This window comes from Microvirga sp. M2, from assembly GCF_047497095.1.
Lineage (GTDB): Bacteria > Pseudomonadota > Alphaproteobacteria > Rhizobiales > Beijerinckiaceae > Microvirga.
Genome location: NZ_CP134065.1, coordinates 282,821 through 340,491 on the forward strand (window position 1 = coordinate 282,821; position 57,671 = coordinate 340,491).

At 62.0% G+C, this 57,671-nt stretch carries 44 protein-coding genes and 5 pseudogenes (2 of these 49 running past the window's edge); 20 read left to right on the forward strand and 29 right to left on the reverse strand.

What is annotated here, in order from left to right; genetic code table 11:
* Positions 1-693, reverse strand: partial view of an IS256 family transposase gene (locus RE429_RS30025; protein WP_414476460.1) — the 5' portion only. Its footprint begins 504 nt before the window's first position; 693 of the gene's 1,197 nt are visible here — the first part of the coding sequence; it begins with the start codon at positions 691-693; its stop codon lies off the left edge, out of view.
* Positions 694-1,030: 337 nt separating this feature from the next.
* On the opposite strand from RE429_RS30025, the gene RE429_RS30030 reads away from it, so the two are divergent.
* The 4 genes from RE429_RS30030 to istB (RE429_RS30045) are packed head-to-tail and all read left to right on the forward strand — an operon-like array spanning position 1,031 to position 3,039.
* Positions 1,031-1,285, forward strand: coding sequence for a helix-turn-helix domain-containing protein (locus tag RE429_RS30030; RefSeq protein ID WP_414476491.1), 255 nt, complete (start codon positions 1,031-1,033; stop codon positions 1,283-1,285).
* On the forward strand, positions 1,257-1,622 hold the full coding sequence (locus RE429_RS30035) for a hypothetical protein (protein ID WP_414476504.1): 366 nt from the start codon (positions 1,257-1,259) through the stop codon (positions 1,620-1,622). The genes RE429_RS30030 and RE429_RS30035 overlap by 29 nt, the downstream gene beginning before the upstream one ends.
* A complete protein-coding gene (locus tag RE429_RS30040; protein ID WP_414476461.1) occupies positions 1,565-2,263 on the forward strand; it encodes a Mu transposase domain-containing protein in 699 nt (232 codons plus the stop codon). The genes RE429_RS30035 and RE429_RS30040 overlap by 58 nt, the downstream gene beginning before the upstream one ends.
* Complete coding sequence (gene istB, locus RE429_RS30045) at positions 2,260-3,039, forward strand: IS21-like element helper ATPase IstB (protein ID WP_414476462.1); 780 nt, start codon at positions 2,260-2,262, stop codon at positions 3,037-3,039. The genes RE429_RS30040 and istB (RE429_RS30045) overlap by 4 nt, the downstream gene beginning before the upstream one ends.
* 24 nt (positions 3,040-3,063) lie before the next feature.
* Here the strand turns inward: istB (RE429_RS30045) and istB (RE429_RS30050) are convergent, their stop codons facing one another.
* From istB (RE429_RS30050) to RE429_RS30145, 20 genes and pseudogenes are all read right to left on the reverse strand, one after another.
* On the reverse strand, positions 3,064-3,747 hold the full coding sequence (istB, locus tag RE429_RS30050) for an IS21-like element helper ATPase IstB (RefSeq protein ID WP_414476463.1): 684 nt from the start codon (positions 3,745-3,747) through the stop codon (positions 3,064-3,066).
* Between the two features lie 22 nt (positions 3,748-3,769).
* The gene (istA, locus tag RE429_RS30055; protein WP_414476464.1) at positions 3,770-5,308 is read right to left on the reverse strand and encodes an IS21 family transposase; all 1,539 of its coding nucleotides are present in this window, start codon (positions 5,306-5,308) and stop codon (positions 3,770-3,772) included.
* 218 nt (positions 5,309-5,526) lie between these two features.
* Positions 5,527-5,628: pseudogene (locus RE429_RS30060) on the reverse strand (IS6 family transposase); the annotation flags it as partial.
* Between the two features lie 407 nt (positions 5,629-6,035).
* Positions 6,036-7,316, reverse strand: a complete 1,281-nt coding sequence (locus RE429_RS30065; RefSeq protein WP_414476465.1) for an amidohydrolase family protein — start codon at positions 7,314-7,316, stop codon at positions 6,036-6,038.
* Positions 7,317-7,891: 575 nt separating this feature from the next.
* Positions 7,892-8,704, reverse strand: coding sequence for an ABC transporter permease (locus RE429_RS30070; RefSeq protein WP_414476466.1), 813 nt, complete (start codon positions 8,702-8,704; stop codon positions 7,892-7,894).
* Between the two features lie 31 nt (positions 8,705-8,735).
* Positions 8,736-9,530, reverse strand: coding sequence for an ABC transporter permease (locus tag RE429_RS30075; protein ID WP_414476467.1), 795 nt, complete (start codon positions 9,528-9,530; stop codon positions 8,736-8,738).
* 80 nt (positions 9,531-9,610) lie between these two features.
* The gene (locus RE429_RS30080) at positions 9,611-10,735 is read right to left on the reverse strand and encodes an ABC transporter ATP-binding protein (RefSeq protein WP_414476468.1); all 1,125 of its coding nucleotides are present in this window, start codon (positions 10,733-10,735) and stop codon (positions 9,611-9,613) included.
* Complete coding sequence (locus RE429_RS30085; protein ID WP_414476469.1) at positions 10,732-11,793, reverse strand: ABC transporter substrate-binding protein; 1,062 nt, start codon at positions 11,791-11,793, stop codon at positions 10,732-10,734. Before RE429_RS30085 ends, RE429_RS30080 begins: the two co-directional genes overlap by 4 nt.
* A 285-nt stretch (positions 11,794-12,078) precedes the next feature.
* A complete protein-coding gene (locus tag RE429_RS30090) occupies positions 12,079-12,249 on the reverse strand; it encodes a hypothetical protein (RefSeq protein WP_414476470.1) in 171 nt (56 codons plus the stop codon).
* Positions 12,250-12,610: 361 nt separating this feature from the next.
* Positions 12,611-13,891: an amidohydrolase family protein gene (locus tag RE429_RS30095; protein WP_414476471.1), complete on the reverse strand. Its 1,281-nt coding sequence runs from the start codon at positions 13,889-13,891 to the stop codon at positions 12,611-12,613.
* A gap of 163 nt (positions 13,892-14,054) precedes the next feature.
* Positions 14,055-15,365, reverse strand: a complete 1,311-nt coding sequence (locus tag RE429_RS30100) for a TRAP transporter large permease (protein ID WP_414476472.1) — start codon at positions 15,363-15,365, stop codon at positions 14,055-14,057.
* A gap of 7 nt (positions 15,366-15,372) precedes the next feature.
* Complete coding sequence (locus RE429_RS30105; protein ID WP_414476473.1) at positions 15,373-15,900, reverse strand: TRAP transporter small permease; 528 nt, start codon at positions 15,898-15,900, stop codon at positions 15,373-15,375.
* Positions 15,901-15,945: 45 nt separating this feature from the next.
* Positions 15,946-16,929: a TRAP transporter substrate-binding protein DctP gene (gene dctP, locus RE429_RS30110; RefSeq protein ID WP_414476474.1), complete on the reverse strand. Its 984-nt coding sequence runs from the start codon at positions 16,927-16,929 to the stop codon at positions 15,946-15,948.
* A gap of 142 nt (positions 16,930-17,071) precedes the next feature.
* Positions 17,072-18,055 (reverse strand): hypothetical protein, encoded by a 984-nt coding sequence (locus RE429_RS30115; RefSeq protein ID WP_414476475.1) that lies wholly within the window; start codon positions 18,053-18,055, stop codon positions 17,072-17,074.
* Between the two features lie 5 nt (positions 18,056-18,060).
* Positions 18,061-19,218, reverse strand: a complete 1,158-nt coding sequence (locus tag RE429_RS30120) for a M24 family metallopeptidase (RefSeq protein ID WP_414476476.1) — start codon at positions 19,216-19,218, stop codon at positions 18,061-18,063.
* 16 nt (positions 19,219-19,234) lie between these two features.
* Positions 19,235-20,146, reverse strand: coding sequence for a branched-chain amino acid transaminase (locus RE429_RS30125; RefSeq protein WP_414476477.1), 912 nt, complete (start codon positions 20,144-20,146; stop codon positions 19,235-19,237).
* Positions 20,147-20,195: 49 nt separating this feature from the next.
* Entirely contained in the window at positions 20,196-21,404 is a 1,209-nt protein-coding gene (locus RE429_RS30130) for an amidohydrolase family protein (RefSeq protein WP_414476478.1), read from the reverse strand.
* Between the two features lie 316 nt (positions 21,405-21,720).
* Positions 21,721-23,271, reverse strand: a complete 1,551-nt coding sequence (locus tag RE429_RS30135; protein WP_414475977.1) for an indolepyruvate oxidoreductase subunit beta family protein — start codon at positions 23,269-23,271, stop codon at positions 21,721-21,723.
* 10 nt (positions 23,272-23,281) lie between these two features.
* Positions 23,282-25,435 (reverse strand): thiamine pyrophosphate-dependent enzyme, encoded by a 2,154-nt coding sequence (locus RE429_RS30140; protein ID WP_414475978.1) that lies wholly within the window; start codon positions 25,433-25,435, stop codon positions 23,282-23,284.
* Positions 25,436-26,142: 707 nt separating this feature from the next.
* Positions 26,143-26,649, reverse strand: coding sequence for a MarR family winged helix-turn-helix transcriptional regulator (locus RE429_RS30145; protein WP_414475979.1), 507 nt, complete (start codon positions 26,647-26,649; stop codon positions 26,143-26,145).
* Positions 26,650-27,114: 465 nt separating this feature from the next.
* Here RE429_RS30145 and RE429_RS30150 point away from each other — a divergent pair.
* Positions 27,115-27,318 (forward strand): annotated as a pseudogene (locus RE429_RS30150) (IS6 family transposase); the annotation flags it as partial.
* 529 nt (positions 27,319-27,847) lie between these two features.
* On the opposite strand, the gene RE429_RS30155 reads toward RE429_RS30150, so the two are convergent.
* A complete protein-coding gene (locus RE429_RS30155; protein ID WP_414475980.1) occupies positions 27,848-28,849 on the reverse strand; it encodes a LysR substrate-binding domain-containing protein in 1,002 nt (333 codons plus the stop codon).
* A gap of 355 nt (positions 28,850-29,204) precedes the next feature.
* On the opposite strand from RE429_RS30155, the gene RE429_RS30160 reads away from it, so the two are divergent.
* The 7 genes from RE429_RS30160 to RE429_RS30190 all read left to right on the forward strand — a co-directional run bounded on the left by RE429_RS30160 (position 29,205) and on the right by RE429_RS30190 (position 38,043).
* Complete coding sequence (locus RE429_RS30160; protein ID WP_414475981.1) at positions 29,205-30,944, forward strand: peptide ABC transporter substrate-binding protein; 1,740 nt, start codon at positions 29,205-29,207, stop codon at positions 30,942-30,944.
* A gap of 10 nt (positions 30,945-30,954) precedes the next feature.
* A complete protein-coding gene (locus tag RE429_RS30165) occupies positions 30,955-31,914 on the forward strand; it encodes an ABC transporter permease (RefSeq protein WP_414475982.1) in 960 nt (319 codons plus the stop codon).
* 4 nt (positions 31,915-31,918) lie between these two features.
* Positions 31,919-32,815 carry an ABC transporter permease gene (locus RE429_RS30170; protein ID WP_414475983.1) on the forward strand — a complete coding sequence of 299 codons (897 nt, stop codon included), beginning with the start codon at positions 31,919-31,921 and terminating at the stop codon, positions 32,813-32,815.
* Positions 32,816-32,832: 17 nt separating this feature from the next.
* Positions 32,833-34,254 (forward strand): amidohydrolase, encoded by a 1,422-nt coding sequence (locus RE429_RS30175; RefSeq protein ID WP_414475984.1) that lies wholly within the window; start codon positions 32,833-32,835, stop codon positions 34,252-34,254.
* A gap of 14 nt (positions 34,255-34,268) precedes the next feature.
* On the forward strand, positions 34,269-35,999 hold the full coding sequence (locus RE429_RS30180) for a dipeptide ABC transporter ATP-binding protein (protein ID WP_414475985.1): 1,731 nt from the start codon (positions 34,269-34,271) through the stop codon (positions 35,997-35,999).
* Positions 36,000-36,065: 66 nt separating this feature from the next.
* Positions 36,066-36,836, forward strand: coding sequence for a tyrosine-type recombinase/integrase (locus RE429_RS30185; RefSeq protein WP_414476492.1), 771 nt, complete (start codon positions 36,066-36,068; stop codon positions 36,834-36,836).
* Positions 36,837-36,846: 10 nt separating this feature from the next.
* Complete coding sequence (locus RE429_RS30190) at positions 36,847-38,043, forward strand: IS91 family transposase (protein ID WP_414475986.1); 1,197 nt, start codon at positions 36,847-36,849, stop codon at positions 38,041-38,043.
* A 484-nt stretch (positions 38,044-38,527) separates the two neighbouring features.
* Here RE429_RS30190 and RE429_RS30195 read toward each other — a convergent pair whose 3' ends face one another.
* Positions 38,528-44,128, reverse strand: coding sequence for an autotransporter-associated beta strand repeat-containing protein (locus tag RE429_RS30195; protein WP_414475987.1), 5,601 nt, complete (start codon positions 44,126-44,128; stop codon positions 38,528-38,530).
* A gap of 204 nt (positions 44,129-44,332) precedes the next feature.
* Here RE429_RS30195 and RE429_RS30200 point away from each other — a divergent pair, with 204 nt between their 5' ends.
* Both RE429_RS30200 and RE429_RS30205 read left to right on the forward strand, forming a co-directional pair.
* On the forward strand, positions 44,333-44,971 hold the full coding sequence (locus tag RE429_RS30200; RefSeq protein ID WP_414475988.1) for a GntR family transcriptional regulator: 639 nt from the start codon (positions 44,333-44,335) through the stop codon (positions 44,969-44,971).
* A gap of 276 nt (positions 44,972-45,247) precedes the next feature.
* Entirely contained in the window at positions 45,248-45,880 is a 633-nt protein-coding gene (locus RE429_RS30205; protein WP_414475989.1) for a tyrosine-type recombinase/integrase, read from the forward strand.
* A 205-nt stretch (positions 45,881-46,085) separates the two neighbouring features.
* Here the strand turns inward: RE429_RS30205 and RE429_RS30210 are convergent, their stop codons facing one another.
* Positions 46,086-48,671 (reverse strand): autotransporter domain-containing protein, encoded by a 2,586-nt coding sequence (locus RE429_RS30210; RefSeq protein ID WP_414475990.1) that lies wholly within the window; start codon positions 48,669-48,671, stop codon positions 46,086-46,088.
* A 541-nt stretch (positions 48,672-49,212) separates the two neighbouring features.
* On the opposite strand from RE429_RS30210, the gene RE429_RS30215 reads away from it, so the two are divergent.
* The 3 genes from RE429_RS30215 (at position 49,213) to RE429_RS30225 (ending at position 51,774) form a co-directional block, all read left to right on the forward strand.
* Positions 49,213-49,695, forward strand: a complete 483-nt coding sequence (locus RE429_RS30215; RefSeq protein ID WP_414475991.1) for a hypothetical protein — start codon at positions 49,213-49,215, stop codon at positions 49,693-49,695.
* 235 nt (positions 49,696-49,930) lie between these two features.
* A complete protein-coding gene (locus RE429_RS30220) occupies positions 49,931-51,157 on the forward strand; it encodes a glycosyltransferase (RefSeq protein WP_414475992.1) in 1,227 nt (408 codons plus the stop codon).
* 80 nt (positions 51,158-51,237) lie between these two features.
* A complete protein-coding gene (locus RE429_RS30225) occupies positions 51,238-51,774 on the forward strand; it encodes an ATP-binding protein (RefSeq protein WP_414476493.1) in 537 nt (178 codons plus the stop codon).
* Positions 51,775-51,886: 112 nt separating this feature from the next.
* Here the strand turns inward: RE429_RS30225 and RE429_RS30230 are convergent.
* A pseudogene (locus tag RE429_RS30230) lies at positions 51,887-52,291 on the reverse strand (DDE-type integrase/transposase/recombinase); the annotation flags it as partial.
* Positions 52,292-52,389: 98 nt separating this feature from the next.
* Between RE429_RS30230 and RE429_RS30235 the strand changes: the two are divergent.
* Positions 52,390-53,658: an IS256 family transposase gene (locus RE429_RS30235; RefSeq protein WP_414475993.1), complete on the forward strand. Its 1,269-nt coding sequence runs from the start codon at positions 52,390-52,392 to the stop codon at positions 53,656-53,658.
* Positions 53,659-53,693: 35 nt separating this feature from the next.
* On the opposite strand, the pseudogene RE429_RS30240 reads toward RE429_RS30235, so the two are convergent.
* Positions 53,694-54,004: pseudogene (locus RE429_RS30240) on the reverse strand (IS6 family transposase); the annotation flags it as partial.
* Positions 54,005-54,056: 52 nt separating this feature from the next.
* On the opposite strand from RE429_RS30240, the pseudogene RE429_RS30245 reads away from it, so the two are divergent.
* Positions 54,057-54,383: pseudogene (locus RE429_RS30245) on the forward strand (tyrosine-type recombinase/integrase); the annotation flags it as partial.
* A 183-nt stretch (positions 54,384-54,566) separates the two neighbouring features.
* Here the strand turns inward: RE429_RS30245 and RE429_RS30250 are convergent.
* The gene (locus RE429_RS30250) at positions 54,567-55,877 is read right to left on the reverse strand and encodes an NRAMP family divalent metal transporter (protein WP_414475994.1); all 1,311 of its coding nucleotides are present in this window, start codon (positions 55,875-55,877) and stop codon (positions 54,567-54,569) included.
* A 186-nt stretch (positions 55,878-56,063) separates the two neighbouring features.
* On the opposite strand from RE429_RS30250, the gene RE429_RS30255 reads away from it, so the two are divergent.
* Positions 56,064-56,741, forward strand: a complete 678-nt coding sequence (locus RE429_RS30255) for an IS6 family transposase (protein WP_414475995.1) — start codon at positions 56,064-56,066, stop codon at positions 56,739-56,741.
* Positions 56,742-56,851: 110 nt separating this feature from the next.
* Here the strand turns inward: RE429_RS30255 and RE429_RS30260 are convergent, their stop codons facing one another.
* Together RE429_RS30260 and RE429_RS30265 are read right to left on the reverse strand one after the other, a co-directional pair.
* Positions 56,852-57,424, reverse strand: a complete 573-nt coding sequence (locus RE429_RS30260; RefSeq protein ID WP_414475996.1) for a hypothetical protein — start codon at positions 57,422-57,424, stop codon at positions 56,852-56,854.
* Positions 57,425-57,440: 16 nt separating this feature from the next.
* Positions 57,441-57,671, reverse strand: the end of a protein-coding gene (locus RE429_RS30265; protein WP_414475997.1) for a hypothetical protein. 1,284 nt of this gene lie beyond the right edge of the window; 231 of the gene's 1,515 nt are visible here — the last part of the coding sequence; the start codon falls outside the window, past its right edge; its stop codon occupies positions 57,441-57,443.

Genomic DNA, 57,671 nt, shown 5'->3' on the forward strand with positions numbered 1-57,671 from the left:
CCCCTTGTGATCGTCGGCAATCACCAGCTTCACGCCGCGCAGGCCGCGGTCGGCGAGAGAGCGCAGGAAGGCGGTCCAGAACGGTTCGGCCTCCGAGGCGCCGGTGGCAATGCCCAGCACCTCGCGCCGGCCATCGGCATTGACGCCCACGGCCAGTATCACGGCCGTGGAGACGATCCGGCCGGCCTCTCGCGTCTTCAGGTAGGTGGCGTCGATCCAGAGATACGGCCACTCGCCCTCGATCGGCCGGGCCAGGAAGGCGTTCACCCGCTCGTCGATCTCCTCGCACAGGCGGCTGACCTGGCTCTTCGAGATGCCGGACGCGCCCATGGCCTTGACGAGATCGTCGACAGAGCGGGTCGAGATGCCATGAACGTAGGCCTCCTGGATCACCGCTGTGAGCGCCTTCTCGGCGGTGCGGCGCGGCTCGAGGAAGGCCGGAAAGTAGGAACCCTTGCGTAGCCTGGGGATGGCAAGATCGATCCGGCCGGCCCGGGTGTCCCAGGCCCGCTCACGATAGCCGTTGCGGTGGTTGAGGCGCTCGGGGCTGCGTACGCCTGTTGGAGCGCCGGTGAGGGCCTCGACCTCCAGGTTCATCAGGCGCTCGGCCGCAAAGGCGAGCATGTCGCGGATGAGATCGGCATCGGCCCCCTTTTCGATCAGCTCGATCAGGGCCATTCTCTCGTCGGTCATCGTCGTCTCCGGGGTCAGGGTCAGGTGTCGCAACCCGCACTCTAACCGAAGACTGGCGATGACCACCTCACAGGTGGCTCGCTCTTACACCACGTCCCGGGACGCTACCGATTCCCCGACAAAGCCTCATCCGGTCGTGAATAATCGACAGGGTCGGCCCGCTCGCGGCGTTCCTGGGATTGCAAAAAGAAAGCGCCCGCTGTTGTAGCGCGACAGCGCCAATCTACGAGTACGGCGACGGCCAGATTTACGAGATGTCGCCTCCGGTTGAAGTCGACCTACCGTGTCACGGGACGACGCGGAGGAGCGAATGAGCCGGCTCGATCAGGAGGCTCGGATGGCTATCAAGGCATTGGCGTCGCGGGGAGCGACAAACAGTGAGATCGCCCGCTTGCTGGGTGTGACCGAAGGCGCGGTCCGTTATCAGGTGAAGCGCTTCGAGAGGGGGCAGGCGGACGGTCGCGCACGCCAGGGCTTCAGCCGATGCCCTCTCCGCCGTCATCGACCAGTGGCGGATCAGCTAGGGGGACGGCCCGATCAACCTGGCAGCCCTGCATGCCTGGTTGTGTGGCGAGTACGGCTATACCGGTAGCCTGAGATCGGTCCAGCGCTATTGGCGCCATGCCTATCCGGCCCCGGTCATCCGGGCCCGCCGGCGTGTCGAGACGCCTCCCGGGGCCCAGGCCCAGGTCGACTGGGCGCACTTTCCAGGCATCATCATCGCCGGCATTCCGACCGATCTTCTCGCCCTGCACATGGTGCTGTCGTTCAGCCGCAAGCAGGCGATCGTCTGGTCACCGGCCAAGGACATGCTGGCCTGGCTGGCTGCCATTCGGCCTGCTTTACCCGCCTGGGCGGCGTGCCGGCGACCGTGCGCATCGATAACGAGAAGACCGCGATCTCGCGCGGGGCTGGCGCCTGGGGCGTGATCAATCCCATCTATCGCCGCTATGCGCCGACGATGAAGTTCCACATCGATGCCTGTCCCCCGCGCCAGCCCCAGTGCAAGGGAAAGGTGGAACGGCGGGTGCGCGATCAGCGCCTGGCGATCAATCCCTATGGCCGCTCCTATGCGAGCCTGGCCGAGTTGCAGCAGTGGACCGATGCGCGCATCGAGATCCTGTCGCACGAGCGGCGCTGCCCGGCCACCGGCTCGAGCGTCGCCCAGGCCTGGGCCGAGGAGCGGGTGCGGCTGACCCGCATGCCCGAGACATTGCCGGAGCCGTTCGATCTGGTGGCCACCCGCCAGGTCGGTCTCGACGGGCTGGTGTCGTTTGAGGGGCGTCAATACAGCGTTCCGTTCCCGCTCATCGGGCAACGCGTCGAGGTGCGCGGCACCGCCGGACAGGTGCAGATCCTGAAGGCCTGCGATGTGGTGGCGACGCATCCGCGCGCCACCCCGGCCCGGCTCGTGATCGATCAGGCGCATTATGATGGGCCCAGTAGCGAACACGTCCTGGCGCCGCCCCCTCTCGGGCGCTTGGGCGCCCGCATCCAAGAATTGTCCCAGGCGCCCGTGGCGCACCGGTCGATCGACCTGTATGCGGCTCTGGCGGAGGTGGCGCGATGACCCCGGGCAGACTGCGACTGGATATCGACACGACGCGCGAGCGGCTGCTGGCGTTGGGCTGCTCCTACGCGGCCGAGCACCTCGATCATCTTCTGACTGAGGCCGTGGGCCGGGCGATGGCGCCGCACGCCTTTCTGGACCGGCTGCTGGAAGTGGAGCACTCGGGGCGCGAAGGGCGACGGGTGAAAACCTCGTTGAAAATGTCGGGTCTGCCGATCGGCCAGACGCTCGAGAACTTCGACTTCGCCTTCCAGCCGGCGATCGAGCGCTCCCGGATCGACACGCTGGCGACGGGGGCGTGGATCCGCAATGCCGAAACCGTCCTGATGCAGGGGCCTCCAGGGGTGGGCAAGACGCACCTATCGGTGGCGCTCGGGACCCGAGCGGTCGAGATGGGGTTCTCGGTCCTGTACTACCGGTTTGATGAACTGATGATGGCGCTGAAGGTCGATGCCGGCCTGCCGCCTGCGCAATTGAAACGGCGCCGCTACATGAACATGGCGCTGTTGCTTGTGGACGAACTCGGCTTCGAGCCGATGACCCGCGAGGAGGCGAGCTTGTTCTTCCGGCTGGTGACCTACCGTTATGGCCGCGGGGCGATCCTGATTACGACGAACAAGAGCATCCGGGAGTGGACCGAACTGCTGGCCGGCGATGAGGTGCTGGCCACCGCCATTCTCGATCGTCTGCTGCATCGCGCCCATGTTCTCAACATCAAGGGGCGCAGCTATCGCCTGCGGGATCTCGAGGAGGCTCTCCAGCGGGCTCACGCCTAAGACCTCGTAAAACTGGATGTCGCCTTATCTCGTAAATCTGGGTGTCGCTTGACAGGCGTCTCCAAGAGTGGGATCCCCAATCAGGTCATGCCATGCGTCCACGGGGACCTGGCTCGTGACGATGGTCGATGAACGGCCGTGGCGGTCGTCGAGGATTTCCAGGAGATCGCGCCGCTCGGGACCGCTGAGCACCGACAAGCCCCAATCGTCCAGGATCAGCACCTGCACGCGGCCGAGGGCCTTGAGCAGGCGGCCATAGCGGCCATCGCCGCGGGCGAGCGCCAGCGCCTCAAACAGGCGCGGCACACGGTGGTAGAGCACCGAGCGGTTATCGCGACAGGCCTTGTGGCCGAGCGCGCAGGCGATCCAGCTCTTGCCCAGGCCGGCCGCCCCTGTGATCAGCAAATTCTCATGCCGGTCGATCCAGTCGCCGGCGATCAAGCGGGCAAAGACCGCACGATCGATGCCGCGTTGGGTTCGCCAATCGATGTCCTCGACGCAGGCATTCTGGCGCAGCGCCGCGAACTTGAGCCGGGCGGTCAGACGCTTGGTGTCGCGCTCGGCGGCCTCGCGGTCGACCAGCAGCCCGATGCCCTCCTCAAAGGACAGAGCGTCGAGATCGGGCGATCGTCGCTGCTCCTCGAAAGCTTTGGCCATGCCGGTCAGGCCAAGCGCGATCAGGCGCTCATGGGTGGGATGGGTCAGCATCGGTTGGTCCTCCTGGTGGGGGTCAGTGGAAGTAGCCCTGGCCGCGAATGTTGCCGTGGCGCAGGGGTTCGTGGTCGGGCGTCTCGTCAAGGACGGCGCGGTCGAGACCGTTCTTGAGGATCGAGCGGATCGAGGCGACGGAGCGCGCCTTGATGAGGATGCCGCGCCGGCAGGCGGCCTCGACGCGGGTGTCGCCGTAGCTCCTGGCCAGCGACAGGATGCCGAGGCAGGTCCGGAAGCCCTGCTCGGGATGCGGCCGCTCAGTGATGACGGCCTCGAAGAAGGCCGCGACGGAGGGACCGATCCGTTCCCCGGCGGCGATCAGGCCTCTCGGGGTCCACTGGCCGTGGCGGCGATGGGCACTCGGCATATGGTCGGCGATCGTGGTGTGGCCGCGCCGGTTAGGCGCCCGGGCATGGCTGGCGACCCGCTGCCCCTTGTGGAAGATCTCGACCGTTGCACCAGCGAGGCGCACGTCGACGAGGTCTTTGATCAGGCGGTAGGGCACGGAGTACCAATGGCCGTCGACCTCGACATGATAGTCCGGCGCGACGCGGCAGCGCTTCCAGCGAGCGAAGACATAGGGCGCGTCCGGCAGCGCTCCCAGCCGGGGCCGGTCGATCTCGGCGAAGAGCTCGGCCCGGCTGGAGCCGAAGCCGCGCATCTGGCGGGCGTTGAGCTCGACGACGAGGCTGCGAATGGCGCGATTGAGCTCGGCGAGTGCGAAGAAGCGATGGTTGCGCAGCCGGGCCAGGATCCAGCGCTGGGCGATTTGCACCGCAACCTCAACTTTTGCTTTGTCCTTCGGGCGTCTCGGCCGCGCTGCGAGAATGGCGGTGCCGTAATGCGCGGCCATCTCGGCATAGGTGCGGTTGAGGCCGGGATCGTAGCGGTCGGGATTGGTCACCGCCGCCTTGAGGTTGTCGCAGGTCACGAACTTCGGAACCCCGCCCAGAAAGGCGAACAGGTTGGCGTGCACACTGATCCAGTCCGGCAAGGTCTCGCTCGGGCAGGCCTCGGCATAGGTGTAGTTGGAGGCGCCCATCGCGGCGACGAAGAGCTTCATGGCATGGGCTTCGCCGGTCAGCGGATCGAAGATGTCGATGGTGTCGCCGGCAAAATCGACAAACACCTTCTCGCCGCCCCTGTGGGTCTGGCGCATGGTCGGGCGGACGCGCCCCTTCCAGGCCTCGTAGGTGGTGCAGAACCAGGTGTAGCCGAAGCCATCGGGATGGGCGGCGCGATATTCCTCCCAGAGCAGCACACGGGTGACGCCACGCCGGCGCAGCTCCTTCTCGACATGGGCCCAGTCGGGGACCGGGCGCTGATCGGTCTGGGTTGAGGACGGTGTCGGAAACAGCAGGAGCTCGAGCGCCTCGTCATCGAGCCCCTCCGGCAGCGGCCAGCTCAGGCCTGCCAGACGGGCGCGGCGCAGGTAGCCATGAACGACGCCGTTGCTGACCCCCAGCGTGCGCGCGATGACGCGTTCGGTCAGGCCCTGTTGGTGTCTTAAACGAAGAACGTCTCGAATCCGGCGCATCGACAATCTCTGGGTGGGCATCGGGCCTCCTCGTGGTTGAACGAGACATCCCGTAGCCGGTTGAGTTGTCGGCCGAAGCTCCCGGCACCTCCGAAAAGGTGCTCACGATCCTCTGAAATCGTTGCTCATGATGCCGCGAAATCGCTGCTCACGATCCCCTGAAATCCGTGCTCACGATCACGCGAAACACGCAGACCAACCCTGAATTAACATCACACCCGGATCACCCACATGGGGCAGGCCATCATTTCCTCGAGATTTCTTAGGCTCAGATTACAGGCGAGGTATCATCGGCCGCACAAAAGGATCACTGAGCGATCAAAATGGCGGCCTTTGAACATCGTACACCTCCGGAGTTGGTCGGAGGCGTAGGCTGAACTGAGTTACTGAATAGTTTGCGACGGAGCCGGTTGCGGCAATCAAAAGGTAATCGCGATTTACGACCCTGCATACGCGCCGGAGCAATCAACGGCAGTGAAACCATCGCGCACAAAGCACGTAAGGCAATTCCCGCCCGAACTCGTGCGGATCAACAAGCGAACAGCGATCCTCGAGGTGCTGCGCGAGGTTGGCCGCCGCTGTCAACGATGGACTGTACCTGCGGTTGCCGAACGGCATGACGTGGTAGCCAGCAGCCCGGCCTTGCCGCAATTCGTGACGCACGTCTCGGCGCTCTCCATGTATGGATAGGTGTCGGGGAATAGAACCCCCTGGCACCCCGTCCGCCTCGATCGGCTGACTTTAACCGTCACTTGCTGCTGGCGATGATTCGCTCCAGCTTCTCGTGCATATCCTTTCCAGCCTTGGCAGCGGCGCCTGCAACTTCCGCCGTATCCAGCGCCTTGTGCCTGCCCTGCCTCAACACCAACTCACCATTGACAATGACAGTATCCACATTGCGTGAGCTTCCAGAGTAAACGATGGAATAGTACGGGTCGATGACGGGAGCGATATTGATGTCGTTCTTTCGGATCATGATGATGTCTGCCCGCTTTCCCGGGGTGAGCGACCCGATCTCGGCGTCAAGCTGTAGGGCTCTTGCACCTCCGATTGTGGCAATTTCAACGATCCTCTTCGGTTCCAAGGCCCGATCCACATCGGATCGCTGCTTATGGGACCATTGCAGCGCCCTCATCACCGTAAAGAAGTCTGCGGTCGCCATGGCGCTCGAGGCGTCTACGGAAAGGCTGAGGCTTGCTCCCAGCTTTTCCAGTTCCGCAAACTGAATATACCCGTTGCGCACGGTCGAATAAGGAATCTCGATAGCAGGAGACATCGAGAACTGAACATTTTTCGCAACCATGGTTTCGCGCTCCTCAGCGGTGAAACCCTGGGTGTGGATCATCAAGATATCCGGACCGAGCAGTCCGTGCCTATTCAGCAATCCGACGAGGCCATGGGCGGTGTTCCCGTAATGTAACGAAATTGGCAAACCGAGACTTCGCGCGAACTGCACATCGTTGATGAAGGCCTCATCGTCACCGCCGCTCTTTAAGACATCCGGAGCCGGCGTATCGAGATTGACGCCGAGCTTCAGGAGAGGGTTCGCCGATCTCCACAGCTTGTTCACCTCTTCGAGCCCAGCCCGATCTAGCCTTTGGTCTCGTCCGGGTGGCCCATACGAGAACCGCGTACGGACGCCGACATCGAGCGATGCACGGATCTCTGCTTCGGCATGGGCAACGGACCGGGTGTTATGTGAGAAGTTGTTGACGCAGGTCGTTCCCGAAAGAAGGGCCTCCACCAAGCCAAACCTGACGGAGTTGAACGCGTCGTCCGGTGTGCAGAGCGGCGCGGCTCTATTTGTTGTCGGGAAATAGCCCCGCACCCGATCGTCACCGCGGACCGAACCGCGCAAGAACGCGTTCCAGAGATGCGAATGCGTATCGACGAAACCTGGCATCACGATCATGTCGCGGGCCTCGATGACCTCCGCTCCGGGTGCCTCTATGTGTTCTCCGATCTGCACGATCCGGCCGTTCCTGATATGAACGTCGCCCGCGGCGAGGTCTCCGATACTCTTGTCCATCGAGAGGACATGCCCCCCGCGAATGATTAGTTCTCCCCCCGTCGCAGTTGAGGAAGGTCCAGCGCTCTGTGCGTCTGCAGTCCCGGGGCTGAGGGTCATGGCTCCTGCACTAGCCGCGGCAAAGGCTGCGGTGCCGCGAAGAAAGCCACGGCGGTGCATCCCCTTGGAGGCGGGACCGGAGTCTTCCGTCGGGCGGCCTGTATCGCTCATAAGTTGAATCCCCTCGGCTTGTTGGTGCTTCGCCTGTCGGAAGCGCAAATACTTTAGGCTTAAAGCGTTCGGCGTCAATCGACGCGGGCGCACTCCTAAGGGTGACTGGCTCAACCACCGGATCGTTCGGACAATCGATTGACCCATGCCGCTCCACATGGCCCTAGGGCGGGAACAGGGGGATGTCACGTTAACTGAGTATAGCCGTTGGACTACCCGGCAAGATAAGTTTTTGCACAGCCCAAGTCCTTGGTTTCCCTCGGGGCCAGATTTTTTGGTGACGACTACAGGGTAGTATTCGCCGTTAATGTGACATCCCCGGATCAGCGTCTCCTGATCGGCGGTTCCGCCAACTTCTAAGATCATTAACGCACCGCGGGGATGGCTCCGTCTATACTCTTTCGCGAAAACAGAAACCAGGCAGTTCCGATCATCATAAGAAAAACAATTTGCAAAACAGAGACTACCGCAATTGTCGGATCAAGCGCATAGCCGATGTTTTCAAATGTCTTTTTGGGAAGCGTGGCGTTGGATCCGCTCACGAATAGCGCAATGACCAGGTCGTCAAATGACGCCATGAAAGCGAAGAATGCGGCTGTAAAAATGCTCGGGCGGATCAGAGGAAACGTCACGAGCATAATAGCTCGCAACCGATTGGCGCCAAGGCTTTCCGCCGCATCCTCTAGGGTCGTGTCAAATTGTTTGAGTGCGGCTGTTGTGACAATCACGACAAAAGGAAGTGCGAGAACCAAGTGCCCCAAGACGAGTGAGTGAAATGACCCAATCAAGCGAAGTGCAGATAGCAGACTATAAACTGCAATCGCGGTTACCATGCCCGGAATGATGATGGGTGTTACCATAACCTTGTCAACGATTTCGGCGAGCCAACGAGTGCGTGCGCGGGCTAGGTAGAATGAGACCGGAACACCGAGAAGAACCGCTGAAACCGTCGTTATGGCGCCAACCTTAATGGATAGCCAAGTTGCATCGATCCACGCCGGTGATGAGAAAAATGCTTGGTACCAGCGCCAGGAATAGCCAGGCGGCGGAAACTGAAAAAAGCTGGCTGAGCTCACCGATAATGGAAAAATTATCAAGAGAGGAAATACAAGAAAAGCGAGAACCGTAGCACAGTAAGCGGTCAGAACTCTGCGAGACCAACTTTTTTGGCGTGTCATTCGTTTTGCACCCTTTCGAGCTTCGCCATACTTAGGTCCAAGATCGTCGTGTCATAAGGCTGAGCGCAGCGTAGACAGTGATCGTCGTAAGCAGAATGACACCGGATAGGGCTGACGCGAACGACCAATTCAAGAGTTCACTCACTTGTGTATAAATCAGGTTTGAGATCATGATCACGCGGCCACCACCAAGTAGCGCAGGCGTTACGAACGCGCTCAATCCGAGGATGAACACGAGAGCAACACCGGCGATCACCCCTTTCAGAGTAAGCGGGAAGTAAATGCGGCAGAAAATTTGCCACGCGGGGGCACCCAACCCTTCGGCGGCTAAAAGCAAATTGCGATCGATACGCGCCATTGCAGCATAAATCGGCAACACCATGAACGGAACCAGATAGTAGACTGTTCCGAGAAGAACCCCTCCCACGTTGTAGATGAGCGGCAACGGTTCAACGGTAAGCTCGTGCTCCAACAGAAATCGATTGATAACCCCATTGCGGCCGAGCAATACCATCCAAGCGTATGTGCGAACAAGCACACTTGTCCAAAATGGCAGAACCACCAGCATCAGGCAGAACGCACGCACGCGGGGTGACGTTGTCGTTATAAAATAGGCAAGAGGATACGCGAGAATAAGGCAAATGACGGTCGTTGCAGCCGCGATTCTAAACGTCGACCAAATAACACCATAATAGAGAGGGTCACCGAGTGCCTTGCCATAGGGCTCGAAAGCTCCGGAGCCTGCGCTTAATCTCATTAAACTGAGAAGGGGGGCAAACAGCACGATCGATATAACGACGAGCGCCGGCACGACGAGTAAGACCAACTGCAACTCTTTACTGAGCCATGTTGGCCATCGCCGGGGCACTGTCTCCGTATGTAGCCGCACGGTATGATTTTGGGCCGTCATGTCAACACATGCCCATCGGCCGATGACCACCCGAAATCAATGCGCGTTCCGCGGGCTAAGATATCTTCATTGGCCGCCCTTTGCCTCCGGACAATAAGCGACACGCCGTTATCGGCATCAAATCTGTACTTAATTGAGTTGCCTAGATAGATGACTTCCGAAATTTGTCCTGAAACGACATTATCGGGTTCTAGGTTTTCAGCCACTGGGTGCAGAGCCTCCGGTCTGACCAGAACAGAGACCTCTTCACCTGCTCTGCGTCCAAGAGCTCTTACGCGGATTCTCAAGCCATCGGCGACGTTGATCGTGGATAGATTATTGGGACCCACCTCTAGCCGACCGCGAAGCAAATTCGACTCTCCGACGAAATCTGCAACGAACTCATTCGTTGGCATCCGGTAGATCTCGTCGGGCGTTCCTACCTGCTGGAACGTCCCATCTCGCATGACGGCGATGCGGTCAGACATCACCAAGGCCTCTTCCTGGTCGTGCGTAATGAATATCGTGGTGAGGCGCAATTTGCGCTGGAGTTCGCGAACCTGCAGCTGTATCGACTCACGAAGTTTTCTATCTAGCGCGCCAAACGGTTCATCGAGCAATAGGAGACGAGGCCCGAATACAGTCGCACGGGCCAAAGCCACACGCTGCTGCTGTCCGCCTGATAGTTGACTCGGATAGCGTTCACCAAAGCCCCCAAGATCCACCATCTTTAGAAAGGAATTCACCCGCTCGACTAGTTGGCTTCTCGAGTAGGACCGCATCTTCAGGGGGAATGCGACGTTCTCGGCAACGGTTAGATGAGGGAAGAGAGCATAACTTTGAAAGACCATGCCAATGTCTCGACGCGAGGTTGGAATCCGCGCGAGGTCATCCCCTTCGAGAATGATCCGACCGCTATCGAGATCCTCAAACCCAGCAATTGTTTTCAGCAAGGTCGTTTTTCCTGACCCGCTTGGTCCAAGCAGTGTCAATATCTCTCCGCGTTTGACAGTTAGATTCACTCCAGCAAGTGCTCGGACCGATCCGTACATTTTGCCGACGTTTGAAATCTCAAGCGCCGATTGCTGCTCCGGATGCGCTGCTGTTTGTTCACGAAAGTGTGGTGCGGCAGCGCTGCTCATCCTAGCATCCACCGCTGCCAGCGTTCCTTGACCTCAGCTGTATGCTGGCTCCACCACAAATCGTCCATCCAGTACGCAACCTTGAGGTTCTCCGGAGACGTTGGCAAGTAATCTAAGACCTTCGGATCGATATGCTCTACAGATTTCGGATTCAAGCCGGGAGATACGAACTTGTTGGCAAACGTCGCCTGCGCGATTGGGTCCGTCATCGCGGCCAAGAACTGCTGCGACCAATAGGTATGGTTAGCGCCCTTTGGAATGCCGAAATAAGCTTGGTGGATCGACGATCCGTCCCAGGCGATGCCAATCGGAGAACCTTTGCCGACCGCGTTGAATATGCGGCCGTTCCAAGCCGAACTTAGCGCGACTTCCTTGTCAACGAGGAACTGCACATGTTGAGCCCCCGAACTCCACCACGCCGTAATATGTTTGCGAATTTTATCGAGCTTCTTAAACGCCCGATCGATATCAAGCGGGTAGAGATTCTTGGGATCAACACCGTCCGCTATGAGTGCAAACTCTAGATTGTCGATGGGAGAGTTTGCCAATGAACGCCCACCGGGAAATTTCTCAACATCCCAGAAATCAGCCCAGGATTTTGGCGTGTTGCCTTTGAACACGTCCGTCCGATAAGCGAGTATGGTCGAATAAACGGAAGTCGTAAGCAGATGAGGATCTCGGGCCTCGAGTGGATAAGCACTTCTGTCAACTACTTCATCGTCGATTGGCTCGAGAAGGCCCATTGATGCTGCAAGGCGGGCTTCACCCCCCCCTATCTCGGTGACATCCCATTCCACATTCTTTGTCTGCACCATAGCCCGGAGCTTGCCAAGGTCATGCGGGCTACTCATTTGGACGGGAATCCCGGTGTTACCCGTGAATACTTTACCGTAAGCTTCCTCGACGGCTTGTCCCATCTCGCCGCCAGAAGCATTTACGATGAGCCGATCTGGCTTTTTCGGCACATGGCTGTCGGCTCTGACAGTTGTGGCACCTATGGCTGCCGAGGCAAGAGAGAGGAGAACTGCACGACGATCGATTCTATAGGACGACGACATAGGGCATTCCCTCTCTGCAACAAAATCGCCAGTCGAAAGGAGACTCTGTTTTTTGAAAACTTTAAGCGTAAAATAAGTGCAGTCAATAGGATCGTCACTTTGCTTGAAGCCACTTTATGAGACCTGTGCGAGGGTGGCCTCGACCCATGGCGGTTCGGGTGATTCAATCGACCCGTTGGACGGGACGGGAGCGGTCTCATGGCACACCGTCAGATTAGGCAGGAAGACTTCGCGTTTGTCGCAGATCCCACACCCTAGCATTGCTCCTTGGACCGGTTATTGGGGCTAATTGACCGGTCGTCCTTGGATCGGCACGTGGCCGATATTTATGCCGCTGCCAAAGGCGAACTCGCCTGGCCACCGCTGGCCCTGTTCTGGGCTCTGCTGCTGGCCGTCTGGTACGATCCATCGGATGAGAAGCTGGCCGAAGCGCTGGAGGATCGCGCCTTTTCTCATCAAGACGTCCTCTGCGCAGGAGGCTGTTGCTACCGGATTGCGAGGCGAGGTTCGACACGGCGGCACCCGTCATCGACGGTTCATCGATTGGGCACTGGCTTGTCACCGGAAATCTCAAGTGCAATCCCGACCCCCATGGCGGAGCCTGTGAAATCCAGGCTGATGACGCGTCGGCGGATAGGAACCAGGCACATCCGGCTGCCGCACTGGATGCTCATGGAGTCCAGGCCGGCGACTTCGCGTTCAACGGAATCCCCCGGGAAGACAAGGCGCCGAATCCAATCGGCCAGCCTGTTCCCCCGCGTAGCGGCAAAGCCCGTCGACAAGCGGTTCATGACGGCACCCCGAAAAGCCTGGCTGCTCAAGCGACCGTCTGGATCTCCCTTGCATCCTCACCGAATGCCGTGCTGACGAGAAAGCGGCTGGCATCCCGGTCCACGACCATGCGCCCGTTCAGGATGACCTTCCGTATCCTCTCGGGTTCCCTCAACAGGGCGATATCGGCCAGCGGGTCGCCGTCGACGACAACCAGGTCCGCGAGCTTGTCCCGCTCGATCGTTCCGATCTTGTCGTCGAGCTTCAGAAGGCGGGCGCTGTCCCGTGTCGCCACCTGTATGGCTTCCATGGGGGAGAGGCCCATCTGGACCAGGTAATCCAGTTCGTCGAGGTTGCTGCCATGCTTCGTGAAGGGAACGCCCGAGTCCGTTCCCATCGCGAGCTTTACCCCTGCCCTATGCGCGGCCTTGAATCCCGATATATGTGCCTCGATGGCAGATTGCGCCTTGTCAAAGATATGGGACGGGATCCCCGCATGGGTGCCATGGTGCACCACGTTGCGTACGGCGGCGGATGTCGCGACCAGCACGGTGCCGTGCTCGAGCATTAGGTCGATCCCTTCGGCGTCGATGAAGTAGGCATGCTCGATCGAATCCACTCCTGCCCGGGCAGCGTTCTTGATTCCCTGGGCTCCATGCGCATGGGCGGCAGAGATCTTGCCTGCGCTGTGCGCCTCGTGAACGGCGGCCTGCATCTCCGCCACGGTGAGCTGGGCGCTTCCGATTTCGGTCCCTTGGGTCAGGATGCCTCCGGTTGCGATCAGTTTCACGTTGTCGGCACCGGCCTTGATCTGCTCGCGAGCCGCCCGACGGGCCTCGTCAGGACCATCGACCTCCCGCCCGAGCAACTGCCATCCGTGCCCGCCGGTCATGCACAGGGCACAGCCACTGAGCAAGAGACGTGGCGTGATGCAGAGGCCGTCGTTCGCGGCACGGCGCAACGCGAAGTCGATGTGTCCGGGTGTTCCGCAGTCCCTGACGGTGGTGACACCGCCATGCAGCGTCCGAAGGGCATTGCCCGAGGCGCGTATCACGCCGACAAGATGGTCCTCGGGGGACCGAAGCGGAACGGGCGCCGCGAGCGCGTCCATCGACAGATGGACGTGGCAGTCGATGAGACCCGGCAATACGGTACGTCCGGCGAGATCGACCAGACGCGTGCCGGGCGTCGCAAGGTCGCTACGGATCTCGCCCTGCCCCGTCGCCACGATCTGAGATCCCTCAATGGCGACATAGCCGTCATAGGCCTTCCCGCACCCGTCGATGACCTGGCCGTTGTGAAGGATCGTTCGGAGTCGGTCGCGCATGATGAATCTCCGTTGGGGTCCACTTTCCGGACAGGCTGCCGCCATGGTGTCCGGCAATGGCCGCCCTTGAGGCGAAGCGATGAACCGCGACGGGTATCCGCCGCTCGGGAATGGATCGTCCTGCGCTAGTGGAAGTCCCCTCGGGCGCGGGACGGGACAGTTCTCACTTGAGCATCATGGACGGCAGCCACAGCGAGAGAGCCGGGATCACGATAATGAGAGCCATCACGATCAAGTTGCAGACGATGATCGGAACCGCTGCCCGGGTGATCTGCCCCATGCTCGTATTCGGAAGGACACCCTTGACGACGTAGAGAAGAACCCCGAACGGCGGCGTGATCTGCGCCAGCTCCACGTTGATCAGCATCGCGGCGCAGAACCAGATGGGATCGTAGCCGAGTGTCTTGACGACCGGCAGGAAGATCGGGATGGTCATCATGATGAGCGGGATGCCGCCGATCGGACCACCGAGAATCAGCGTCACTAGATGCATCAGGACAATGACGAGGATGGGCGGGAACGGCAGGTACGTTGCCCATTCGACGAGCTTGCTGGTCGATCCCGTGTAGGCCAGGAGCTGAGTGAATGCCTGGGAGGCGGCCAGGATCGCGAGCACCATCACGGAGATCCTGAGCGTCGACTTCAAGGCATCGAGGGTGATGCTCCAGGTCAGCCTGCCGTAGCAGGCAGCGAGCACGAACGCCCCGGCCGTGCCCAGGGCCGCCGCCTCGGTGGGGGTCGCAACGCCAAGGAACACGATTCCCATCACCAGGAATATGATGACCGACAAAGGCAACACATACTTTGCCGTGAGGATCATGCGTTCCTTGATCGGAACCCGTTCTTCATCATAGCGAGGCGCAGCGCTCGGATCCAGGATGCACGCGCCCACGACATAAACGACATAGGAAACGGCCAGCAGGATACCGGGGATGATGATCGCGACGAGCAGCTTGCCGACCGAAACCGACGCAATGACAGCGAGAATGACCCCGAGAGCGCTTGGGGGGATCATGATGGCAAGGCCACCGCTTCCCAGCAGCGGGCCGATGCTGAGAGACTTGCTGTAACCCCGCGCCTCCATGGTGGGTGCGAGGGTCCGGGTCAGCATGGCCGTCGTGCCGATGCTCGCACCCGACAACGTTGCCATGAGCGTGCCGGATCCGACGGAGAGCAGCGCCAAGCGGCCTGGGACGGCCCCGAGCCAGGTATCCAAGGTTGTGATCGTCTTCGTGGCGATGCCTGTTCGAAACAGGACCTCACCCATGAGGATGAACAGCGTGATGGGGAGGAGCACGAAGACCGACAGGCTTCCGTACACGCTGTCGATGAGGAGATCGAATCCCGCGTCACCCATGAAGTAGCCGAGGAAGATGATGTTGACGCCGAAGAAGGCGAAAACGACGGGTATCCCGAGGAGGATGAGGACGAAGAAGCTCCCCATCAGCAACAGGAAAGCGGTGTACCATTCCATGTGAGCCTCAAATGTCTACGCTGCTGGGGACTTCGGATTCGTTGTTCTTGTGCGGGTCGCTGCGCCAGGTCCTCAGCAACTGGATCATCCAGAGGAGGCTTCCGATTGGAATGATGGCGTAAACGTAGGCGACCGGAACCTCGCGGATCTTGAAGAAGTCGAAACTCTCGTTCCTGAAATTCTCCAAGGTCACCTTCGTGCCGTACCACACAAGCAAGCCGCACGTTACGACGGCCAGAATCCATCCCACCCGATCCGTGACCCTCTTCACCCAGGGCGGCAGCAGCGAAATGATGGAGTCATCGCTCGTGTGCCCTCCTTCCCGCTGAAGCCACGCCGCACCAAGAAAGGTGATGTAGACGAGGCTCCACTCGTTGAGTGCGGTCACCCAACCGAAGGTGAAACCGAAGTAGTATCGCACCACTACTTCCAGCGAAACGCTGATGAACTGGAATGCGATCAGCGCGCAGCTTATCCAAGCCAGGCTGTCGAGCAGGCGATCGAAGGCACGGGCAAGACGTGCGCCGAGTTTCATGGCGTTATCTCCAGGCGGGTAACTCAAGGACCTTCGGCGTGGGTGCTATTTCGTGATCATTCCCTTGATCTTCTCCAGCCGCGCCGGGTCGAGCTTGGTCGCGAGCACCTCCCAGCGGCTGTCGTTGGCCATCTGCCTGAATTCCTTGACTTCTTCGGGCGAGAGATGTGTGAATACCATGCCCTCCGCCTCGAGCTTGCCCCGTTCCGTCTTGATCATGTCGGCAATGATGCCTGGCATCTCCTTCTCCACCTCCAACTGGGCATTGGCCAGGATGTCCTGGAGCTTGGGGGAGAGGGAGTTGAACTTCTTCAGGTTCATCAGGGTCACGGTGGTATGTGACGGCCAGAATGCATCGGCTAAGACGTACTTCGTCACGTCATGCATGCCGAGATCGTAAATGAAGATGTTGTAGGGAGCCGCTGTCACGATGCCCCGCTCGAGGCCTCCGTAGATTTCGGAGATGCTCATCCCGATCGGGTTTGCGCCGAGCTTCTTGAAGAACGGATCGTACCCGGAATGGGACCGGATCTTGAGGTTCTTGAAATCGGCGAGCTTTTGGATCGGCTCCTTCGAGAAGATGAAGAAACCTGAAGTGGTCGCGGTGCGCCCGATCAACTTGACGTTGATCTTGTTGTGGGCCTTGTCGAGCAGTTCGAAGTAGCCGACCTTCCGCTCCTCGTCCGGCGTGATCTCCGAAATGCCGGTCGTGTCCATTTCCGGCACGAGAGCCGTGTGGGCGGTGAAGGTCATGACGATGTCCGCAAGCCCCTTGCTCAGGGCGTTGACCTGGTCATTGACCGGGAACACGTCGGGGCCGCCGAGAATGTCGATGCGCAGCTCGCCCTTGGCGGCCTCGTTGACCTTTCCTACCCACATCTTGAAGACAGTCATGCTGTCCTCGACCTTCGACGGGGGAATGTACGTTATCGCCTTCAGCACGATCTCGGCCGCGCTCACTGCGGAGGCGCCCCCGAGAATAAACGATGCGATCAACAGCGGTTTGAGCGTCGCTTTGAATGATGCCATCTTGGTTTCCTCTGAATCGTTTTATTGATCTTGTCGCTAACGCGGTCATCTACCCGATTGCCAGGTTGTTCCTCGTGTCACCTCGCTCTTTTTTGCCCCAGCAATTCGGGCTTGCTCGATTGGGTCTTCGACAGAATCCGGATCAGGCCATCTTGAAGAGAGTTCCGATGTTGCCGGCAGCCGCACGCCGATAGATTTCCCATCCGAGGACGACATCGGTACTGGCGATTCCGCATACCGCAACGAACGAGCGATCCTCCCGGTGCGCCTTCGCGGCCCGGCCGGCGACAAGGTCCTGGAACGTGACGATCTGCTTGAGGTACGAGCTCGCCTCGGGCCGTTGCCGTGCGATCTGGGCGGTGAAATGTGACGCGTTGTCGGCGACGACGCGCGTCGTGGCGCCCATGACGTCGTCGTGCCAGGAATTCGCAAGGTCGAGGGGAATGAAGATCGCCCCCGGTGCCAGCCACTCCGCCCGAACCGGTCTCTCGCCATTTGGCGGAACGGACGACACGACAATGTCGCATCCTTCCACCGCCTGTCGGACATCGTCGACCGGTGTGATCGTCCACCGCCCGTCCTGGCGCATCTCCTCGCAGAATGCCTCGCGGGATCGCGCCGTCCTCGATGACACGAAAACGCGCTCGATGCTCGGGAAAGCCGCCGTCATCATATGGAGGCTTCCCCGCCCGAGTCCGCCGCAGCCGACAAGGCCCAGCGTCCTTGGCGGCATCGGGATCAGGTGCTTTGCCGCGACCGCCGCGCATGCGGCGGTTCGCAGGAACGTGACATACATTCCCTCCATCACGGCGACCGGGTGTCCGTGGCCGGGATGATTGAGAATGATGATCCCGGTCGAGTCGGACATTCCGCGATCGAAATTGCCGGGAAAGTAGGACACCCACTTCATTCCGAGCGCACGGACCTCGTCGACCCAGGCCGGCATGGCGTGCAGGAAGCTGTTCGGGTAATCCGGATGCACCCCGATCTTGGTTGGCACCTCGACGAAGCCGCCTGCGTCCAGAAGGTAGGTGTGCTCGACGAGGTTCAGCACCTCATGGAGCGACAGGTTCACTGAGCGTATGTCGCTCTCACTGAGCATGCGAAGCGACAATCCGTCTGTCATTTCCACTACTCCACCACGTAGAGCTTCGGGTCAGAAGCGTTCGAGATCACATCCGGACCCGACGCACGGATGACGACCTGCTCCTCGGGGTTGACGAGACCGTCGACGCTCTCGATTTTCGGTTCCGGCGTCAGGACCATTCCTTCCTCGAGGACGGTGGCATCCGTCCCGGAGATGGCGGGTGGCTCGTTCTCGAGTCCGATCCCGTGACCGATCCGCTTGGATGGATGGTCCGAATAGTTCTTCCACTCCGGGTGGGCTGCGAGACGCGATTGGGAGAACTCGAACAACTCCCTGACGGACGTCCCCGGGGTCATCCTCTCGATGATCTCGTTGAGGATACCCCACATCCCGTCGTGCTCGGACTGCTGCCTTGGCGATGGCTTCCCGAACACGGCGCGGCGCGTGATGTCCATCTTGTAGCCGTTATAGGAACAGCCCCCGTCCATGTAGAGGACGTCGCCGTTCTGGAAGGTGCGTCCTGGGCCGGTCGCGCCAAGGACCGTAGGAGGTTCCGACTGGAGATCGGCCCCTCCCTCGGCGTAGTGGTGAAGGACCAGTTTCTGGACCTCGGCGATGGAAATCCCGGGCCTCAGGTCGGTGAAGGTCCGCTCCCAGGCCTTCCCCCCGATGGCACAGGCGGAGCGCATGCAGTCGATCTCCCATTCCGACTTGATGAGGCGGCACCCCCACACGACCGGTCCGGAGTCCACGAAGCGGACCTTCGGCAGTTGCTCCCGGAGCAGGTCGTAGTCGGCGACCGGGATACCGAGCCAGGTCTCCCGTCCCAGCTCGATGCCGATGCGTCCTTCCGCCAGTCCCCGTTCCCTCAGGACATCTGCGATGCCCCAGTCGACGCGCGGCTCGGGCGTGAACGGGACTTCCGGATAGATGCGGCGGTCCGTCACCCAGGACGGGAACGGCTGGTTGTAGAGGCGGGCGAACATGCCGGGCCCGGACCAGGTGATCAGGGCCGGCTCACCCTCGTAGGGCAGGATGAAGATCGCCGGTCGTGACTTCATCCAGGCGGGAACCTTGTGTCCCGTGAAGTAGCCGTAGTGAACCGGATCGGTGACGACGAGGCCATCCATTCCCCTTTCGCGCATAAAGCGCCTGGCGCGCATGACGCGGGTGGAAAACTCGTCGGGGGGCATCTTGGACATTCTCACCTCGCGGGGGTTAGACGTAGGTGAGCCATTCGGCATGGCGGGTGTCCCGACCATAGACCGTGTCGAAGTACGCCTTCTGGATCTCCACCGTGATCGGACCTCTCTTGCCGTCGCCGATCTTGCGGTTGTCGAGTTCGACCAGGGGCGTCACCTCGGCGCCTGTGCCGACCAGAAAGGCCTCGTCGGAAGTCAGGACGTAGTCACGTGAGAACAACTCCTCACGCACCTCGAATCCGTTTTCCCGGGCAAGGATGATGACCGTGTCGCGGGTAATGCCATCAAGCAGGTGCGTCAGGGGCGGCGTCACGAGCGTGCGCCCGCGGACCAGGAAAACGTGCTCCACGGAGCCTTCGGCAACGTGACCGTTGGTGTCGAGCAGGATTGCCTCGTCATACCCGTCCCGCTGGGCCTCGGTGCGCGCCATCTGGAACAGCATGTAGTTGCCGCAGGCCTTGGCCTTGGACATGTTGGAGTTGATGTGCTGGCGCACGTAGCTGGAGATGCGGCACCGGCTGCCGTTCTCGAGCGTGCCCTTGCCGACGTACTCGCCCCAGAACCACGTGGCGATCGAGACGTTGATCTTGCAGTCCTGGTAGGCAAGGCCCATTCCGCCATACCCGATGTAGGCCAGCGGCCTGATGTAGCACTGCTCGAACCCGTTCGCCTTGATCGTCGCGCGGGTTGCCTCGATCAGCTCCTCGACACTGTAAGGGACCTCGAACCCAAGGACCTTCGCCGAGTTCCTCAGGCGAACCATGTGCTCCTTCAGGCGGAACACGGCGGGGCCGGTTTCCGTCCTGTAGCACCGGATGCCCTCAAAGACGCCGAAGCCGTATTGAAGCGTATTGCTGATCAGGTGAACCTTGGCATCATCCCAGTCCAGGATTTCCCCGTCGGTCCAAATCTTGTCCGCCTTCTCCATGAGGCTTCCTCCCAATTGCGACATTTCTGTGCGTTGGCGACGCGGCCGTTCACTGCGGCCGGGCATCCCGTTGGACCAGGACCTGGCCGCCGACGGCGACGCGCAGGATGCGGCTCTTGTCCTGGAGGATCTTGATGTCTTGCAGGGGATCGCCGTCGACGACGATGAAGTCCGCCTGCTTGCCTGCCTCGAGGCTGCCGATCCTGTCGGCCATCCGCAGGAGCTCCGCGCTCTTTGAGGTCGAGATCGAGATCGCTTCCATCGGGGGAACGCCCATCTCGACCAGGTACACGAGCTCGTCGAGGTTTTTGCCGTGGTCGGTGAAGGGGACGCCCGTGTCGGTGCCCATCGCCATTTTCACCCCGGCCTTGTAGGCTCGCTTGAATCCCTCGACGTGACGCTCGATCGCCGATTCGGCCTTTCGGACGACCTCGGGGCGGATACCGGCCTTCACGCCGTGCCTCACGACGTTGCGGACGGCCGACGACGTCGCGACGAGATAGGTCCCCCGCTCGAGCATCATCTCGATGCCCTCGTCGTCGATCAGGTAGCCATGCTCGATCGAGTCGACACCGGCCCTGACGGCGTTCTTGATGGCGGTCGTGCCATGAGCGTGCGCGCAGGACGTCTTGCCCGCGGTGCGGGCCTCCTCGACGGCAGCGGTCATCTCCTCGACGGTGAACTGCGGAGCCCCGATATCGGTGCCCGGGGTCAGGATGCCTCCGCTCGCAATGAGCTTCACGTTGTCGGCACCGGCCTTGATCTGGGAGCGGGCCGCGCGCCGGAGTCCGTCGGGTCCATCCGCCTCCAGGCCTAGGGGCCATCCATGCCCGCCGGTCATGCAGATCATCATGCCGCTCAGGACGAGCCTCGGCGTCTTGCAGAGACCTTGCTGGGCGGCCGACCGCAAGGAGAAGTCGATCCCGTTGCGCGATCCACAATCCCGGATCGTCGTGATCCCCGCATCAAGACTCCGGAGCGCATTGCGAGCCGACCTCAGGACCGCGATCGCGTCCGTATCCGATGCCGATTGCGCCCGCGGATCGGCGACCCCGTCGGAGCGTAGATGCACGTGGCAATCGATGATGCCGGGCATGAGCGTCTTCGAGCCGATGTCGTGCACTGCGACGGAAGCGTTCGTCAGGGGCAGGTCGCCGGAGCCGACCTCCGTGATCTTGTCGCCGTCGACGATCATGTAACCACGAAAAGCCTTCCCGGTGCCATCGATGATCTGGCCGTTCACATAAGCCGTTTGCATGTGCGTTCCCCGAATATTTTGTGCTTATCTGTGGATTTTGTCTCACCTATGCGTCAGGCACGTCAAGCTATTATTCAATGCTTCAAACAATTATATTTGGCTGTATTATCGTATGCTGAAATAAAATGTCTCTATTTAAGTATATCGCGACCAAGCACATCGGGAGCGACCCTGGAAAACTTCCAGGCATGGCTGTGATAACAGGTTGACCCCGTGTTCAATCTGGTTGGCGCCATCACCGGGAAGGCGCTGGCCGCGCCGCGCGGGATCGCGTGTAACCCCGTTTGATCGCTTTCACCTCACATCGTGCTTTCCCTCAATGTTCAAGGGTTGCAACGGTTTTCAGCGCTCCATCGAGCGCGATGCCGTCTTCATCGAGCAGTGCGGCCTGACGCAGCCGCCTGGCCCAGGCCGCGCCGTCGTTCCGATGCACGAGCATCGGAAGTGCCGACATGACGCGGTCGAACTTCGACAGCCCGCGGGAATGGGTGTCGGAGTATCCTTTCACCAGCCTTCGGTTGTTGAGAACCTCGACGGCCAGTTCGTAGTTGCGCGATATCAGGTCGGATGCCGTCGAGAGCCAGCGCTCGCAATGCTCCGCCTCTCGATCGTGACGCAAAGTAGTGCGGCGGACCCTGCGCAATGCCGCGACCATGTAAAGTCCCACATACCAGAACACCGTCCCGGTCTTAACGCGTCGACCCTTGTTGACCAAGCGATCGAGGCGGGCGAACAAGGCCGGGCGGTTCTCGATCCAGAGTCCAAGACCTTTCGGCAGCGTGCCGCAGACCTCTTCCATGCGTGGATGCATGAATTCAGTCACGTACACGATCTGGCCGTCGGTCGCGCCGACCTCCTTGCGGATCCGCGCAAAGCGCGAGGCGCGGATCTTGAGGTCCGCCACACGGACCACGTCATCATAAGCCATGGCGACGGCGACGTATTTCGCTGCCTGCACCGTAAACCGGAACTCCTGTTTCTCACCGCCGCACCGCACGTCGAGTTCGAACAGCTTGCCGACCCTGTCGAGATATTCGCAGGCATAGGCGGGGTCCTGGAAATCGGTGAGCCTCTTCACACCGGCAAAGAGCGTCGCCCAAGCGCTTTCCGGAAAGTCCGCGCGAATGCGGCGAACAAGTCGATCGAGATCCGGATGGCCCGCCGTCTCCGGGACGGGATCGGTCCGTTTTTGAGGCAAGGCATGAACGTCGTCTCGCGGCTTCCGCTTTGCTCGGTCATAGGCCGCGTTGAAGGATCTGAGACTGGCTTCGACACCTTTGCCTCCTGCACGAATGGTCGCCTCGAAGGCTTCCTTGGGGAACGGTAGGACATCCGCTGCGGCCAAGGCGCCGAACAACGACGACGAAATCACGCTGCCATTTTCGGTCGCGAGCGCATCCATGTCGAACGTGATCGTCCGCTTCGCCGCGAAGTCGGTTGCTTCGGTCACGACGGTGGGATCGCCCGTACCGTCGCCCGGCTTCTCCTTCTCGCTCACCGCGAAGGAGCGGTGGGTGGAGGCGATCAGGGACGTGCGGTCCGGCGTCACCAACCCGCGGAGTACGGAACGGCCGGCCTCCATCAGCTCGGCGGCAACGACCACATCGACATCGCCCGGCGTTGGCATCAGCGAGAATATCGGTTGCATGCCCGCCCGGGCCGGCAGCATCTCGAGATAGTAGATGGTCGCTCCCGTCCGTTGGGCGACACCTGGAACCGAGGTCGATTGCGCCATCCAACCCTGGCTCTCGGCCAAGGCGACGATCCAGTCGGCGAGCACGCCTCCACCCTGCCCACCCATCGCAAGGACGGCGACGGTGAGAGGCTTGTCGGAGGACAGTGTGCCTTTAAGCCTTATCTCGTTCACGGGCCGGTCCTCAGCCCGCAAAGACGACGCGTGCGCCCGCGTGGCGCGCCTGGAGCCAACCGATGACGGTTGACCGCACGCGCGCGGTGAACCTGTCCCAGGAGGTGGGGTTATGGATGATGTCGGCGCGGTAGAAGGATGGGCAGAGGACGGCAGCCTCCGACACCTCGCCGCAGTTGCCGCAACCGACGCAGCTATTGTCGATGGCGGCGACCGGGTCATCCCTCAGCGGATCATCCGTATGCTTGACCGAGAGCGAAGGGCAGCCGGACAGCCGGATGCAGGCATGGTCACCGGTACAGACATCCTCGTCCACGCCGAAGCGCTCCTTCACCATGCGCTTGCCTTCCTTCACGGCCTTCGCGAACTGTGGCTTCACCCGGCGCTGCCGGTTGAGCATGCATTCGGAGGAGGCAACGATGATCTTGGGCCCCTTCTCCGGTGTGGTCAGCGCCTCCTTCAAGGTGTCGCGCATCCTGGCGACATCGTAGGTGCGGTCGATCTGGCGCACCCAGGTCGCGCCGATGCCCTTCACCGCATTGACGATGGAATTGTTCGTCTTGCGCCGGGGATTGTGCGCGCGGGATGACATGATGTCCTGCCCGCCGGTGGCTGCCGAGTAGTAGTTGTCGACCACGAGGATGACGCCGTCCTGCATGTTGAAGACCGCGTTGCCGACGGAGGTGGCAAGGCCGTTGTGCCAGAAGCCGCCGTCGCCCATCACGGAGATCGAGCGCCTGTCGGCCTCGACGTTGAAGGCGGAAGCGGACGCTGGTCCGAGTCCGTATCCCATCGTCGTGCCGCCGATGTTGAAGGGCGGGAGGATGGAGAAGAGATGGCAGCCGATATCGGCCGAGACATGGTGAGGGCCGAGTTCCTTCTCGACCAGCTTCATCGCGGCGAAGATCGGCCGCTCCGGACAGCCGGTGCAGAACCCGGCCGGGCGCGGCGGCACGACCTCGGCAAGGGCCTTCACCTTCGGATCGGCGAGGATCGGCGTCGGATCCGGTACCGGCGGCCGATTGCCGAGCAGGCGTGGGTCGTGCATCTCGATGAAGGACGTGATCCCCTTCAGCATCACGGGGGCGGTATATTCGCCCCCCAGCGGCAGCACGTCCTTCCCTGAGACCTTCGTCTCGATGTCCCGGCGGCGCAGGAGGGTGTTGAGAGCTTGCTCGACATATTCGGGAGCGCCCTCTTCGACCATGAGCACCGCCCTCTTGCCTGCGCAGAACCCGATGATCTCGTCATCGACCATCGGGTAGGCCACGTTCATCACGTAGAGTGGAATGGCCGAGTTGCCGTAGACATCGGCGAGGCCCAGTTGCTGTAGGGCGCGCATGACGCCGTTGTACATGCCGCCGAGCATGATGATGCCGACGTCGCCCTCCTCCCCACCGAAGAACTCGTTGAGCTTGCGCTCCTTGATGAAGTCGACGGCGGCGGGCCATCGCCGCTCGAGCTTGTCCCTCTCATGGAGAAAGTTCGCTGGCGGCAACACGATCCGGTTGACGTCGCGCACCGGGTTCTCCAGCGCCTCCTTCAAGGTATGTTTCGGGCGGCGGTTATCCTTTGCGACGAACTGGCCATGCACGTGGCACGCTCGGATGCGCACTTGGAGCATCACAGGGGTATTGGAGGCCTCCGAGAGTTCGAAACCGTCCTCGACGGTCTTCACGATCGTAGGCAGGTTCGGGCGCGGATCGAGCAGCCATATCTGCGACTTCATGGCGAAGGCGTGGGAGCGCTCCTGCATGATCGAGGAGCCTTCGCCGAAATCCTCCCCGAGGATGATGAGCGCGCCACCATTGACGCCGCCGGAGGACAGATTGGACAGCGCATCGGACGCGACATTGGTGCCTGCCGTCGACTTCCACGTTACTGCGCCGCGCACCGGATACATGACGGAGGCTGACAGCATCGCTGCCGCGGCCGCCTCGGAAGCCGATGTCTCGAAGTGGACGCCGAGCTCGGCCAGGACGTCCTTGGCGTCCGACAGAACGTCCATCAAGTGCGAGATCGGCGATCCCTGATAGCCGCCGACATAGGCGACACCGGCCTGCAACAGGGCCTTGGTAATCGCAAGAATACCTTCGCCCCGGAAGATCTCGCCCTCCCCGAGCCTCAGATCCTCGACTTCGCGCGCGAAGGAGCGTTCAGCCATGGCAACTTCCTTGCCCTTTAGAAACTTGCATCAGCATATTTCTCCGAATTCATCTTTGTCAACATCCTCAGTTCGTAGAGACAGAAGAAGAAAGAACAATATGCTTTAGCATATATCGTCCTCTAGTTGTGGCCTTGCGACCTCCGATTTTCTCGGCATGGGGAGGTAGACGGAGCAAACTCTGGCGATGTCTTCCTTTGGGACGTCGGGGGTGCGCCATGCCGGTCCTGGCACAGTGGGGACGCAAACCCTTCCCAGGGCATGCGGGCGCCGTCGAGCCCCCCCACCGAGGGCTCACGATCCCGCCGACGTTCGATTTGATTCTCAGACCTCTCGCGGAAGCAGACCCTGCGCTACGGCATGCCAGGCCTTGTTCCGGGTCGCGGTACCTTCGGATTACGGTTCCCGGTATCGGACTCCCACCTTCGTGAGGCGATCCGCTCCTGCGACAACGCCTGTAGGTGTTCGGAGGATGGAAGCGTCACGCGGGAATGCGGCTTAACCAAGCCCCGATGCCGCCTGCCACGGGAGCTGTTCCGCACACCCAAGCACCACCTTCGAATGGGGATGCACCGTGGTGGCCATTGGAGCCAGTTCAGCTCAATTTGTATTCCCACGACTCCACAGGCAATTGCTTCCCAACCGCGACAAGTTTGGTCCTCGCCCAGCCAAGGAGGGCGCATATCGCGTCTATATATAGAAGCGGCCTAAATGTCGTGCTTGCGTATGTTGACGAGGATTTTGTGCAGGACGGCAGTGAAGGCGCGGTATTCCTCGTCAGTGACACCGTCGAACATCTTGAGGAGGGAGTCGTACATACTCGGCCAGAACTTATCAAAGGCTGCGCGCCCCTCCTCGGTAATCGACACGTCGCGGATCCGCAGGTCCCCGGCGCGCGGTCGTCTGAGGATGTAGCCTTGCTCTTCAAGTGCTTCCAGGGTGCGGCTCATGGTCGATTGTTCCGTCACCGCAAAGACGGATAGTTCATTGATCGTCAGGGAAGCAGAGACGCTCAAGACGGCCAATGCCCTCATCTTGGCAGTGGTCAACCCATGGGCCTTCAACTCCTCCGCTATATCCGCGTTCCACCGAGCCATCACTCGATTCATGAGATACGGAGCGAAGTGATTCAGCCCAATCTCACCTAACGTAGGGCGACTTGTCTGATCCTCTTGATCGTGCCGCAGAACCGTGCCCAATAACCGCTCTGCCATATTCTCTCGATCTCCTATGCCGGACGGTACCGGCGCAACGGTGGCATGAGCGGAAACATGAAGTCGCCGGCGAGGATCGGCCAGAGCGGGCCGGTCCGATCATAGATTGGAAGCAAGCCTCTGTTAACAAGAGTTCAGAGTGCTGAAGGTCGTGTTAACAGGGATCCTGGCAGCGGCCGGAAGAAAACTGTTTCAGCCGAATAAGAGTATCTATGCAACGGTACCGAGATCAGCAATGTCATCGCGCATCATGTTCCACAGGGCCGTCGCGGGAAGGTCGTTTGGCAGGAGAGGCAGGATTCCGTGCGCAGGCTCAGGCCGACGACCTCCTCGGGATTGAGGAGGCCGTCGGCGAGAATCTGTTGCAGCTTTGCAGCCTGCCCTGCCTGAGCTACGACAGGAGGGGCGAGAGGGGCTGACGGTGAAGCAAAATAACAAGACCCCTTCAAGGGTCGGCAATTTACAGTGGAGATCATCCTATGAGCGGTTCGCTGGTACCTACGGTTCCCGATCAGCTATCGAGATCTCGAGTGTATGTTGGCGGATCGAGGGGTCCAGGTCGATCACACGACCTTGTTTTGCTGGCTTCAGGCGTACGCACCGGAGCTCGGCAAGCGCATTCGTCCGCATCTGCGCATCACGAACGGCTCCTGGCGGGTCGACGAGACGTTGTATTTGATGAGTGTTGCGGGTCATTCCCGCAGCATGAGGCCAGGATAGCCCGAACGAGACGTAAGACAGAAGTCTGCGATGTAGATAGTGCACCTGGCCTCTCCCACGCGCCCCAGCTGAGATCGGACGGTATCAAAGGTCATCCCACGATGGGTAAGCCTGCATTCACAAGGTTGATCAGCGCAAGGGGCCCCTCAGCGAGAGAAGGCTCTATGACAGTGTTCTTCGGTATTGATGTCGCAAAAGAAAGACTCGATGGCGATGATCTGCAAGGGACAGATCATCGGTGTACCACCCAATGACATGGGCGCTCAGCGCGACTTCATTGCTATCCTATTCAGCCCAGTCGCGTAACCTGCGTCCTTGGCCAGCCTTCGTTTGACCTGCGTCAGGAGTTGCAACGGAACCTTGCATAGTTGCCCTGAGCTTGGACGAGGTCGACCGATGAACCCGCACAGCCGCTTGGCGGTACCCCAAGCACAGGACTTGAGGGCCCACTAGAGCATTAGGGATGAAGTCGTACACCCTAACGCTCTGCTAGGGTCCGGAACTCGTCGTCGGTTTCGATCCAGACCTTCAGCCGTTGCGTGAGTTCGTCCAGGAACATCCGGCCCGCAAACAGCAGCGAGCGCTTGTTGCGGTAAAGCGCATAGACGGTGACATCCCGAGGCTTGCAGCCCGGTAGGACCACCTGCAGCAATCCGCGTTGCTTGAGCGAATTGGTCAGCCGAGTGGGCAGGCAGGCCATGCCGAGCCCCTGAACTGCAGCCTCGCGGGCGATCAGCTTGTTGTTCGTAAGTAGGCGCGCAACGACCGGCAGCTCAATCTCGGTGTTCTGCGGGGTCGTCAGCCGCCATTTGGCCTGCACCCCCTCATTCCACCAGCCGATGGCAGAGCGACCCGCCAGATCCTTGACACTGCTGATCGGACCGCAGTCTTCTATCCACTCTGGCGAGGCAACGATCTCATAACCGATATCCACCAGGCGCCGCGCGATCATCTCCGAGCTGGGCAAGGCATTGCGGGTGATCAGAAGGATGATGTCATAGCCGTCATTCGTCGGAAACCGTGCACCGTCGATGGCGTCGACCGTGATCGTCACATGCGGATAGGAGCGTGCAAAATCGACGCAGAACGATCCTACCACCAGCGTCGCCAGCGCTCCTGGACATGCCACCCGCAACCTGCCCCGTGGCTCGGCCAGCGTATCCTGGGCTAGCTGTAATGCGGCATCGCTCTCGTTGCGGATGACGTCGCCATGGCGTGCCAGTTCCACCCCGATGGGGGTCGGATTGAACCGTCGCGAGCTGCGGTCTACCAGACGCACGCCGAGCTGAGTCTCGAGTTGGTTGATCCGGCGGCTGATGCGTGACTTTGTCATCCCGCTGATGAGACTTGCCTTCGAGAAGCTGCCGGCCTCGACCACCAGCGATAGGAGAGCCAGATCCATTTGCAGGGCCGCCATCTCCAATGGCGGCAACGCAGTGTTGCGCTGGATTTGAGGGATTTTTTTCACCGGTCGTAACATGCGTTGGAATTCCGAGCCATGTCAAAGCTCCCGCAGATTGTATATGACACGCTGTACCATTGCCACTTAATGCCTTTCTCAAAGTCTCATTTTTGGGACTTTTGATTGCGTAAGGCAGGATTGCACCGGTATCCACCGTTTTTATTCTGATCGCCGTCGCGATGAGGCTCGGACAGGCTTGGACCTGGAAAGGTGTAACCGGCACTCACCATTCCAATTTGGCTCCAGACCCATCACGTCAGTCAGAGTGCAGCTTAGGATCCGAAGTCCGCACCCAGCGCAACGATAATGTTGTTTCATAACAGCCGGCCGCCCCTTCATCTGGGGACAGCCGCCAGGAAGACAGGAGGGCCCCATGACGACCAACCCACCCGCCCGGAGCACCGGAAAGGCCCTGCTGACGCGGCGCGCCCTGTTGAGCAGCGTTGCCGCCATCACGGCTGCGACTACCCTGCCGGGGTACCACTCGGCCCTTGCCAGTACTGCGCCAAACCATCTGAAACTGCTGTTCTGGCAGGGAGTGACACTGCTCAATCCGCATTTCGCCATAGCCCCGAAGGATCAGGAGGGCTGCCGGTTGTTCTATGAACCGCTGGCGGGCTGGAACAGTGACGGCCAGTTGGTACCAATCCTCGCCGCCGAGATCCCAACCATCGAGAACGGTCTGCTGGCGGCGGATGGAACCAGCGTCACCTGGAAGGTCAAACCTGGCGTCACTTGGCACGACGGCCAGCCGCTGACGGCGGACGACCTGTTCTTCACCTGGGAATATGCCCGCAATCCGGCAACGGCCGCCGTCACGATCGGCAGCTATCGCGACATCACCGTGACCAAGGTCGACGATCTGACTATCCGGATCGATTTTCCGGTGCCGACGCCCTACTGGGCTAATGCCTTCGTCGGCTCGCTGGGGATGATCCTGCCACGCCATGTCTTCGCCGCTTATGTCGGCGAGAGATCGCGAGAGGCGCCCGCCAATCTGATGCCGGTTGGCACCGGGCCCTATCGCATCCGCGAGTTCCGCCCAGGCGACCTGATCCTGGCCGAACGCTACGAAAACTACCACGTTCCCGGAAAGCCACACTTCGCCAGCGTCGAAATCAAAGGGGGCGGTGATACCGTCTCTGCAGTGCGAGCGGTGCTGCAGACAGGCGAATACCATTTTGCGCTGAACACCGCGATTGAGGACAACATCCTCAAGCGTCTCGAGGCTGGAGGCCGGGGCAAGGTTGTTCTGACCGCCGGCGGCGATCTCGAAATGATTCAGCTCAACATGTCGGACAACCGCACCGAAGTGGATGGCGAACGTTCGATTGCATCGAGACCACACCCGATACTGTCCGATCCCAAGGTGCGTGAGGCACTGAGTCTGCTGATTGACCGCCCAACGATCCAGCAGCACATATACGGTCGCACGGGCATTGCGACGGCGAACTTCCTTAATAGCCCCACACGTTATGTCTCACCCAACAAGCAGATGCGCTATGACCCGGCTGCGGCGGCGGCCCTGTTGGATGAGGCAGGCTGGGTACTGGGGCGCGACGGCATCCGCGAAAAGGATGGTGTGCGGCTCTCGCTGCTGTTCCAAACCACAGTGCAGGGACTGCGCCAGCGCGTCCAGGCAGTGATTAAGAAGTCCTTCAATAGCGTCGGCATCGAAGTCGAACTCAAGTCAGTCGCCCCTGCGGTGTTCTTCTCCAGCGACGAGGGCAACCCGGACACTAATTCTAAGTTCTACGCCGATATGCAGATGTACACGACGACGATGTATCAGCCAGATCCCGAACGGCTGATGAACCAGTTCGCTTCGTGGGAGGTAGCATCGAAGGCCAACCAGTGGCGCGGTCGCAACATAACCCGCTGGCAAAATGCCGAGTACGACCGCCTCTATACCAAGGCGACTCGAGAGATCGATCCCGATGCCCGCGCGCAGATGTTCGTGCAACTCAATGACCTGGTGATCCAGAACCATGTCATCCTGCCGCTCGTCGTGCGCCCGGCAGTTGCCGCCATGGCATCGAATCTGGAGATCCACCGCAGTGCGTGGGACAACGCGTTGTGGAAGATAGCCGACTGGCGCTTCGGCTCAGCCTGAGCACCAGCATATGGCCCTGCAACTGCTTCGGCGTCTGGGAATCGCGATCCCTAGTATCCTGGGGATCAGCGTTCTGCTGTATCTCCTGCTTTCGCTCGCGCCCGGGGATCCGTTTGAGGCCCTCGCAGGCAATCCCAACATCCCACCCGAGGTGGCCACGGAACTACGCGTCCGCTTTGGGTTAGACGAGCCCTTCCTGGGCCGCTACATCAGCTGGCTTGGCGCGATGCTGACCGGCGATTGGGGATTTTCATTCGCCAGCCGGGTCGATGTGCTGACCCTAATCGGGCAAAGGGTGCTGCCCACGCTGTTCGTTGCCGGTTGCGCGCTGCTGCTAGCCGTGTGCCTTGCGGTCCCGGTCGGCGTGCGTGCCGGCCTGCGGCCTGGTTCGGTCTTCGATCAACTCGCCAACCTGGGCGCCTTCATCGGCTTCTCGCTGCCGACGTTCTTCACGGGAATGCTGCTGATCCTGCTTTTCGGGATCTGGCTGCGCCTTCTGCCGACGGTATACGAGGCCAGGCTGAACGCGACGGGGTTCGAATGGCTGCTGCTGCAGTTGCGCCAGAGCATACTGCCGATCCTCGTGCTTGCCTTGGTGCAGTTCGGGATCTACGTGCGGATTATCCGCGCGTCCGTGATTGAAGTCGTGCGGCAGGACCATGTACGCACCGCTGTCGCCAAGGGCCTGAAGCCCCGCCGCGTGGTGTGGATCCATATCTTCGGTAACGCGCTGCTCCCGCTGGTGACCATGATCGCACTGCAGCTGCCCTCATTGTTCGGTGGCGCCATCATCACCGAGCAGATCTTCCGCGTTCCCGGGGTTGGTTCGCTGCTGATTGAGGCAATTCTGTCGAACGATACGCCGGTCATCATGGCCATCGCCTTCATCTCCTCCGTGCTGGTCGTTCTGTGCAACATCTTGGCTGATCTGCTGTGCATGTGGATCGACCCTCGGATCCGCAGGAGCTGAAACCATGGGCCAAGCCTTGCCTTTCGCGCGTACCTGGCTCCTGCTGCGCAAATTCGCGCATAACCGCGCTGCCCTGATCGGGTCGGCGGTGTTCATTGCGATGCTCCTTTGCGTCCTGCTGGGTCCGCTGGTCTGGAGCGTAGGCATCGCTGAGATTGACTTCAGCGCCCAGCTGGAGGGCCCGTCGGTGGCACATCCGCTGGGCACCGACGATATGGGCCAGGATCTGCTTGCCCGGCTGCTCTTCGGAGGTCGGATCTCGCTCGCGGTTGGCATCACCGCGGCGCTCGTGGCGACCGTGATCGGCATCGCCATCGGTGCGATGGCAGCCTACGGCTCGCGCGCGGTTGACATCGCATTGATGTGGTTCACCGATCTTTTCCTGTCACTGCCCAACTTGCCGCTGCTGCTCGTCGTGATGTATTTCTTTCGGGAGGCGATGCGCGCAGCCTTTGGTGTGACGCTCGGCACGTTCTTCCTGATCGTTCTGGTTGTCGGCGCACTCAGCTGGATGTCGATTGCCCGGGTGGTGCGCGCCCAGCTCATCTCGCTCAAGCAGCGCGAGTTCATCGAGGCGGCCGCGACCATGGGTGTGCCAAAATGGCGGCTGGTGCTGTTCCATATGCTGCCGAACGTGATCGGGCCGATCCTCGTGCTGACCACGATCGAAGTGGCCGTCGCCATCATCGCCGAATCCTCGCTGTCGTTCCTGGGGCTCGGGTTCCCTTCCGATGTGCCAACCTGGGGTCGGCTTCTCTACGAATCCCGGGACTACGTCGACATCGCGCCGCACTGGGCGCTGTTCAGTGGCAGCGCAATCTTTTTGGTCGTGCTCAGCGTGAACTTCATCGGCGACGGCCTGCGCGACGCCTTCGATCCCAAAACTGCAGCTCGGACCTAACCTGCAAGGAGACCTTCGTGAACTCTCTGAAACAAGAAATCCTCACCGAGGTAATGCAGCGCTCTGGCAGCGGCGCGGCTCTTTCTGACGAAATCTGGTCCTATGCGGAACTGGGTTATCAGGAACACCGTACTGTTGCGGCGCAGATCGCTTGGCTTGAGGCGGAGGGCTTCCGTATTGAGCGCAATGTGGCCGGAATCAGCACTGCCTTCTGGGCGGAGGCGGGTGAAGGCGGGCCGCTGATCGGTATCCTGGGTGAATTCGACGCGCTAGCCAACTTGAGCCAGGTTGATGGCGCGCTGACCGAGCAGGCAGATCAGGATGGCCAGCCAGGACATGGCTGCGGCCACCATCTGCTGGGCACTGGCTCAATGCTGGCGGCGGCAGCGGTCCATGCGGTCCTGAAGCGTCATGGCATTCCAGGCCGGGTGCGCTATTACGGCTGCCCCGCCGAGGAAGGCGGCTCCGGCAAGGTCTTCATGGCCCGAGATGGCGCTTTCGACGACCTCGACGTCTGCTTCTCGTGGCATGCGAATTCGGTCTTTGCGATGCATGCCTCTGACACATTGGCGATCAAGACAGCTGTGTTCCACTTCCGCGGCCGCGCCTCACACGCTGCCGTCTCGCCGCATCTAGGGCGCAGCGCGCTGGACGCAGTCGAGCTGATGAATGTCGGTGTGAACTACATGCGGGAACATATGCTGCCTGAGGCGCGGGTGCATTACGCCATGCTGGACGGCGGCGGCCACGCAGCGAATGTGGTTCAGGCCAATGCGGTGGTAGGATACACCATTCGCGCCCCGGAAATGAGCGATGCCGAGGAATTGTTCGACCGGATCGTCCGCGTCGCCCAAGGCGCCGCGATGATGTCCGAAACGCACGTTGAAGTCTCGGTCAAATCGGGACTGTCGAACGTGCTGACCAACAGCACGCTGGAAAAGGTGATGTTCCGGAACATCACCCAGGTGGTTGGCCCGGTGCAGCACAGCAACGAGGAAATCTCGGTTGCCTCGCAGTACCAGGAAACGATCAGCGAGACGGATGTTATTCATGCCTGTAAGGTCTTTGCGAAGGGCGAGGACATCCGCACCCCGTTGCATCAGGGCATTGTGCCCTTCGACGGAACGCCGACCCGGGTTCCTGTTTCAACCGACGCGGGCGATGTCAGCTGGATCGTGCCGCTCGCGCGCTGCTTTGGTCCCTGTTACGCCGTCGGCACGCCGTTCCATAGTTGGCAGATGGTGGCGCAGGGCAAGCTGAGTTATGCGCACAAAGGCATGTTCGCTGCTGCCAAAGCCATTGCGACCACGGTAATCGACGTGATCGAAACCCCGGATTTGATCGTGGAGGCGCGCACTGAACTGGACCGCAAGCGTCGCGGCCGGCCTTGGGTTTGCCCACTGCCTGCGGATCTGCAGCCGCAGATGGCGGAACTCTGAGCCAGTCTGGGGCGATGATGAGCAACACACCGATCCTATCCCTAAGGGACGTGACAATTGGACTGAAGGCTCGGGCCAGTCAGGAGCCCCTTGTCGAAGGCGTGTCGTTCGATCTCTCGGCCCGTGAGACCCTCGCTATCGTGGGCGAATCCGGCTCCGGAAAAAGCCTGACCTCGCTGGCAATCATGCGGCTACTTGACCAGGCGCTGTTCACGGTCGCAGGGGACATTCGCCTTGGCGGCAAGTCGCTCGCCGAGCTATCCGAAGCGGAAATGCGGAGGGTGCGCGGCAATCGGATTTCGATGATCTTCCAGGAGCCGATGACCTCGCTCAACCCGGTGATGACCATCGGACGTCAGATCACCGAAGTGTTGCGGGAGCACGAGGACCTGACGCACGCGGAGGCTCGGCGCCGAGCCGAGGCGGTGCTCGATCAGGTACAGATCCCGATGGCCCGCCAGCGGCTGGGCGCCTATCCGCACGAACTCTCCGGCGGGATGCGCCAGCGGGTGATGATCGCCTGCGCGCTAGCCTGCCGCCCTGAGGTTCTGATTGCAGACGAACCGACCACCGCACTCGACGTGACGATACAGCGCGAGGTGCTGGATCTGATCCGCACACTGCAGGCTGAGTTGAGGATGGGGGTGATCTTCGTCACCCATGACATGGGTGTGGTGAATGAGATCGCTGACCGCACGATGGTGATGTCAGCGGGCAAGGTGGTCGAGACCGGGATGACAGATGCCATTTTCCGCGCGCCACAGCACATCTATACCCAGCAACTTATTGCTGCCGTTCCCCGAATGGACGATGTGCCATCCACCAGGGCCACGCCGGCAGGGGCACCGCCTCTGTTCGAAGTACACGAGTTGCTGTCACGCTTTGCGATCCGGGGCGGGATGCTCAACCGTCAGACGGCTTGGAATGTCGCGGTCGATAGAGTCAGCTTCATATTGGGTGCCGGCGAGACTATCGGTGTCGTCGGCGAGTCGGGCAGCGGTAAGTCGACTCTGGCCCGTGCCATCATGGGCTTGGCGCCGGTCCATGGCGGCGACATAAAGCTTGAAGGCCGCAGCCTAGTGGACGCACGCAGCCGACGGCGGCCGGACACCGCGATCCAGATGGTCTTTCAGGATTCTGGCGCTGCACTGAACCCCTCGTTCACCATCGGCCAAACACTAGGCGAGGCGGCACGCATCGGTGGCGATACCTCAACCTGGGCGGCAGGCGATCTGCTGCAAAGGGTTGGGCTGCCGCGCACGATGCTGGGTCGGTTTCCGCACGAACTCTCCGGTGGGCAGCGCCAGAGGGTCTGCATCGCCCGAGCTCTGGCCCTGCGGCCCAGGATCATCATCGCTGACGAATCCGTGGCCGCTCTGGATGTTACAACCAAGTTCCAGATCATAGACATGCTGACCGCACTGCAGAAGGAAAGCGGCCTATCCTACATCTTCATCACCCACGACATGGCGGTCGTGCATCGTATTTGTCATAAGGTCGCGGTAATGCGCCGAGGCCAGCTTGTAGAGCTAGGCGACACCCCAGCGGTGCTCGCCGATCCTCGCCACGCCTACACGCAGCACCTGCTGTCGGCGGTCCTTTCAGCTGACCCGGATCAACGGCGCCGGCGCAGGACAATCCCGACAGAGCAAAGCAACCATTCTTCGGTTCAGGGCTTGAATGCCAACCCGCCACCCTTGCGTTATCGGGACATCGCGGACGGACGGCGAATTCTCGCTGCATGAAATCTATGCGTGAGAGGCGGAATCACCCACTCCGGGAGCAGAGTGCTCGCGAAGGCGCTGCCGCTGGTGGGCGCCGATGGCGTCCCCTACAAGGACCTGCGTCGGTTCCAGGTGCACCAGACCCAGGCGGGCTTGCAGCCTCCGGGCATCAACAGCACCGTCGCGGCGCTGCGCTTCTTCTTCACCGTGACCCTCGACCGGCCCGATCTCGCCCGCCGTCTCGCGCTCGTCCGCCAGCCGCGCAAGCTGCCGCTGGTGCTCAGCCTCGAGGAGGTCACGCGGCTGCTCGAAGCGGCGCCAGGTCCCAAGTACGGGGCCGCGCTGGGCACGGCCTACGGCGCCGGATTGCGGGTCTCCGAGATTGTGTCGCTCAAGGTGACCGACATCGATAGCACGCGCATGCTGATCCGGGTCGAACAGGGCAAGGGCCGCAAGGACCGCCATGCCATGCTGTCGCCGCAACTGCTCGAGCTCCTGCGCGCCTGGTGGCGCGAGGGAAGCCGCCGCGGCCTGATGCTGCCCCAGGGCTGGCTGTTCCCGGGCCGCAATCCGGTCACGCCATTGTCGACCCGTCAGGTGAACCGCGCCGTCCACGCCGCAGCCCAAGCCGCCGGGATCCCGAAGCGGGTGACGCCGCACACGCTGCGCCACAGCTTCGCCACGCATCTGCTGGAGCAGGACATCGACATTCGCGTCATCCAGGTCCTGCTCGGCCATGCCAAGCTCGACACCACCGCGCTCTATGCCCGCGTCGCCACCAGCACGATCCGCACGGTCATGAGCCCGCTCGACCGGATCTGGCCTGGGCCGCAGGACGGGGCGCGGCCGGACGGATGACAGGGCGGCGGTGCACCGCCCGCCGCTCGAGGTCGCCGACATCTTCCATCGCCATGGCGCCGCCTGGCGCGCGGCCCAGGCCGGCCATCTCAGCCTTGGCCAGATCAAGGTGATGGCGGCGATCGAGGCCTGCCGCACCGCAGCCCTCGGCGGCCATGTCGAGGGCTGCGAGGATTGCGGCCAGGTCCGCATCGCCTACAATTCCTGTCGCAACCGGCACTGCCCGAAGTGCCAGGGCGCGGCGGCCCGGGACTGGCTCGCCGCGCGCGATGCCGATCTGCTGCCGGTCGGCTACTTCCACGTCGTGTTCACGCTGCCGGCCCGGATGGCCGCCATCGCCTGGCACAACAAGGCCGTGATCTACGATCTGCTGTTCAAGGCCGCCTCCGAGACAATGCTGACGATCGCCGCCGATCCGAGGCATCTCGGCGCCCGCATCGGTCTTACCGCCGTGCTCCATACCTGGGGCTCGGCCATGACCCACCACCCGCACGTGCACATGATCGTGCCTGGCGGTGGCCTCTCGCTCGACGGTGAGCGATGGGTGGCGTGCCGGCCCGGCTTCCTCCTGCCCGTGCGCGTGCTCTCGCGGCTGTTCCGGCGGCTGTTCCTGTCCAAGCTCGCCGACGCCCATGCGGCCGGGCATCTCCAGTTCTTCGGCGATGATCAGGGCCTGAGCGACCGCCATGCCTTTGCCGCCTTCCTGGCGCCCCTGCGCCGGACGAACTGGTTCGTCTACGCCAAGCCTCCCTTTGCAGGACCTGAGGCTGTGTTGGCCTATCTGTCGCGCTACACCCACCGCGTCGCGATCGCCAACTCTCGGCTGATCTCGCTCGACGAGAGGGGCGTCACCTTCCGCTGCAAGGACTATCGCCGCAACGGAGCCGAGCGCGACCAGGTGATGACGCTCGATGCGGGCGAGTTCATCCGGCGTTTTCTGCTCCACGTGCTGCCCAAGGGGTTCCATCGCATTCGCCATTACGGCCTTCTCGCCAGCGCCGGGCGCAAGGCGAACATCCTGCGGGCCCGCGCCTTGCTCGCCGTGCCGGAGCCTGAGACGGACTGCGCTGATACGGACAAGGCTGGCCTCGCCGCATCTCCGGACACGAGGCCGCGCTGCCCCTGCTGCGGCGGCCGCATGATCGTCCTTGAGACCTTCGCACGCGGCCACTATGCCCGCGCGCCGCCTGGGACGCAGACACCATGAGCTCAAACCACAAACCGGATTGCAACGCTGCCCAAGGCGCTCACCATCGGCAGTCGGAAGGCTGTGTGCAACGGAGCTCGCGGGCCTTGGTCAAACAGGTCTCAACGCTGACATCATCTGTCCTTCAACGGGCGCATCGCAACCTGCGCGAGCTTCACGCGCGCCGGCCACCGGCCGAAGCCTCACGTCCAACACGCCAAACACGTTTATCCGGCCACAGCGGGCCAGGCGGAGCCGTCAAATCTCCATAGGTCAAAACCTGCGCTCGTCATCCCGCGGGTTCGTTCCCTGGAGGCTTTCGGACGCCGGCCCCGGTGCATCTGGCTGCGCCTGTGATGGCCGGCATCCGAAACCCTACACATAACGAGACCTTCCCGATATCGCACCCGCGGTTCATTATAGAGGAAGCCAAGGGCGGGGTGCTATGGCACCCCGCCCTTGGCTGTGCAGCCTAGCTTTATCAGCAAGTCTGCCGGAATGGTTCTCACCGGGTCTCGAAGTGCCAGGTAAAGTTGCCCTTCACCGCATGTTCCTGCGCCCTGCGACCGATCTGGCCGGCATAGGACACGCCCAGCGTCATATCCTTGGCGATCTGCCAGTCGAGGCCAGCCTCCGCCACAAAGGCGTTCCGATCGAGCGGGACGCCGGAGACCTCAAAGGCCGACACACCGCCCGAGAAGGCGAGCAGAGTCGACGGGTTAACATCGCCAAAGGCGTGTCGCCATCCTACCAGGCCGCGAAGAGTGAGCGGGAGGTCGGTGCCGAGCTGCGTTTCCGCGCGGATGCCGATCGTGGTGGTGCCGAGCTCATACGTGCGGCCGTAACCGACCAGAGCCGCCGGACCGTCATCTTCACGGAAGCTGTCAAGGTGCAGGCGCATCACCGAGGCTCCGAGGAACGGCTCGACCTTCGTTTTCCCGAGGTCGAACTCGTAGCCGATCTCGCCGAAGGCCAACAGGGTCGACCCATTGTAGGAGGCCGACGCCTTGTCTCTGAAGCCCGGGAGGGAGATCGTGCGGTTCACGTCCACGTCATGATGAGCATAGATCATGCCAAGACGAACGTTGACGGCATCCCACTTCGCCGCCCCGTAGATCGACCCGAGCACGCTCTCGGTCGTGCCCGAGGACAGGCGGCCGTCGATGTCGAAGGACGTGCTCATAAAGCCGCCCGCAACACCGATGCGATAGGTCTCGTTGATCTTCGTCTCGGCGCCGAGAATGAAGCCTCCGGTGGAGGTGTCCATGCCAGCGGCATTGCCATTGGAATTCACCTTGCCCCATGAGCCGAAGCCCTCCCCCCAGAAGGTGACCCGACGCGGGTCGAGGGTCGGGTAGGCCACGTTCCTCGGGGCGGTCTCAGCCTCGTTGCGCAGACGGTCGAGGATGCTGTTCTGCACCCGCTGCGCATCCATGACCGCCGTGGTCGCCGCCGAGGCATGAGCCTCGCCCGAAAGGGCGTCGAACGCCTGCCGAGCGCCGCCGGCGCTGGCGCCGACCACGGTGTCGAACAGGCGGTTGCCTTCCCCGAGCGCCTCGACCGCATCGGCCACGCGGTACTGGTTGGCCGAGACAGCGACCGAGTGGAACGCAACCGGCTCCGGCCCTGGCGGTTGCGGCTCAACCTTGCGGACAAGCGTGAGCGTCACCGCATTCGTATCGTAGCCGAGGGTTGGCACGACGAAGGCGAAGTCGGCGCCGGCCTCGGTGCCGTCGAACTTGCCCGTGACGCCTCCCGCCGCGGTCAGGATCGTGTACGGCAAGAGCGAGTACTGGCCCTGGTCGGCAAAGATGCGCACGGTGCCGCCATTGAGAGTGGCGATGCCCGTCGCGGCGATGCGGTCGGACTGACCCGCTCCGTTGACCTCGACGTCGTAGAACGAGCCGGGACCGAAGGTGACATTGCCCGCCACCTTCAGGGTGCCGATCGAGTTGCCGGGAGCCACGATGCCCTTGTCGAGGGCCGCGAGGCCGCCGACCGTCCCGCTGCCGGACAAGGTGGTATCGGCACCGACGGTCACGTGAGACTGCCCGAGTGAGCCGTTCACGGCGAGGTTGCCCGCGCGGATGAACGTGTTGCCGGTCAGTCCGTGTGTTCCCGTGAGGTTCAGTCGTCCTGCGCCCCCCTTGACGAGGCTTCCGCTGCCGTTGATCGCGTGCGCGAACGAGGCATCGGCTCCTTGATCGAACACCAGCTCGGCGCCGGAGCCGACGGTGTTGACGGCGCTGCTGGCCAGGCTATGGGCATTGACGACGAGCGTTCCCTGATTGACGGCGGTTTCCTGGTGCGTGTTGGGACCGAGGAGGGTCAGAGAGCCGGCGCCGACCTTCACGAGCACGCCATTGCCGGAGATCGTGGAGCGAATGGTGGTGTCGAACCCATTGGTATCGAAGACGGCGGACCCGGCGGTGAGGACGATCGCGCGGCCCGCCGACAGGTCGAAGGCGGAGCCGAAGATCAGGCTGCTGGTGTTGACGAACTCGATACCGCCCGTGGCGGCGCCGAGATTGGCGTCCGAGGAAATCAGCAGCCTGCCGTCGCGGATTCTCGTGCCGCCGGAGTAGGTGTTGCGGCCGGTCAGCTCCAAGGTGCCGGAACCGGACTTGAGGAACTGGCCGGTGCCCGAGATATCCGCCGTGAGCGTGCCGGACGTGGCCTGGTTCAGCTCCAGGATACCGTCGTTCTCAATGTCGCCCGTGCCGAAGCTGGTCGCCGTTCCCACGAGGGTGCCCGCCTGAATGTGCGTGCCACCCGAGTAGGTGTTCGCATCGGACAGAACAAGCGTGCCGGCACCGGCCTTGGCCAGTTTCCCGGTTCCTGTGACAGGAAGATCGAGTGTAGCCGTTGACCCGCTCGCCACGTTGATCCCGCCCTGCGCGCCTGCGATGGCGAGCTCCCCGTTCGAAGTCGTGTGCAGGAGGTATCCGTCGCTCTCGAAACGCAGGTTGGAGAAGGTCTGCGCGCCCTGGACATCGACATCACCAGAGGTGCCGCCGAAGATCGCCGTGTTGCCGTCCCACTCCGTCAGCAGGCTGCTGCCGTCGGCGTTTGCCCAACCCGGCGCGGATGACCACGTGCCGGAGCCACCCTTCCAGTACTGGTCGCCCGTGACCGCCGCGATCATCAGCTCGACCTTTCCGTCAGCGGCATTGATGGTGAAGTTGCCAGCCTGGAACCCGGCAGGGGTGTTCGCGAGAGCCATCCCGTTGTTCGTGAGCGTGCCGCCGTAGTCGAACAACCGATACGATTCGCCGAGGGACAAGGTTGAGAGGGCGTTGATCTCGAGGTTGCCGCCCAGGGTCAGGTTGCCGAGCACGCTGAACGCGGCAGAGCCCGGCATCGTGAGGATCGTGCCTACCGTCGAACCTGACGCAAGGTTGAGCGAGCCCATGCTAAACGCGCTGCCGGTTTCTGAGAGCAGACGGGCACCGGATGCAACATCCACGTTGCCTGCGATGTCTCCGTAGCCCCCGAGCATCGCTCCCGAAAGGACGCGCACGTTCCCGTTCAAAGTTGCCCCGGGAAGAAGGCCGAGACCGCCAGCCTCGACGACCGTGTCGCCCGTGTAGGTATTAGTCCCCATCAGGTACAAGTCGCCGGCACCTCTCTTGATCAACCCTCCCGACCCGGAGATGGCGCCTTCGAAACTGCTGAACGAGTCCGCCTCATTGACGATGAGGTTGTTCGCGCCGAGGTTCACCGTGGAGTGCCCTATGCCGGTCAGCCCGGCAACTTCCCGGTCCCCGGAAGCTCCTGAAATGTCGAATTCGGCAGTGTCCGTCATCCAAACCCGCGAGGAAGCGATGCTCCCGTTTCCGGAGAGGACAAGATTGGCATTCGGGGCCACCCTGATCGAACCGATGGCGTTGTCTCCGGTCAGCTCGAGGGTGCCCGTATTGACGAGGGTGTCTCCCGTGTAGGTGTTGTCGCCACCCAGCGTCAGCTTGCCCGGATGCCACTTCGTGAGCGAACCCGAACCCGAGATCGCGCCCTGGAAGGCGCCGTCAGTGCTCTGCTTGAATTCGAGAGTCCCGTTGTTGAGGACGGGGCCCGTGCCGAGGCCCGCTGCATGCGTGACGATCCCGCCCTGCGCGATGGTCGTGCCGCCCGCATAGGTGTTGACGTGTTGCAGCTCGATCTTGCCGTTGCCGGTCTTCTCGACCCGGCCGAGGCCGGAGATCGGGCCGCCGGCGAACACGCGGTCGACGCCCTGCTGATCGAACGTCAGGTGCGTCCCGTGGGCCATGGTGACGGGACCCTCTCCCAGCCCTCCGGCATGCGTGACGATCCCACCCTGCGTGATGGTGGTGCCGCCCGTGTAGGTGTTCTCGCCATTCAGGAACAGGGTGCCGGCCCCTCGCTTCTCGACCCCTCCCCGCGTGGTCCCTCCCGTCCCGCTGATCACTCCCCCGAAGACGTTATCCTGAGCGTTGCCGACGATGAGGCGCTTGAGACCGAGGCTGATGGTACCCGTTCCCGCAATGCCGTTCAGCGTGAGGCCTTCATTGGTCCCATTGAGATCGAGCGTCGCGCCTTCCTTCACGGTGATCATCTGCGATGCGAAGGTCGTCGTAAAAACTAGCGCCAAGGTGCCTTCGCTGACGGTCGTCGCTCCGGTGTATCGTTGATCTGAGAGCAAAGTGAGCGTTCCTGCCCCTTTCTTCTCCAGGGAACCGAACCCGGTGATCAGCCCGCCCTTGTGTGTTCCCGAGACCGCCTGATCGAACACGAGATGTCCGTTGTTGTTGGCGACAGCAGAGTAATCAAGAGCCTCAGCATTGGTAACGAGTGTTCCCTGCATGATGGTTGTCCACCCGATGAAGGAGCTCGTACCGGTGAGGGTCAGGGTGCCTGCGCCCGTCTTGATCAGATTCGTTTCATCTCCTCCTTGGATCGTGCCGCCAAACGTGCTCGCACCCGCAATATCGAGGTACAGTGGCATTTTGCCGAGCCTGATTGTCGCGAGGGAACCTCCAGACAATCCCTTCACGGTACGCGCCGATTGGATAGCGGAGACATCGAACACTGCGCCGTCGCCGATGTTGACGGACGACGCGTTGATGGATCCGGAGCCAGCCAGCGCCAGGGTTCCTTCGAGGACATTCGTCTCGCCGCTGAAGCTGTTGGCCCGCTCGAGCGAGAGCGTGCCGGTGCCGCGTTTCGTCAGGCCGCCGCGCCCCGAGATTTGGGATTGGATGGCCAGGGTTGCGCCGTTGGAATCGATGGTGCCGCCCTGGGCGCCGAGCTCGATGCCCCGTGATAGGGTATTCGAAAACCGCGCGCTGGGGTCGGCCGCCCGCAGGATGCCGCCGTCGAACAGGATCTTGCCGCTCCCGCTAAGCTGTTGGAACCCGTTTGTTTCGAGAATACCACCGTCGAGAAGTTCAACGGTGACCGGCTCAGCATAGGAGCTGAAGACGATGTCGGGGCTTACGACCTTGCCCCCGTCCTTGATCGTGAGAGTGCCATTTCCCGCACCAAGGTAGCCGAGCCGAATGCTCTCCGAGCTTGTCAACTCGGATCCCGCCCCACTGACGGTCACGTTGCCCCGACCGCTTGACCCAATGAGCGTCCGGAGTGCGGAGACCTTGCCTCCGCTGAGAATGTTGAGCGTGCCAAATCCCGTGGCTCCCCCACCGAGGCCAAGGAGATGGGTATCGACCGCACCGCCGTGCTCGACGGTCACGGTACCGTTCCCACCCCTGCCGATGTCGAGGGTATAGGGAACCACCCAACGGGATCCTGCGCCTGTGACGGTAACGGATCCGATGGCGGGCTTGTCGTTGAACCATTCATAGCCGACGTAGGCAGAACCCGCGTCGTAGGGCGGGACCTCTTGGTGCGTGACGGTTGCCCGCTCGCCGATTATTAAGGACCCCGTGTCCCTGCGTCCAACATAGAGGCTCCCCTCGATCTCGGTGTCCGTGCCGTAGTACTCCGCCTGACCGTTATCGATATCGAGCGCCCCTGCGGCGCCGATGGACACCAACAGAGCAGCAATGGAGGTCGAGGCCAGGAGCAGCGCGAGACGCGTCGAGGAGTGGGGGGCATATGCAAACTTTGTACCTGAGACGCTCTCAACCACTCTTCAACTCCTCTGCGATAGGCTCGACTGGATGCTCAGACCGCGGTATAAATTCTTGCACTCATTTTTGCTAACAAAAATATCGACTGACCGGGCCGGATGGATCGTATAGTGGCCCTCGTCGACGTTCCCCCTTCGGAAATGCCCATGCCGGATGGGCCGCAGCAGGATGTGTTTCCCCGGACCCGAGGATCCTCACCGGAGGTGGATCGGGTGATGGCGTATGTCCGGGATGGCATCGCCCAGGGACGGCTCTCGCCGGGCCAGAAGCTGATTGAGAACGATCTGTGCACCGCCTTGGGGCTCAAGCGCGGACCAGTGCGTGAGGGATTGCGCATGCTCGCCGGCCAGGGCGTGCTTGACCTGATCCCGAACCGCGGCGCCTGGGTGCGCAAGCTCGACCGCAAGGATCTCGCCGACATGGTCCAGACCCTGGTCAGCCTCCACACCGGCGCGCTGTTCCAGGCGCTGCGGAGGAGCAGCGAGGCGCAACTGAAGGCAGTGCTTGATCCGATTGTTGCCGAGATGCGGCTGGCGATGGCGGCGCGCTCCTACCCGGCGCTCCTGCGCGAGATCGGCCGCTACTACGCGGCGATCATCGATCTCTCCGGCAACCGCTACATGACCTATCTGCTCGAGGCGCTGCACGTGTACCATTACCACCGCTCGATGGCACTCGAGATGAGGATTGAGAACTGGCCCGTTTACGTCGGCACGCTCGAGAAGGCCCATGAGGCGATCGTCCGCAAAGACTTCATAGCCGCGGCAACCGTCTTCGAGGAGCACGCCCAGCGGCTCCAGGCGGTGCTGGCTCAGGACACGACGCCGGCTGTCTTCCGCTGAGCCCATGACCGCAGTCCCCCGGATTGGCAGAATTCCCGAAGGCCCAATCAGGCAAGTACGGCCGCAGGCTGATCCCGGCAGCACCATGCCAGCGCACGGCCGGGTTCGCATCGGTTCGAAAGTCTGAAATGGGTCAGAGAAAGAGATTGGCGAGGAGGAGTGAACGTCTGTCCAACCCTGCTAAGCTGACGAAGATCCTAAAGGACAGGGTCTGGTTTCCGGTCGACAATAGCGGCCAAGGTTCATTGCGGGGGGCTTTGCTTCAGGAGCACTGCAATGCAAGACCAGATTGCCAACCATCCCTGCCGAACCACAGCACCTTGGAACCGGGGCAAGCTGATAGGACCCAAGCCACCTCTCAAGGCGAAGGAGGTCTGGTCCATTCGGGTCAGGCTCCAAGTGGCGCAGCGCATTCGTGACTTGGCTCTGTTCAATCTCGCCCTCGACAGCAAGCTGCGGGCCTGTGACCTGGTCGCGCTCCGGGTCGACGATGTAGCCCTCAACGGCCGGGTGCGGTCCCGAACTACGGTCATGCAACGGAAGACCGGCCGACCTGTTCAGTTCGAGATCACTGAGCAGACCCGGGAGGCTGTGGGACGCTGGCGGGAGAAGAAGGACCTGCATAAGGGCGAGCCGCTGTTCCCGAGCAGAGTCAATCGGCGAAGGCCAATGACGACGCGCCAGTACGCTCGCCTGTTGGCGTCCTGGCTTCGTGCGATTGGTCTGGATCCCCTCGCCTATGGCACCCACTCCCTACGGCGGACCAAAGCGTCGATGATCTATCGGAGAACCGGCAATCTCCGGGCCGTGCAGCTTCTGCTCGGCCACTCTAAGATCGAGAGCACTGTTCGGTATCTTGGGATCGATGTCGACGATGCCCTTCTGATCGCCGAGCAGGTTGAGATCTGAACCCAGAGGCGGCCTGTCGACGGGCCGCCTCTACCATCACCGAGCATCAGGGACCAACGGCCGGACCTGAGGCTTAAACAGCCCAAAGACAAACGACCGGCGCGTGCCATAACGAGACCTTCCGAATGATTGAAGATCTGCCCAATTACCCGAAGCAAGCAAACAGGCGGCGCACGGAGCGCCGCCTCAGTCTATGCGTTCAGGTTTAATGGGTGTCGAATTTCCAGACGAGATTGCCTTTGACGGAATGCTCCTGCGCATGCTCGCCGATTTGGCCGCTGTAGCTCACCCCCAGGCTGAGCGCATCGGAGGCCTGCCAGTTCAGCCCCGCCTCGGCCACGAGCGCATCCCAGTCGACCGGAACGCCGGCCACCGTGAAGACCGAGGTTCCGCCGGCAAACGCCAGCAGGCTCTCCGGCCGGACATCGCCATAGGCATGCTGCCAGCCCAGCAGCCCGCGCACGGTCAGCGGCAGCTCCGGGCTCACCTGGGCTTCGGCCCGCAGCCCCACCGTCGTGGTGCCGAGATCGTAGCCGCGCGCAAAGCCGGTGAGAGCCGCCGCCCCGCCCGCCTCGCCGAAGCTGTCGGTGTGCAGGCGCAGGATCGACGCGCCCACGAAGGGCTCCAGGACCGCAACACCGGCCTCGAAGCGGTAGCCGAGCTCTCCGAACGCCTGGGCCGTCCAGCCGTTGTAAGAGGCCCTGAGATCGTCGCTGAAACCGGGGAAGACGACCCGGCGGCTCGTGTCGATGTCATGGACCGCATAGGAGGTGCCCAGGCGCAGGTTCAGCCCGCCCCAGGTGCCGGAGCCGTAGAGCGCCCCGAACACGCTCTCGTTCGAGCCCGAGGACCGGCGCCCGTCGATGTCGAAGGTGGTGCGCGTAAACCCGCCCGCAATGCCGATCCGATAGGCCTGGTCGAAGGTCGCGTCCGCGCCGATCGCAAAGCGGCCCGTGGCGGTGTCCATGCCGGCCGCATTGCCATTGCGGTCGACTTTTCCCCATGAGCCGAAGGCCGCACCCCACAGAGCGAAACGGCGCGGATCCAGGGTCGGCACCGGAACGGGCGCCGGGAGCGGCGCCACGCCGGGCAGATCGGCCGCGAACGCCGCCGCCACCGTGGCGGGCGAGCCGACCGGCTGCCGCAACCGGCCGAGCACGGTGTTCCGGATCTCGCGGGCATCGCCGTAGGCGCTCGTGACCGCCGAGGCATGCACCTCGCCCGACAGGGCGTCGAAGGCCTGCCGCGCGCCGGCAACGCTCTGGCCGAGCACGGCGTCGAAGACGGGGTGACCAGCGCCGAGGGCCTCCGCCGCGCCGGCCACGTTGTATTGGTTGCGGGTCGCAGCCACCGAGGTGAACGCCAGCGGGGGCGGATCGGTGGGATCGGTCGGAACCGTCTTCCGCTCCAGGGTCAGGAAGACATGATTGGCGTCATAGCCCAGCGAGGGAGCCAGGAAGGCGAAGTTCGACGTGACCGTGTCGAATGTGTCGGTCACGCCGCCGCTCGCGGTGAGGATCGTGTACGTGGTCGAGGGCAGATAGACGCCGTTCTCCGCCAGCACCTGCACGGTGCCGCCCGCCAGGGTCGCTGTGCCCGTGGCCACGATGTGATCGGACTGACTGGCGGCATTCGCTTCGACCTGGTAGGTCGAGCCCGCTGCAAAGCTGACATTGCCGTGCACCGTCAGCGTGCCGATGGAATTGCCCGGCCGAACGGAAGCCCCAGTCCGGACCACCAGGCCGCCGATCGTGCCGCCTCCCGACAGGATGGCGCCATTCGCCACGGTCACAATGGAATTGGCCAGCGACCCGTTGACGGCCAATCGCCCGGACTGGACGGCGGTCGGGCCCGCGAAGTCGCTGGTCCCGGTCGCCGTCCAGGTCGATGCGCCCGTCTTTTCAAGTTCTTCGAAGTGCTGAAACTGTGCGCTGTTCCCCAAGGTGGCGAGATTGAAGCCAGCGTCACTGACGCCGCCGAGGCGCAACGTGTCGGTTCCGTCTCCAGCGATGGTCCCGGTGAACGAATAGCCCTTGCGCAGCTCGAGCACGTTGGTGCCGCCGGTGAACGTGATCGCATTGCTGCCATCACCGCCCGCAATCGTGCCGCTGTTGATGACCGTCAGGTTCTCGCCCCGGATGCCGTCTCCACCTTCCCGCTGCTGGGTACTACCCCAGCCACCGGCAATGCCGCCGACACCGCCGGCAATCGTGCCACTGTTGTCGATGGTTGCACCGGTTGTCGTCTGCACCAGAACACCGACGCCGCCGGTTCCTCCAGTTCCATCATCCCCCCCACCATAAAGCAACCCGTCACCTCTACCACCATTGCCACCGTTGCCGCCGGTGACCGTGCCCGCGTTGGTGATCGCAGTGCCGGTCAGAACAACGCCGTTGCCGCCGCCACCGCCGCCGCCGCCGCCGGACCAGTCGCCCGTCCTCGCACCATTGCCGCCGTTACCCCCGTTGCCCCCTGTGATGATTCCGCTGTTGCTGAGAATGCTGGTGACAGTTGCGCCACGGCCGCCGCCGCCGCCGCCGCCACCGCCGCTGTCTCCGGAGCCTCCCCCACCGCCGCTGTCAGGGCCGCCACCGTTGCCGCCTCCTTCGATATCTGTTCCGGTTGCTCCGCCTTCGGGACCCGATCCGGCGCCGGGAAGGACACGGCGATAGCGGCCGCCGGTGCCGCCTGCGCCCGACGTGAAACTCCCGTCCCCCGCTGTGCCGCCAGCACCACCGGGTCCCTCCGTTCTGATAGCGGCGTCACCCCCGTTCGATCCATTCGCTCCCACAAGTGAATCCGCAGATTGGGCATAAGTCGGTGCGCCGGAAGCCTCAACCAGTGTCATCGCTGCAGCAACTAATATTGCGCGAGCAGCGGTCCCCGACAGCAGGGCAGAGAGGCGTGAAAGCATTTCGGGCTCGGAAAAGATTGCCGTCACCTTGTCCATCCCGGAATCCGTGCTGCCGAGATGCGCGTCATTGCCGATGACGCCCCATCGTTTTCGATATTCAGTATGTCTGAACCCCTGTGGCCAACGTCAAAGAAGGCAGCGTTCGACACGGTTGCAAGTGCTCTCCTTCGACATAGGCCCATCCTCTCCCCCCAGCTCTTCTCATCTGACATACGGAGCCTCGAGAAACTCCGTTGGATCATGGGCCCATAGCATGCCTTTCCCGTGAGCGATTGCCTGAGCGTCTCACGGGGATTGCCCCTGCGTTTCAATCGTCGGCGATGAGGCGAAAAGCCGAACTGCGTTGCGCGGCCGTCACACCCGGCATTGCGCTGGATGCCATCGGCTCCAGCCGCGCTGGCTTTCTAGAGCCCCGCATGTGAGCATCCTTGATGCCGTTAATGCCCTGGTCGGTGAAGCCGAGCTTTGTGCGGCTCACAAAGCCGCTTTCGACCGCCGCTGGTTGGAGAGGCTCTCGCCAGCTTTCGCCACGAAGCCGTGGGCCTGCTCGCTCGACGAAGTTCCGTGGAAGGGGGAGGGCTTTGAAAGCCTTACTCTCAGCTACATCGATATGAAGAGCGGCTTCTTCTTCCAGGCACACCGTGCGGCCGAAGACTGCCTCGCCGCCCTTCAGATTCTGAAGCTCCCGCTGCCGAAATCCAGCCTCTCCCCAATTTCCTATTTCCTGCAGGCGTCCAAGGCCATCACATGCCGGATCAGGGCGCCGAACACGCCCTTCGAGCGCAAGGAACTCCTGAAGGCGCGATCCTATCGTTGGTCGGATGGGTCGGACGGATCGCCCAAAGCATGGTGGATCGACGTCCCAGAAGGACAGCTCCAGGAGGAAATCACCTTCTTATAGTCGCAAATCTACATGCGCCCGATCGACGTAGCCGTTCGGCGCATTACTGCCCATGAGCGGTTTTCCGCAAGGGCGGACTAACTCCAGCCCAGCGCTCAAAACTCCAGCTTGCAGGGAAGTGGAGAGCGATCACCCCTCTCCATTATTGTTTTATAGCGGCCCCCCGGCTTGCGGCAAGCCCACCGCGATGGCCCATAAATGCTGCCCTCGATCCGAACCTGAGGGAGCCGTAACGATGCGTGTGCTGTTGTCGACCTATGGGTCACGCGGAGACGTTCAGCCGCTGGCGGGGCTTGGCCTGGCCTTGCAGAGGATCGGTGCGGAGGCGCTGGTCTGCGCACCGTCCGATGCCGAATTCGTGGAGTTGCTGAACCGATCTGGCGTACCATGGGCACCGGCCTTCATGCCCGTGCGCCAATGGATCGCGACGGCGAAGCAGTCAGGCCTGCGCCTGCCCCAACTCGCGGCCATGATGGTCCCCGCCCAGTTCGACGCGATCGCGGCAGCAGCCGACGGCTGCGATGCCATCGTCGCCACCGGCCTGTTTCCGTCCGTGGCGGCCGCGCAGTCTGTGGCCGAAAAACTCGGGATCCCATTTGTCTTGGTGGGCTTTTACCCGATCATCCTCCCGTCGCCGCACCACCCACCCATGGAATACCCCGGCTGGCCGCACCCGCCCGAACTGACCGACAACCTGGCGCTATGGGAGTTCAACGTTCAGGCGATGAACGGGCTCTTCGGCGCGGCGGTCAACACCCACCGCACATCGATCGGCTTGCCGAGGGTGGACAATGTGCGTGATCACGTCTTCACACGCCGTCCATGGCTGGCATCGGACCCGATCCTCAGCCCGTGGCATCCGACTGACCTAACTGATGCTGCACAGACCGGAGCATGGATCCTGCCGGACACGCGTCTGCTCCCGGCCGATCTAGAGGCGTTCCTCGGTGCTGGCGCCCCTCCGGTCTATGTCGGCTTCGGCAGCATGGCCATGCACACCTCGGACAACCTCGCCCGTGTCGCCATAGAGGCGGTCCGCGCGCAAGGCCGCCGCCTGATCCTCGCCCAAGGCTGGGCCAATCTTGCGCCGATCGATAGTCGGGACGACTGCTTCGCCGTCGGCGAGGTCAACCAGCAAGCGCTATTCACTCGGGTCGCAGCAGTCGTGCACCATGGTGGCGCCGGAACGACCACGGCGGCCGCATGTGCCGGTACGCCTCAGGTGGTGGTCCCCCAGGGTGCCGACCAACCCTATTGGGCTCGCCGTGTCACCGAACTCGGCATCGGCGCGGCGCACGATGGCCCGATCCCTAGGGCCGGATCGCTGGCAGCCCCGCTCAAGACGGCGCTGGCCCCTGCGACCCGCGAGCGAGCATCGGCCATTGCCAAGTCGATCCGCAGCAACGGGGCGATGGTCGCTGCGGACATGCTCGTTCGCGCGATCCGCGGCGGCAAGCCATAGACATATGCACTTGGCTGAGGCCGCGATCCTACGCGCACGGCCTTCTGCAACTGGCACGGTGTGTTATAGAGGCGCGCATGATCGATCTTGAAGGTGAAGTGCTTATCCTGACCGGGTCACCAGGATCAGGGAAAACGACCACGGCCCAGGCGCTTGCCCAAGAGCCAGGGGCTCCGAAGGTGCACCTACATGCCGACGACTTCTGGCATTTCATTAAGAACGGTGCGGTCGCACCCTTTCTGCCCGAAGCGCACGGGCAGAACGCAGTGGTGATCGACGTCCTCGCAAAGGCAGCAGAAAGATATGCCAAGGGGGGCTATTTCGTTGTGCTGGATGGGATCATTGGACCCTGGTTCCTAGAGCCCTTCAATACCCTGTCCGTACCCCTCCACTACGTTGTCCTCCGCCCACCGCTCGATGTTGCCATCCGGCGGTGTCGTGAACGCGGCGGCACCACGCTGACCGATCCTGTGCCCATTACAGCCCTCTACCAGCAGCTGTCTTGCCTCGGCGAGCTTGAGCGCCACGTCCTGAGGACCGACGGGCACAGCCCGCAGGATACTCTGAGCGAGGTCATCAACGCAGTGCATAGTGGGGCGCTTCGCTTGGTCTCATAGGTCTGCCCTGGCTCATCCCGGCTCATTATGCCTCCTTACCGGTATTAGGTAGCACAAAAAGGCACCGTCAATTTAACGAGCTGAACGCAAAATGCCTCATTAGGCCGATGGATCAGAAGGCCACCGCAGTGCCCGTCACCTCGGCCCAAACTTCGAAGGCTCGGGCGCGGGACTGGTGACGATCAGCGGCGTTAGAGTTCGCGGGATGACGGAAGAGGTTGGCAATCTCATCATGAACTGAGAGAAAGCGCTGGGCCTGCCCAGCTGACTTGAAGCGTTTCATGATGAGCTCGCGTCGTCGGGTGGGTTGATGGCTGTTCTCCGCTCTGTTGTTCAAGCCTTTGTGTTGTCGGTGCTCCACACTAGGCATGACCGTCTTTCTCGCCGCTGCATAACTGGCGAGTTTATCCGTGATCATCACGCAGGGCGTTCTACCCTGCTTCTTGAGCAATTTCCGCAGCAGGCGCTTCGCGGCTTTTGTGTCCCGACGGCTCTGGACTAGGATGTCGAGCACGAAGAGTTATTTCGGAATGTGGGTGATGACGGTTTGAGAAGGGCGACGTATCGAGGCGGGTGTCCAGCCTGCCAGAACCTCTTCAAGAAGAGCGATACGTCATGACCGACACTACCAACATTGTCCGCCTTCGTCAGCCCGACGCGATTGACGATCCCCTGACCGATATTCTCCGCGCCGGCGCCCGCAAGCTCCTGGCCCAAGCCATCGAAATCGAAGCCGAGGCCTTTCTCGCCAGCATGCGCGATCTGAAGCTGCCGGACGGACGTGAGCGCCTGGTCCGGCACGGGCATGGCCCCGAGCGCACGATCCAGACCGGCATCGGCCCGGTTGAGGTCCGCCGGGTCAAGATCCGCGACCGGGGTGATGTCGGCGGGGACCGCATCAGCTTTTCCTCGGCCATCCTGCCGAAATGGGCGCGGCGCACCAGGAGCCTGGATGCGCTGCTGCCGATCCTCTATCTGCGCGGGCTCTCGACCGGCGACTTCCAGGAGGCACTCTCGGCCTTGCTCGGCAAGGACGCCCCGAACCTGTCGCCGTCCGCTATCACCCGGCTCACCGGCGAATGGCAGGCCGAGTACGAGCGTTGGCAGGCCCGGGACCTGGCAACTCGCCGGTACGTCTACGTCTGGGCCGACGGCGTCTACCTGCAGGCCCGCATGGAGGATCAAGCCGAATGCATCCTGGTGCTGATCGGCGCCACCCCGGAGGGCAAGAAGGAGCTGGTCGGCTTCCGGGCTGGGGTGCGCGAGAGCGCCCAGAGCTGGCGTGAGCTTCTGGTCGAGATCAAACGTCGTGGTTTGACTATCCCGCCCCGGATTGCCGTCGGGGACGGGGCACTCGGCTTCTGGAAGGCGCTCGATGAGCTCTTCCCCGCACGCACGCATCATCAGAGGTGCTGGCTGCACAAGACCGCCAATGTGCTCAACAAGGTGCCCAAGTCCGTACAGCCGGGCATGAAGGCCGCCCTGCGCGAGATTTATCTCGCGCCGACCCGAGCTCAGGCCGAGGTCGCTGTCGATCTGTTTGCCGAGGCCTACCAGGCGCGCTATCCCAAGGCGGTGGAGTGCCTACGCAGGGACCAGCAGGCGCTGCTGGCGTTCTTCGACTGGCCCGCTGAGCACTGGATCCATCTGCGCACGACAAACCCGATCGAAAGTGTGTTTGCGACGGTGCGGCACCGGACCGTGCGCACCAAGGGCGCGTTGTCGCCCACGACCGCTCGGCTGATGGTGTTCAAGCTCATCATGGCGGCTTCGAAAACCTGGCGGCGGCTGATGGGCGAAAACCAGTTGCCGAAGGTGATCGCCGGTGTCAGATTCCAGGATGGCGCCGAGATCCTTCCGACGCCATCACACAACGTCGCCTGATCGGCCCCATCACCTAAATTCCGGCATAACTCGAGCACGAACCCGTTCTGATCCACCGCCCGCCAGAGCCAATGCTTTTCACCAGCAATGGTGATGACGACCTCGTCCAGGTGCCATTTGTCCCCGGGTGCGGGCAGACGCCGACGGATCTGCTTGGCAAAGTCCTGGCCGAATTTCAGCGCTCACTGCCGTAGGGTCTCATGGCTGACCAGGATACCTCGGGCCGCCAGAATCTCCTCGACCATGCGCAGGCTCAAGGGGAACCGGAAGTACAACCAGACAGCATGGCTGATCACTTCAGCCGGGAAGCATGACGGGCATAACGGGGCTGATGGGTCGATCTCATCCCCTACCTATGCCGGCATCCGGTCACCTCCAGGTTAAGCTGACGGTGCCCCCGGGATGCTGTGGGGCGCTGGCTCGAGCAGAAAGATCTGCACAAGGGTGAACCGCTGTTTCCGAGCCGGATCAATCGGCGAAAGCCCATGACGACGCGCCAGTACGCTCGGCTGCTGGCATCCTGGCTTCGTGCGATTGGACACGATCCCTTGGCCTACGGCACGAACTCACTGCGCCGGACCAAAGCCTCGATGATCTATCGCCGAACCGGTAATCTCCGGGCCGTCTAGCTCCTGCTCGGCCACACCAAGATTGAGAGTACCGTGCGGTATCTGGGCATCGACGTTGACGATGCCCTTTTGATTGCAGAACAGGTTGAAATCTAAGCGCAGAGGCGGCCCGGCGACGAGCCGCCTCAGAGTTCACCCAGCATCACGGATGCAACGTCCGGACCTGAGGCTTAAGCAGCCGCGGAACAAACGACCGGTACGTGCCAATCTGAAATGTTCCGGCATCGCAGGGTAAGCATTGTGCGCAGATCAACCCCGGCGACTACTCGCCCCTTCCTTTCAGAACGATGTGACCACCATGGCGACGGCGGCCAGCGCCATCACAGCCGTTGCCGCCCAGCCGATCCCCCTGAGCCAGCCTTTCACAATGAACTCGCCCATCACCTCGTGCCTGGCCGACAGGAGCATCATGATCGCCATCACCGGGACCGCCACGATGCCGTTGATGACCGCGCTCCAGTACAGGGCCGAGATCGGATTCACGGGCGTAAAGTTCAGGACCACGCCCAGCACCGTGGCAATGACGACCATGGCATAGAACGCTTTGGCCTCCATCGGCTGTCGCGCCAGTCCGACCGGCCACTTGCGCGCCTCGCCGATGGCATAGGCGGCGGACCCCGCCAGAACCGGAACCGCCATCAGCCCGGTACCGATCACGCCGAGCGCAAAGATGGTCTCGGCCGCGGCTCCCGCGATCGGCCGCAGCGCCTCCGCCGCCTGGGCCGAGGTCTCGACGTTCGTGACCCCATGGGCATGCAGGGTCGCCGCCGCGGTGATCATGATCGCCAGCGCGATCAGGTTGGAAACCGCCATGCCGGCCAGGGTATCGAGTTGGATGCGCCCAAGGGCCCCCTCCCCCTGCTCGGGTGCCTTGACGAGCGGCTTGCGCCTAGGGACCTCGCGCACGTCCTCCGCCTCCTGGCTCGATTGCCAGAAGAACAGGTATGGGCTGATCGTGGTGCCGAACACTGCCACGATGGTCGTGAGAGAATCTTTGCTCCACGGGTTGGACGGGACCACCAGACGGGTCAGCGCCTCGCCCCAGGACACCTTTACCATGAACAGCGTCGCCACATAGCTGAGCAGGACCAGGGCCAGCCACTTCAGGACTGCCACATAACGTGTGTACTGGAGGAACACTTGGAGGCCCGCCGAGACCGCCGCGAACAGGAGTACGTACAGGAATGCCGGACCGCCGAACACGCGTCGCGTCGCGTCGGCCATGGCACCGAGATCCGCGCCGATGTTGATGATGTTGGCGATCAGCAGCAGCAGCACGATGCTTTGCAGCAGCCAGTTCGGGTAGTACTGGCGCAGGTTCCCGGCGAGGCCCCGGCCGGTCGTGCGTCCGATGCGCCCGCTGATGATCTGGACGGCGCTCATCAGCGGGAAGGTGAGCAGCAGCGTCCAGTTCAAGCCATAGCCGAACTGGGCTCCGGCCTGGCTGTAGGTGGCGATGCCGCTCGGATCGTCGTCGGACGCGCCGGTGATCAGCCCCGGCCCGAGAACCTGGAGAAGACGCGGCTTGCTCGGGCCAACGACGGGGCTTGGAGCCGCTTGGTCCGAGGACCGATCCACGTTGTCCTGCATGCCACGCCTACGCTCACGCTGTCGGGGAGAAACGCCCGACAAGCTTAATCGTTGCACGACACCTGCACTTGACGACGGATCTGCTCTATACGAAGCGCGGATTGGCCCAGCTCCCGGTAAGGCTCCGTCGCAAACCGTTCAGTAACTCAGTTCTGTCTATCCCTCGGGCGAGTTCCGGAGGTTTAGATGTTCAAAGGCCGACATTTCGATCGCTCGGTGATCCTGCTCTGCGTCCGGTGGTACCTCGCCAATAACCTGAGCCTGCGAAATCTCGAGGAGATGAGTGCCGAGCGCGGCACCTCGGTTGACCATGCCACCGTCCATCGTTGGACAGTGCATTATGCTCCGCTTCTGTTGGAGCAATTCAACCGGCGCAAGCGGCCAACCACCGGCAAATGGCACGTGGATGAAACCTACATCAAGGTCCGCGGACGATGGATGTACTTGTACCGCGCCATCGACGGCAACGGTGACACGATCGAATTCTGGTTCAGTGAGCGTCGCAATCTGAGTGCCGCCCAACGCTTCTTGCGCAAGGCGCTGAAGCGGCATGGCCGGCCCGAGCGGATCGTGATCGATGGCAGCCAGACCAACAAAGAAGCGATCCTGTTGTGTGATGCAGAGAGCCGTCTGCAGGACCGCTCAAGATGCCGGCTCAAGCCGATCAGAATCCGGCAGAGCCGCTACTTGAATAACCGGATTGAGCAGGATCATCGCGCGATCAAGCGGCGGATCCGGCCGATGCTCGGGTTCCAATCCGTGGCCACGGCCCGTGTGATCCTCGGCGGCATCGAAATGGTGCACATGATGCGCAAACAGCAGGCGAAGTACGCCTGCAATCTGCGGCCGTCACTCGCGCAGTAGTTTGACCTGCTCGCCGCATAAGCGTTTCACAGAGTCCTAACCTCCTTGGACCATCCAGAATTTGCGACGCAACCTTGATAGGGTCGGGCGTCATCAATTCGGGATGAGAATTAGGCAATATTGCCAACCGGCGCGAGAAGTTCCAAACGGTTGATCCCAAAGTCGACCGCATTCGCATGTCCAGTATTGTCAATCAAAGACACGCGAATTTCGATTTCATCTAAATTATCCCTATCGGATTTGGCGGCGATGAACTTGCACGCTCCAATGGTGCCATTCGCACTGAGAGTTTGGCTTTCACCGACTTGGGTGTTGTTCAATGTCAGCTCAACACGATAGGTCTGACCTGGCACAACTGCAGGGGGGATCGGCTCGATATCAACGCCCAACCCAAAGATTGGAGGGTCGAAGCCAATCTTCAACGTCGTTCCTGGCATCTGATTGGTCGCAATGACGGCTTCACCATCAGTTGCAAAATGTCCATTGAAGCTGAGACCTTGGGTTAGGCGGACGAAACTCGCGTGGTCATTGATTGTGCACCAGCATCGCTTGTTTCCCGAACGGATCCGGGAGAAGCGCAGCACATTCCCGTCACCTGCGATGCCCTTCCAAGCTTGGAAGTCTGCATCCGGATCCGCCGAGATGAGGTTGCGATTAGCCATTGTTGTGATCGCCAAAGGCATCGGAGAGCATCCCTCTTCACGGAACGGGCTTGGGCCGGGGACCGCATTCAACAGTGGCGGGACGTGGCACGACATCAGGCCATGGATCGAGGGGGCCTACCACTGGTCCGGTGCTGGCCGTTGTTTCCAGCGGGCCTGAGCCGTTCAAGAGAAACGGCAAACATGCGAAGTTATTGGGAAGAACCGGGTCGCCAAACACCTTGTTCTCCGGGAAGATGAACTCTCCGAAGGGGGCAACGTACTGTCC

Coding starts and splice junctions, on each gene's coding strand:
- RE429_RS30260 (WP_414475996.1), bottom strand. CDS start 57,424: ATGCCTTTGGCGATCACAACAATGGCTAATCGCAACCTCATCTCGGCG.
- RE429_RS30065 (WP_414476465.1), bottom strand. CDS start 7,316: ATGGACAAGAGTATCGGAGACCTCGCCGCGGGCGACGTTCATATCAGG.
- RE429_RS30030 (WP_414476491.1), top strand. CDS start 1,031: ATGGCTATCAAGGCATTGGCGTCGCGGGGAGCGACAAACAGTGAGATC.
- RE429_RS30205 (WP_414475989.1), top strand. CDS start 45,248: ATGCAAGACCAGATTGCCAACCATCCCTGCCGAACCACAGCACCTTGG.
- RE429_RS30105 (WP_414476473.1), bottom strand. CDS start 15,900: ATGAAACTCGGCGCACGTCTTGCCCGTGCCTTCGATCGCCTGCTCGAC.
- RE429_RS30080 (WP_414476468.1), bottom strand. CDS start 10,735: ATGAGCAGCGCTGCCGCACCACACTTTCGTGAACAAACAGCAGCGCAT.
- RE429_RS30085 (WP_414476469.1), bottom strand. CDS start 11,793: ATGTCGTCGTCCTATAGAATCGATCGTCGTGCAGTTCTCCTCTCTCTT.
- RE429_RS30115 (WP_414476475.1), bottom strand. CDS start 18,055: ATGACAGACGGATTGTCGCTTCGCATGCTCAGTGAGAGCGACATACGC.
- RE429_RS30130 (WP_414476478.1), bottom strand. CDS start 21,404: ATGCAAACGGCTTATGTGAACGGCCAGATCATCGATGGCACCGGGAAG.
- RE429_RS30180 (WP_414475985.1), top strand. CDS start 34,269: ATGATGAGCAACACACCGATCCTATCCCTAAGGGACGTGACAATTGGA.
- RE429_RS30145 (WP_414475979.1), bottom strand. CDS start 26,649: ATGGCAGAGCGGTTATTGGGCACGGTTCTGCGGCACGATCAAGAGGAT.
- RE429_RS30070 (WP_414476466.1), bottom strand. CDS start 8,704: ATGACACGCCAAAAAAGTTGGTCTCGCAGAGTTCTGACCGCTTACTGT.
- istB (WP_414476463.1), bottom strand. CDS start 3,747: ATGCTGACCCATCCCACCCATGAGCGCCTGATCGCGCTTGGCCTGACC.
- RE429_RS30235 (WP_414475993.1), top strand. CDS start 52,390: ATGACCGACACTACCAACATTGTCCGCCTTCGTCAGCCCGACGCGATT.
- dctP (WP_414476474.1), bottom strand. CDS start 16,929: ATGGCATCATTCAAAGCGACGCTCAAACCGCTGTTGATCGCATCGTTT.
- RE429_RS30125 (WP_414476477.1), bottom strand. CDS start 20,146: ATGGAGAAGGCGGACAAGATTTGGACCGACGGGGAAATCCTGGACTGG.
- RE429_RS30255 (WP_414475995.1), top strand. CDS start 56,064: ATGTTCAAAGGCCGACATTTCGATCGCTCGGTGATCCTGCTCTGCGTC.
- RE429_RS30090 (WP_414476470.1), bottom strand. CDS start 12,249: ATGAGAAAAGGCGCGATCCTCCAGCGCTTCGGCCAGCTTCTCATCCGA.
- RE429_RS30160 (WP_414475981.1), top strand. CDS start 29,205: ATGACGACCAACCCACCCGCCCGGAGCACCGGAAAGGCCCTGCTGACG.
- RE429_RS30155 (WP_414475980.1), bottom strand. CDS start 28,849: ATGTTACGACCGGTGAAAAAAATCCCTCAAATCCAGCGCAACACTGCG.
- istB (WP_414476462.1), top strand. CDS start 2,260: ATGACCCCGGGCAGACTGCGACTGGATATCGACACGACGCGCGAGCGG.
- RE429_RS30120 (WP_414476476.1), bottom strand. CDS start 19,218: ATGTCCAAGATGCCCCCCGACGAGTTTTCCACCCGCGTCATGCGCGCC.
- RE429_RS30170 (WP_414475983.1), top strand. CDS start 31,919: ATGGGCCAAGCCTTGCCTTTCGCGCGTACCTGGCTCCTGCTGCGCAAA.
- RE429_RS30100 (WP_414476472.1), bottom strand. CDS start 15,365: ATGGAATGGTACACCGCTTTCCTGTTGCTGATGGGGAGCTTCTTCGTC.
- RE429_RS30220 (WP_414475992.1), top strand. CDS start 49,931: ATGCGTGTGCTGTTGTCGACCTATGGGTCACGCGGAGACGTTCAGCCG.
- RE429_RS30165 (WP_414475982.1), top strand. CDS start 30,955: ATGGCCCTGCAACTGCTTCGGCGTCTGGGAATCGCGATCCCTAGTATC.
- RE429_RS30250 (WP_414475994.1), bottom strand. CDS start 55,877: ATGCAGGACAACGTGGATCGGTCCTCGGACCAAGCGGCTCCAAGCCCC.
- RE429_RS30095 (WP_414476471.1), bottom strand. CDS start 13,891: ATGCGCGACCGACTCCGAACGATCCTTCACAACGGCCAGGTCATCGAC.
- istA (WP_414476464.1), bottom strand. CDS start 5,308: ATGCCCACCCAGAGATTGTCGATGCGCCGGATTCGAGACGTTCTTCGT.
- RE429_RS30140 (WP_414475978.1), bottom strand. CDS start 25,435: ATGGCTGAACGCTCCTTCGCGCGCGAAGTCGAGGATCTGAGGCTCGGG.